This window comes from Ruegeria sp. BHSC276 (assembly GCF_059612945.1).
On record NZ_JBXWRP010000003.1, the window covers coordinates 445834 to 502639 of the forward strand.

A 56806-nucleotide genomic window follows, 5' to 3' on the forward strand; every position below is an offset into this window, starting at 1 on the left:
GAACACGATCGGACAGCCCATCTGACCGCCGGACATGTACAGCGTCTTGGCGGCCGAGTTGATGATCTGGTCGATCGCTTGCATGGCGAAGTTGAAGGTCATGAACTCGACGATCGGCTTCAGCCCGCCAAAGGCCGAGCCGACGGCGATGCCTGTAAAGCCATGCTCGGTGATCGGCGTATCAATCACGCGTTTTGCGCCGAACTCGTCCAGCAGACCCTGAGAGACCTTGTAGGCGCCCTGGTATTCGCCGACTTCCTCGCCCATCAGGTAGACGTCTTCGTCGGCGCGCATCTCTTCTGCCATCGCGTCGCGCAGAGCTTCGCGGACAGTCTGTTGTTTCATCGGCGCGTCGGCTGGCCAATCGGGCGACAGATCCACGACGGGCGCGACAGGAGCCGCCGCAGGGGCGGGTGCGGACGCCTCAACCGCCGCAGGCGCGGCGGCCTCGTTGCCCGCGTCGGCTGCCGGGGCAGCCTCGGGCAGGGCGGAGACGTCTTCGCCCTCTTCGACCAGCACGGCGATGGGTGTATTGACCTTGACCCCTTCGGTGCCCTCGGGGATCAGGATCTTGCCGATTATGCCTTCGTCGACGGCCTCGAACTCCATCGTGGCCTTGTCGGTCTCGATCTCGGCCAGTATGTCGCCGGAACTTACGGTGTCGCCTTCCTTGACCAGCCATTTGGCCAGGGTGCCTTCCTCCATGGTCGGCGAAAGGGCGGGCATGAGAATTTCGGTTGCCATGTCTTGTTCGTCCTCTCAGGCGTAGATGTCGGTCCAGAGCTCTTCGACGGGCGGCTCGTGGCTTTCCTTGGAGAATTCGGCGGCCTTGTTGACGACTTCCTTGATCTCCTTGTCGATCGCCTTCAGGTCATCCTCGGTGGCGTGCTTGCCCGATAGCAGCAGCTCGCGCACATGTTCGATCGGGTCGCTCTGTTCGCGCACTTTCTGCACCTCTTCGCGGGTGCGGTACTTGGCCGGGTCTGACATCGAGTGGCCGCGATAGCGGTAGGTCTTGACCTCGAGGATATAGGGCCCCTTGCCTGCGCGGCAGTGGGCCACTGCTTTCTCTCCGGCCTCTTTCACTGCCAGCACGTCCATGCCGTTGACGATTTCGCCGGGAATGCCGAACGCCTCGCCGCGGTGATAGATGTCCTTGGTCGAGGTCGAGCGCGACTGCGCCGTTCCCATCGCGTACTGGTTGTTCTCGATCACGAAGACCACCGGTAGCTGCCACAGGGCGGCCATGTTGAAGGTTTCGTAGACCTGGCCCTGGTTCGCCGCGCCATCGCCGAAATAGGTGAAGGTCACGCGGCCGTTGTCCTTGTATTTATCGGCAAAGGCCAGACCCGCCCCCAGAGGTACTTGCGCGCCCACGATGCCGTGGCCGCCATAGAAATGCTTTTCCTTCGAGAACATGTGCATCGAGCCGCCCTTGCCCTTGGACAGACCGCCGATGCGCCCGGTAAGCTCGGCCATCACGCCGCCCGGATCCATGCCGCAGGCCAGCATGTGACCGTGGTCGCGATAGGAGGTGATGCGCTTGTCGCCATCCTCGGCAGCGGCTTCGAGCCCCACGACGACGGCTTCCTGACCGATGTAGAGGTGGCAGAAACCGCCGATCAGACCCATCCCATACAGTTGCCCCGCCTTTTCTTCGAATCGGCGGATCAACAACATCTCGCGGTAGTAGGTCTTGAGTTCTTCCGCAGAAACGTTTGGTTTCTTTGTGGTTTTTCGCGCAGCCATCGTGGCGATCTCCCCCTTCCGGCAAGATAGTTTAGCGTTAAACTATCTTTTAATGCATTTCGCCCAGTCTGGCGAGTGGAAATGTGACGCAGCGTCTCGGCGCGCGCCGTGCCACAGCCGGAGTGGGCGTTCAGCGGATGACGATTTCGTCGGCGCGGATCATGCCCAGAACCGAGCGTGCCTGTTCGTCCAGAAGATCAAGGTCAAGATAGGTGTCCGAAAGCCTGCGTGTCAGGTTCTCCATCCGCGCGATTTCGGCGTTCAATCCGCCGAGGTCGCGCGACAGAGCATCCCGTTCCGCCGCAATCTCGACCCGTCTGAGCAGGCCATAGTCGCCCTGTACGGCGGCGAAGGTGAAATACACACCCAGCAAAAACGCCACTGAAAAGAACAGGACTGTGCCCAAACCGGGCCGACTGGAACGGGACACTCTGTTTACCGCCGTATGAATACTGCCTCAAAATCGTGCCCGTTTCCCGGGCATCTGTCGGCACTATGTCACAGGTGATTCGGCTTGTGAATCCCCGAAAACGCGAAAATCGCGACAGCGATTCAAAAAAACAGGGCGCCTCGCCGGGCAGAGCGCCACCGGCCTTGGATCATTGGTCCAAGGCGGCGACGCCGGGTAGGGTCTTGCCCTCCATCCACTCCAGGAACGCACCACCGGCGGTCGAGATGTAGGTGAAATCATGCGCCGCGCCCGACGCGTTCAGCGCGGCGACCGTATCGCCGCCGCCGGCCACCGAGACCAGCTTGCCCGTGCGGGTCAGCTCGGCCGCTTTCAGCGCGGCGGCGTTGGTGGCCGCGTCGAAGGGCTCGATCTCAAAAGCGCCCAAGGGGCCGTTCCAGATCAGTGTCTTGCTGTCTTCAAAGGTCTTGCAGATCGTGGCGACGGTTTCCGGCCCCGCGTCCAGGATCATCACATCGGCCGGGCACTGATCGGCCGGCACCACCTTGTGCGGGGCGTGGGCCTCGAACTTTTCGGCCACGACCACGTCGCTGGGCAGGATGATGCGGCAGCCGGTTTCCTCGGCCTTGGTCATGATCTGCGCCGCGGTGTCGGTCATGGCGTGTTCGGCCAGCGATTTGCCAACGTCATACCCTTTGGCCAGCAGGAAGGTGTTGGCCATGCCGCCGCCGATAATCAGGTTGTCGACCTTCTCGATCAGATTGCCCAGCAGGTCCAGCTTGGTCGAGACCTTGGCCCCGCCGACCACTGCGGTGACCGGACGCTGAGGGTTCCCCAACGCGGCTTCAAGCGCGCTCAGCTCGGCCTGCATCAGGCGCCCGGCGCAGGCCGGCAGCAGCCGTGCCAGCCCCTCGGTCGAGGCATGGGCGCGGTGCGCGGCGGAAAAGGCATCGTTGCAATAGATATCGCCGAGCTTGGCCATCCCTTCGGCCAGTTTGGCGCTGTTCTTGGTTTCGCCGTCGTGAAACCGCGTGTTCTCCAGCAGGACGACCTCGCCTTCGCCTTGGTTGGCCACGGCCAGCTCGGCCTCATATCCGACGCAATCCTCGCCAAAACGGACCTTGGTGCCAAAGGCCGCTTCCAGCGCGGGAACCAGATGTTTCAGCGACAGGTTCTGCCGCCGCTCGCCGCCGGGGCGCCCGAAATGGGCCAGCAGGATGGGTTTGCCGCCCTTGGCCAGGATGTCGCGCACGGTGGGCACGATGCGTTGGATGCGTGTGTCGTCGGTCACCGCGCCGTCGACGACAGGCACGTTGATATCCACGCGCACCAGCACGCGTTTGCCCTGCAGGTCCATGTCGTCCAGCGTTTTCCAGCCCATCGTGTCATCCTCGCCGTTGTCACCACGCGTCAGCGGTTCTTTTCCTGCATTTTGCCGACAGGTCAATGCTTCACTTGGCTTTCCCGCGTCCGGCGCATAGGTATTTGCGCAAATCATTTCCACAGGAGAGAGCCCCATGGCCGAGATCAAGGATCCCGAAAACACCATCATCATCGAGCTGAAGGATGGCAAGGTCGTCATCGAGCTGCTGCCCGACGTGGCACCCCAGCATTGCGAGCGCATGAAAGAGCTGGCGCGCGCGGGCGAGTACGACAACGTGGCCTTTCACCGGGTGATCGACGGCTTCATGGCGCAGACCGGTGATGTGCAGCACGGTGACATGGAAGACGGCTTCAACCTCCGCATGGCGGGCACCGGCGGGTCGTCACTGCCGAACCTTCCGGCGGAATTCTCGAAACTGCCGCATGACCGGGGTACGCTGGGCGCGGCCCGGTCGGCAAACCCGAACTCGGCCAACTCGCAGTTCTTCATAAACTTCAAGGACAACCACTTTCTGAACGGCCAATACACCGTCTATGGCCGCGTGATCGAGGGGATGGAGCATGTCGACGCCATCACCCGCGGCGAGCCGCCCGCGAACCCCGACCGCATGATCAGCGTCAAGGTGGCCGCCGATGAATAAGCTAGCCGCCGTTTTTGCCTTGCTGGCCAGCCCGGCGCTGGCCACGGGCCTGCAGATCGAAGTCGAGGGCGAGGCCAACGGCACGATCACCATCGACCTGTTCGAAGATGTCGCGCCCAAGCATGTCGAGCAGATCACCGCTCTGGCCGCCGAGGGCAAGTATGACGGGGTGGTGTTCCACCGCGTGATCGACGGTTTCATGGCGCAGACCGGCGATGTTGAATACGGCAAGCTGGGCAGCGATATGCGCCGTGCGGGCACCGGTGGGTCCGATCGTCCTGACCTGCGGGCCGAATTCTCAGATGTTCCCTACGAGCGCGGCATCGTCGGCATGGCGAGGGCGCGCGACCCGAACAGCGCCAACTCGCAGTTCTTCATCATGTTCGCACCGGCGCCGTCGCTGAACGGCCAGTACACGGTTGTCGGCGAGGTGACCGGTGGGATGGACGTGGTGGACGCCATCAAACGCGGCACCGGCCCGAACGGCGCCGTGATCGGCCAGCCCGACGTGATGACCAAGGTCACCGTTACCGAATGACCTCGACACCCGGCGCGGATTCCGCGCCGGGTTTGACGCACGGGTGTTCACGTCCCCGTGCGGGGGGCTTGGCCCGCCGTCCGCGCATCGCGCACCATGGCAGACAGCCAGAGGTGCCTCATGCGATCCCTTCTATCCGCTCTTTTGCTGGTCTGCGCGGCGGCTGCGTCCGCAAACCCCGATCTGTGGCGCGGTGAATGGCCTCGGACCGATTTCGCGATGACCTCGGTGCAGGACTGGAGCCAGATCCGCTCGGGCGGGCCGCCCAAGGATGGCATCCCGGCGCTCAGCGATCCCGGTTTCGTCGAGGTGTCCGTGAATACCGGACTGGCCGCTGCCGAGCCGGTCATCTCCGTCGAGCTACCCGGCGCGCGGCCAAGGGCCTATCCGATCCGCTATCTGATCTGGCACGAGATCGTGAATGACCGGATCGGCAACCGGCCCGTCGCGATCACCTATTGCCCCCTGTGCAACTCGGCGCTGGTGTTCGACCGGCGGACGGAGCAAGGCGTGCTCAGTTTTGGCGTCACGGGCAAGCTGCGCCATTCGGACATGGTCATGTACGATCGTGAAACCGAAAGCTGGTGGCAGCAGGCCACGGGCGAGGCCATTGTCGGGCGGCTGACCGGAGCCCGGCTGCGGGCGCTTCCGGCGTGGATGGAAAGCTGGGCGCAGTTTCGCGAACGCAACCCCGATGGGCTGGTGATGGCCGAACCGGACTACAATCGCGACTATGGCCGCAACCCCTATCGCGGCTATGACACGTCGCGCCAACCGTTCCTGTATGACGGAGCGCTGCCACCACATGGCCTTCACCCTCTGGAACGTGTGGTGCGGGTGGGCGACCGGGCCTGGCCTCTGACCCGCCTGCGCCGCCAAGGCCAGGTGACCGAGGCTGGCGTGACGATCTCGTGGCGCAGCGGCCAGGCCTCGGCGCTGGACGCCGGGCGCATCGCCAAGGGGCGTGACGTCGGCTCGATCCGCGTCACTGATGCCGCCGGGCAGGACGTGGTGCATGACGTGATGTTCGCCTTTGCTTTCCACGCCTTCTGGCCCGACGGAATCTGGATGACGGGTCGCTAGGCCGGGCGTCAGTCCTCGGACACCATCGCGTTCCAGATCAGCGCGCCCACCGCGCCGCCGATCAGCGGGGCGACCCAGAACAGCCACAGCTGGGCCAGCGCAGGCCCGTCGGCGAAGAGCGCAACGCCGGTCGATCGCGCCGGGTTCACCGACGTATTGGTGACCGGGATCGAGATCAGGTGGATCAGGGTCAACCCCAACCCGATGGCGATGGGGGCGAAGCCGGCCGGCGCCTTTTCGGACGTGGCGCCCAGGATTATGATCAGGAAAAAGGCGGTCAGGACGATCTCGATCACCAGGGCGGACATCATCGAATAGCCCTCAGGCGAGGCTTCGCCATAACCGTTCGAGGCAAAACTGCCGACACCGGAAAACTCGGGGGCGCCGCTGACGATCAGGTACAGAACCGCAGCCGCCAGTATGGCGCCGATCACCTGGGCGGCCCAATAGGGCAATAGATCCTTGGCTGGAAAGCGTCCGCCGATCATCAGGCCCAGGCTGACGGCCGGGTTGAAATGCCCGCCCGAGATATGGCCTACCGCAAAGGCCATCGTCAGCACCGTAAGGCCGAAGGCGAAGGAAACGCCCAGCCAGCCGATGCCGACATCGGCCACGCCCGCGGCCAGAACCGCACTGCCGCACCCGCCAAGAACCAGCCAGAACGTGCCGAAGAACTCGGCCATCAATTTAGCTCGCATCGTGAAATCTCCCAAATTCAACGGGGGCGAGTGTAGCGGAAACCGAAAAAAACTCTAAATGGTCGTTTCCACCTGCGCGGACGATGTTGTTTCACGGCCACCCACGCCGGGGGCATCGCGCACGAAAAAACGCCGCGGCAGGGCCACGGCGTTTGGGTCGGAACCGTTGGGATCTTCGGATTTACTGGCTGACTTCGGCGGCCGGGTTGGCGCCGGTCTTGCTGCTGCGGCCCGGGTTCAGCGGGTCGTCCTGACGCTGGACCGAGCCCTCGAAATGCGCGCCGCTTTCGATTGCGATGGTCTTGTGGATAATGTCGCCCTCGACACGCGCGGTCGAGGTCAGGCGCACCTTCAGCCCGCGCACACGGCCTACGATCCGGCCGTTGATGACCACGTCATCGGCAGTCACCTCGCCCTTGATCGTCGCGGTCTCGCCGATGGTCAGCAGATGCGCACGGATGTCGCCTTCGACGGTGCCTTCGACCTGGATGTCGCCAGAGGTCTTGATGTTGCCGGTGATGTGCAGATCTGACGACAGAACCGATGCCGGCGGCTTGGGTTTCGGTGGGGTTGCGGCCGCTTTCTGCTCGGTCGGGGCAGGGGTCGCCTGAGCGGCCGGAGCGGCGGGCTTCGCCGTTTCGGATGCCTTGGGTGCGGGCTCGTTGATCTTGCTCTTAGAAAACATTGTTCGCAGCCTTGATGTAGGTCATGGGGTTTACGGGTTTTCCGTTCACATGCACTTCGTAGTGCAGATGCGTTCCGGTCGACCGTCCGGTGTTACCCATATCAGCAATGTGATCCCCGCGCGAGACCCTTTGGCCGACCTTCACGCGGATGTTCGAATTATGGGCGTAATAGGTTTCGATCCCGAAGGCGTGCTTGATCTTGACCAGCTTGCCGAATCCCGATTGCCATCCAGCATGGGTCACGACGCCGTCGGCGGTCGCATAGATGTTTGTGCCCTTGGGGGCGGCGAAATCGGTGCCCTTGTGCATCCGGCGGCCACCGGTCTTTGGGTCGCGGCGATAGCCGTATCCGCTGGTGAACCGGAAGGACGAACGGATCGGCGTGGCAAAGGGCGCCTTTTCAGCGGCGATGCGATACAGGTTCAACTGGTCCATCTGTTCCAGCAGGCGGTTGGCGCGGATTTCATCCGGCGACAGTTCTTCGCCGCGGGTGCTGAACGAGATCGGGGTCAACGGCCCGCCGATGCCGCTGTAGCCACGCCGCACCTCGTCGAGGATGCGGTCGGTCGGCATGCCGGCCTGTCGGAACATCTTGTCCAGCGGCTCGACCGAGATCAGCATCGCCTCTTCCAACTGGCGGAAGATCTCGTCATTGCGTTCCTGCATCAACTGGATTTCAAGTTCCAGCTCGTCGCGCTGGTCCAGCGCACTCTGGGCATCGGACGCGATCTGGTCGCGCTGCTGGGCCGTGCGGGCCAGGGCCTCGGACAGGAATCCCAGTTGAACGGGGGCGGCCGATGCAAACATGGCCACGGCCGGGTCGTCGGCCTTCTGTTTCAGCGCGGCCAGTTCGGCGCGCGCCTCCTCGCGCTGTTTCATGGTGGCGCGCAGAGTGGCCTGAATCACCTCGATCCCTGTTTCCAACTCGTGCCGGCGGTTCTCGGATTCCAGCAGTTCAGACTGCATCGCCGAGATCCGCTCGAGCGCGGAATTGAAGCGTTCATGTGCGGCCAGCGCCTCTTGGGCACGGGCGTCCCGTTCGGCGGACAGAATGTTCAGACGTTCCTGATAGACCGCCTGATCGCGTTTGGCCTGTTCCCGGAAATTGCCCGACCCGATGCTGTCCATCAGCAACAGCGCAGTTGCCACCGACGTCCAGCCGACCATGACCGCCACGCCCAGAACCGCCAGTACCTGGGTTTCCGAGCTAAGCCGGACAAAGCGCGTGTCCTTGTCGGATTTCAGAAAGACCCTGCGTTCGGGAAAGTGCCGTTCGAGCAGTGAGTGCAGTTTGATCGCCAGACGTGTTCGCACGCGTCTTACTCCTCATCCCCATTGTCCGGGTCGGTCATGAGTGGTTGCCGTGACGGCTTGCCGACCCTTGGGGCGACTGATTAATGGCCGGGCAGCGATTGGGCAAGTTTGTTAACCGATTGGTGCAAAAATCGCGCAATTTCGGGCTAGGGATCGGCGAGAATTTGCCGAAGCGCGCGCTGCCCGGTCTATTTCCGGGCCGTTCCGGGCGGGGGCAGATCTTCGGCCAGGGGCCAGTAGAAATCGGGCGGCAATCCGGCCTCGGCCCGCTTCTCCTCGTTGAAGGGCGGTTTCAGGGCGCCGTGGAAATACCGGCGGACCAGATCGTGAAACACGTCCTTGGGGTCGGCATTTTCCCGACCGCACAGAAAGTGGAACCATTTCGACCCATAGGCGACGTGGCCGACCTCTTCGGCATAGATCACTTCCAGCGCAGCTACGGCCTGATCGGCCTTTGCCTTGCGGAAAATCTCGATCATGCCCGGTGTCACGTCCAAGCCGCGCGCCTCGAGCACCATCGGCACTACCGCCAGCCGGCCCATCAGGTCCCCGGCGGTGTCCTCGGCCGCGCGCCACATGCCGGCATGGGCGGGAAGCGCGCCGTAATGGCTGCCCATCGCCTCCAGGCAGTCGCAGACCATTTCGAAATGGCGCGATTCCTCCTCGGCGCATTTGACCCAGTCGTCGTAGAAGCCGATCGGCATCGGCACATGTCCGAACCGGGCGATGATGTCCCAATGCAGGTCCACCGCGTTCAGCTCGATATGGGCTACGGCGTGTAGCAGCGCGATGCGCCCGGCCTCGGACCCGGGGCGGCGGCGCGGCACGTCGCGCGGTGATAGCAGCTCGGGGCGGGCGGGGCGCGCGGGATGCAGCGGCGGTTCGGCGGTGCCGATCTCGATCGCCGGGGCCTCGCCCTTGCGGGACGCGACCCAGTCGGCCGCATATCGCCGCGACAGGGCGGTCTTGGCCCGCCCGTCCGCGGTGGTCAGCACGTCGGTTGCCATCTGGGTCAGGGTCTTGGCCACGGTGATCCTCGGGTCGAATGAAACTGCCGCCTCTTAGACCGGATGGCGCGCGGCGTCAAAGCGCGCGCACGGCCTCCAGCACCTCATCGACGTGACCGGGGACCTTCACCTTGCGCCAGACGCGGGCGATCTTGCCGTCGGTGTCGATCAGAAAGGTCGAACGCTCGATCCCCATCGATTTCTTCCCGTACATGTTCTTTTCGACCCAGACGCCGAAGGCCTCGCAGACGGTTCCGTCTTCGTCGGACAGAAGCGGCGTGGTCAGACCGTGCTTGGCGACGAACTTGTCATGTTTGGCGACGCTGTCGCGCGAGATGCCGAAGACCTGCGCGCCCGCCTCGGCGAAGGCGGGCAGAGCTTCGGAAAATCCGATGGATTCCTTCGTGCAGCCCGGCGTATCATCGCGGGGATAGAAGAACAGAACGACGGGGCGGCCGCGCAGGGCCGACAGGGTGACCGAACCCCCGCCGTCACGGGGCAGGGTGAAATCGGGGGCGATGTCTGAGAGGTCGGGCATGGAGGTCTCCGGTTGTGGTTGTCATGAACTGCCGCGGATAATAGAGCGGCGTCAGCGGGTTGGAAGGCTTGGTAGGCGAATTGGCTGAGCGGCAGGACGAAAAATCGGACAAACCAGGCCGGGCGCCGCGCCGCCGATCCCGCCGCCGTACGGCCGTTCTGTGGGCCTTGCGCGGGGTTTTCCTGCTAGTGTTTCTGGCCGTGTTCTCGGGGTTGATGGTCCTGGGGCAACGGGTGCATGCGCCGAACTGGCTGCGCGACCGGGTCGAGGCGCGGCTAGACCAGGCGCTGGACGGGGTGAAGATCCGGTTCGGCGATGCCAGTTTCATCATCCACGAAGGCTGGCGTCCGAGTCTGCGGCTGAGCGACGTGTCGATCAGCGATGCCGAAGGGCGGCAGATCGCACATGTGTCGGACTTGCGGGCCAGCCTGTCGATGCGCCCGTTGCTGCGCGGACATGTCCGGCCCAAGCGGATCGTACTGAACGGTGCCCAGATCACGCTGGTCCGCGGGCCAGACGGGATGCTGACCCTGATCGTGGGGTCCGGCAGCGCCCCCGTGAGGCAGGCGCCAAATCTGGCCGAACTGATCGAGCAGGCTGATGCCGTTTTCCAATCTCCGGCCCTGTCCGCACTGGCGTCGGTCGAGATGGAGGCGATCACGCTGGACTACAGCGATCAGCGGCTTGGCCGGTCCTGGGTTCTGGATGGCGGGCACATCCTAGTCACCCGCGACGATCGGGCCTTGCGGCTGGCCACAGGGTTTTCGGTTCTGGCGGGGCGAGACTATGTGAGTATGGTCGAGGCCAACTATACCAGCTCATTCGGCTCGCCTCAGGCACAGTTCGGCATCTCGATCACGGACCTGCCCGCCGTGGACGTGGCCGCGCAGGCGCCGGCCCTCGCGTGGCTGCAGGTGCTGGACGCGCCGATCTCGGGCGCCCTGCGCGGCAGCATCGACGAGCAGGGGGCGTTGGGGCCGGTTTTTGCCACGCTCAACCTCGGCCCGGGCGCCGTGCAGCCCAATCCCGAAACCCGTCCGGTGCCGTTTGACACGGCCCGCACCTATTTCACCTATGACCCCTACCGGCAGGTTCTGGATTTCAACGAAGTATCCATCGCCTCTGCCTGGGGAACGGTCCAAGGTGAAGGTGAGGCCTATCTCGAGGGTGTGGAGACGGGTGCGCTGCAGAGCATGGCAGTTCAAGTCCGCCTGACGGGAATCGGGCTGAACCCGGCTGATCTGTTCGTGGACGACCTGCACCTGAACCGGGCCCAGCTGGATTTCCAGGTCAGTCTGAATCCGTTCCGCCTGCAACTGGGGCAGGCGGTTGTCGAGGACGATAACGTGCGGCTGCAAGCGTCGGGCGCGGTGCAGGGCCTGCCCGACGGCTGGAGCGTGGATCTCGACGCTCGGATCAATCAGATCTCGCAGGGGCGCGTTTTGCAGTACTGGCCGCCGCGACTGGCGCCTAAGCCGCGCAAATGGGTCACGGAAAACGTGCTCGGCGGGCAGATGTCGAACGTGGATTTCGCTCTTCGCCTGCGCCCCGGGACCAAACCGCTGATCTACGCGGATTTCGAATTCGACGAGGCGACCGTGCGATTTGCCAAGACCCTGCCGCCGTTGCAGAACGCACGCGGTGAGGCCAGCCTGATCGAGCGGCGCTTTACCGTCACCGCCCATCAGGGATTCGTGAAGGCCGATCAGGGCGGAGTCGTCGATGCCGCGGGCACCTCATTCATCATCCCGGACACCGGGATCAAGAAATCGACGCCGGGCATTGTTCGCATTCAGGCCAGAGGCAGCGTGACCGCGGCGCTGTCGCTGCTGGACCGGCCGCCATTGTCCGTGCTGACCAAGGCCAAACTGCCGGTCGATCTGGCCGACGGGCAGGTGCGGTTGAGCGGCACATTGGCCCTGCCGCTGATCAAGGGGCTCAAGCTGGAAGAAACCCGGTTCCATTTTGCCGGGGACATCCTGAACCTGCAGACCGATCGTCTTGTGCCCGGTTTCCGCGTAAGCGCGGCGAAACTGGCCCTGAGCGGCACCCAGGACGAGGTCTCCATCGCCGGCGACGGGTCTTTCGGCGCGGTTCCGATGCAGGTCCGCTGGCGACAGCCCATCGGCGGCACCGAACCGCAACGCAGCACGCTGACCGGGCAGATCGAGCTGTCGCCGCGTTTGATGGACGAGTTGAAGGCGGGATTGCCGCCGCAGATGCTGGCGGGGCAGGGCGTGGCGCAGATCGAACTGGGGATCGGGGGCGGTCAGCCGACGCGTCTGCGCGCCAGTTCGGATCTTGCGGGGGTGACGCTGGCGATCCCTGAATTGGGCTGGCGCAAGCCTCCGTCCGGCACGGGCGCGCTGACGGTCGAAGCCACCGTCTCCGAGCCGCTGAGCATCGACACGTTGTTAATCGAAGCCGCCGGGCTGCGGGCCGTGGGAGCGATCTCGATCAGCGATGGCGCGCTGGACCGGATCCGATTCAGCACGTTCGAACTGGGCGACTGGCTGGCGGTTCCGGCCGAGCTGATTGGGCGGGGTGCGGCGGTCCCGGATATCCGGGTTCTGGGTGGGGTTCTGAACCTTGCCAAGGCGACCTTCGCCAGCGGTGGCGGGGGCGGTGGCGCAGGTCCGAAACTGGACGTGACGCTGGACCGGCTGCAGGTCACCGATACGGTGGCCCTGACCGGCCTGACCGGGAATTTCCAGACGACGGGCGGCCTGCAGGGCGGGTTCAGCGCCCGGGTGAACGGTGGTGCCGCCGTTCAGGGGCAGGTCTTCCCCAGCGGCGATGGCCGCAGCGCAGTCCGGCTGCAATCGGTGGATGCCGGGGCCGTTTTGCGGTCGGCCGGGTTGCTGACGCAGGCGCAGGGTGGCACGCTACAGGTCCAGCTGGACCCGGTGGCCGAGCCCGGAAATTACGACCTGAACCTGAATATCCGAAACACCCGCATCACCGACGCCCCGGCCATGGCGGCACTGTTGAACGCGATCAGTGTGGTCGGGTTGCTGGACGAGATGTCCGGGCAGGGGATCCAGTTCTCGTCGATCGAGAGCGTAATGCGAATCACGCCGACGCAGGTCAAGATCCTCAGCGGCAGCGCGGTCGGTCCGTCGCTGGGGCTGTCGTTCGACGGCACGGTCGATCTGAACCGCAAATTCCTGAACCTTCAGGGCGCGATTTCTCCGATCTACCTGGTCAACGCCATCGGCAGCGTACTGACCCAGAAGGGCGAAGGTGTTTTCGCCTTCAACTACAAGCTGGTCGGGCCGGTCTCGGCGCCGCAGGTCTCGGTCAATCCGCTGTCGGGATTGGCGCCATTGTTTCTACGCAACCTTATGCGCGACCCGGCGCCGACGGTTTCGGACGGCCCCAACGCAACGCCCCAACGCGATGGCCCCAGCCCGTCTTTGGGGGCACGGGGAGAAGATCGTTGACCGGGATCTGTGGTCAAATCCATTCGGGCGTTGTATGCCGCGCGCATGAAGCTGAGTGATTTCGATTTCGACCTGCCCGAAGACCTGATCGCCACCCGGCCCGCCAGCCCGCGCTCGTCGGCGCGTCTGTTGGTGGCGCAGGGCGATGACCTGACCGATGCGCGCGTGTCCGACCTGCCCGACTGGCTGCGACCGGGCGACCGGCTGGTGCTGAACGACACTCGGGTCATTCCCGCGCGCCTGTCGGGGCGGCGCCACCGCGACAGCGCGCAGGGGTCGGTGTCGGCCGCGGTCGAGGCGACCTTGCTGGACCCGCAGGCCGACGGCAGTTGGGCGGCACTGCTCAAGCCTCTGAAAAAGGTGCGCGTCGGCGAAGAGATCGTGTTCTCGGGCGAACTGTCTGCGATTCTGGAACGCGTCGTGGACGGGCAGGCCCATCTGCGGTTCAACCTGACGGGCGAGGATTTCGACCGCGCGCTTGAGCAAGCCGGTGCGATGCCGCTGCCGCCCTACATCGCCGCAAAGCGACCGGCGGACGAGCGGGACAAGACGGACTATCAGACGGTCTGGGCGCGCCATTCCGGTGCCGTCGCGGCCCCCACCGCCTCGCTGCATTTCGACGAGTCTCTGCTGCAGGCGCTGGCCGCGCGTGGGGTGGATTTCACCTATGTCACCCTGCATGTGGGCGCGGGCACCTTCCTGCCAGTCAAGGTCGAGGACGTGACCACCCACAAGATGCATGCCGAATGGGGGCGGGTCAGCGCGCAGGCCGCGGCCGAGATCGCCGCCACCAAGGCCACCAGCGGCCGCGTCATTCCCGTGGGCACCACGGCGCTGCGTCTGATCGAAAGCGCCGCGCGCGGCGGACGGATCGAACCGTGGGAAGGCGAGACCGACATCTTCATCTATCCCGGTTTCAAATTCCATGTGACCGATGCGCTGATGACCAATTTCCACCTGCCCAAATCCACCCTGCTGATGCTGGTCTCGGCATTGATGGGTAAGGACCGGATGCTGCGGATCTACGATCACGCTATTGCCAGCCGGTACCGCTTCTTTTCTTATGGTGACGCGTCGCTTTTGATCCCTTAAAGGGCGCGATCACCGGACCGAATCCGGGAAATGTCGTAGACAAGCGCGACCGGGGCGTATTCAGGTCGTTTAACGCAACGAGTTTGACGCAAAGAATTGTTCAGCAGAAATGGAGGCAGTCATGCTTCAGGTACTTGCCAGCGCATGGGCGCTTCTTCTTGGAATGGGTCTGCTGATGATCGGCAACGGCCTGCAGGGTACACTGCTGGGCGTGCGGGGCGAGATCGAGGGCTTCTCGACGCTGGAGATGTCCTTTGTCATGTCGGCCTATTTCGTAGGATTCCTGGGCGGCTCGCGCCTGGCCCCCGAGATGATCCGGCGAGTCGGGCATGTGCGGGTCTTCGCGGCGCTGGCGTCGTTCATCTCGGCAGTGATGATCATGTATCCGATGCTGACCGACCCGATCGCCTGGTCGCTGGGCCGCGTGGTGATCGGCTTTTGTTTTTCCGGCGTGTATGTGACGGCCGAAAGCTGGTTGAACAATGCCGCCAGCAATGAAAACCGGGGGCAGGCGCTGTCGCTGTACATGATCGTCCAGATGATCGGCATCGTCAGTGCGCAGGCGCTGATGCTGGTGGGCGATCCGGCGGGGTACGAGACCTTCGTAATCGCCTCGATCCTGGTCTCGGTCTCGTTCGCGCCGATCCTGCTGTCGATCTCGCCGACACCGGCCTTTGACACGACCAAGCCGATGACGCTGAGACAGTTGATGGAAACCTCGCCGCTGGGCTGCGTTGGCATGTTCCTGCTGGGCGGCGTCTTTTCGGCCCAGTTCGGCATGGCCGCGGTCTATGGCGCCCGCGCCGGGTTGACCCTGGTCGAGATTTCGACCTTCGTGGCAACCTTCTACATCGGTGCGTTGCTGTTGCAGTATCCGCTGGGATGGTTCTCGGACCGGATGGACCGGCGGGTGCTGATCCTGCTGGTTTCGGTCGCAGGGGGGGCCGCGGCGCTGGTGGGCATGCTGTTTGGTATGACCTTCGCGGTTCTGCTGGCCGCCGCCTTCGTGATCGGAGGCATGTCGAACCCGCTTTATTCGCTGCTGATCGCCTATACCAATGACTATCTGGAATACGAGGACATGGCCGCTGCCTCGGGCGGGTTGATCTTCATCAACGGTTTGGGGGCGATCGCTGGCCCGCTCATCACCGGTTGGCTGATGGGCGATGCGGTGTTCGGGCCGTCCGGGTATTTCCTGTTAATCGCAGCGTTGCTGTTCGCCATGGCTGCCTATGCGTTGTACCGGATGACCCAGCGTGCCCATGTGCCGGTGGACGAGACCGCCGCGCTTGCGCCGCTTTACCCCACCGCCTCGCCGGTCGCGCTGGAAGTTGCGCAGGAAATCGCCATTGAGGCCGCGCAGGACGACGAAGAGGCTGAAACTCCGGCCTGAGCGCCGGATATGTGTCGCAAGTGTTGCAATATGTTACTGTAACATTTTTGTAAAAGACCCTTAAATGACCCTACGTCTCTTGGGGGAGAACACACGGAGTCATTGGGATGGTCGGTCCTGAAGAAGTATTGAGTTTTTGGTTGGATGAAGTCGGCCCCAAGGGCTGGTACCGCGAGGATGAGGCACTGGATACCCGGATCCGGGAGAGGTTCCTGACGACGTGGGAAGCGGCGTGCCAAGGGAAATTCTCGCTGTGGCTGACCTATCCCAGCGGGGCCTTGGCCTACATCATTCTGATGGATCAATTTCCGCGCAACATGTTCCGGGGCAGCGCTCGGGCCTTCGCTTCCGACAGGGCTGCGCTGGCGGCGGCCAAATGCGCCATCGACAAGGGCTGGGACCTGAAGATCGACGAACCGGCGCGGCAGTTCTTCTACATGCCGCTGATGCATTCCGAGAACCTGTGCGACCAGGAACGCTGTGTACGACTGATGTGCGAGCGCATGCCCAAGCATGGCAGAGACAACCTGCTGCATGCCCGCGCGCATCGCGAGGTGATCAGAAAATTCGGGCGGTTCCCCTATCGCAACGCGGCGCTGTCGCGGGAAACGACTGCGCCCGAGGCCGCCTATGTCAGCAACGGCGGTTACGGTGCCACCGTGCGCGAGTTGCAGGCGATCGCCTAGCTTTCCTGCGCCCCGCAGCCGCGCAGCGTCATCAGGCGTTGGCTGGTGGTGTCGATGGCCGTGATGATGGCTCGGTCGATCAACAGTTCCGGGGTTTCGGCGAGCTGTGTCAGGGTATCTTGTGCCCGGTTCAGGGCTGCCAGGCTCTGGTCGAGCCGGTCCAGCGTTTGCGCTAGCTTCTGTCCAGTTCCCACATCGGTACTGCCGCCGGCGCGAACGGCCTTCAACTCGTCCCGCAACGCGCTCAAATCCGCTCTGATGTTGCGGGCCTGCTCCTGAAATGGGCGCACGATCTGCAGATTCTGCTGGAACCGGTCCTGAATGTTCTCGACGCTCTGCGCCAGTTTCCAGCCGAGAAACAGGCACAGGGCCAGCAGGATCAGAGTCGCGTTCAGCAGGGCAAGCAGCAGATCCTTGAGTGTTCGGGCCATGGCCTGGGCCTCCTATGTCTCGGTCAAACACGTGTTGCCAATGGATTTGGTATCTTTTCTAGCCTTCCGCCCAGCGCTGCAATAGTCTTGACGGGCTGGGTTTCTGCTTTTGTGACCTTACGTCACCAATATCGCAGGCAGCGATGTTGAAGCGCCCGCAGAAATAGTTTAGCACTAAACTAGTTTTCATCAGACCCGCGCCGAGAGGTACACATGGCTGCAAAATCCTTTGATCTGATCGTAATCGGGGCCGGCCCCGGCGGCTATGTCGCTGCTATTCGCGCGGCCCAGCTGGGCCTGAAGGCCGCAATCGTCGAGCGCGAGCACCTGGGCGGCATCTGTTTGAACTGGGGCTGCATCCCGACCAAGGCGCTGCTGCGGTCTGCCGAGGTATTCCACCTGATGGAACGCGCCAAGGATTTCGGGCTGAGCGCCGAGAAGATCGGATATGATATCGATGCTGTGGTCAAGCGGTCGCGCGGCGTGGCCAAGCAGTTGGCCGGTGGCGTCGGGCACCTTCTGAAAAAGAACAAGGTTACCGTGGTGATGGGAGAGGCGACGATCCCCGCACGCGGCAAGGTTTCGGTGAAGACCGACAAGGGAACCGAGGAGTTGGCCGCCAGCAACATCATCCTCGCCACCGGGGCCCGGGCGCGTGAGTTGCCTGGGCTCGAGGCCGACGGCGACCTGGTCTGGACCTACAAGCACGCGCTGCAGCCCCCTCGGATGCCCAAGAAGCTGCTGGTCATCGGCTCGGGCGCGATCGGGATCGAATTCGCCAGTTTCTTCAATACGCTGGGTGCGGACACGACGGTGGTCGAGGTCATGGACCGCGTTCTGCCGGTCGAGGATGCCGAGATCAGCGCCTTTGCCAAAAAGGCATTCATCAAGCAGGGCATGAAGATCATGGAGAAATCCATGGTCAAGCAGCTTGACCGCGGCAAGGGCAAGGTGACCGCCCATATCGAAACCAGCGGAAAGACGGAAAAACACGAATTCGACACGGTCATCTCTGCCGTTGGGATCGTCGGCAACGTCGAGAACCTGGGGCTCGAGGCGTTGGGGGTGAAGATCGACAGAACCCATGTCGTGACCGATGAATTCTGCCGTACCGGCGTCGATGGCCTCTATGCGATCGGCGACATCGCAGGGGCGCCTTGGCTGGCGCACAAGGCAAGCCACGAGGGTGTCATGGTCGCGGAACTGATCGCCGGAAAACATGCCCATCCCGTCAAACCCGAGAGCATCGCTGGGTGCACCTACTGCCACCCCCAGGTGGCATCGGTCGGCTACACCGAAGCCAAGGCCAAAGAGTTGGGCTTTGAGGTCAAGGTCGGCCGTTTCCCCTTTATCGGTAATGGCAAGGCCATCGCGCTGGGAGAACCCGAGGGCATGATCAAGACCGTTTTCGATGCCAAGACGGGTGAGCTGTTAGGGGCGCACATGGTCGGTGCCGAGGTGACCGAGCTCATCCAAGGATATGTCGTAGGGCGCCAGTTGGAAACCACCGAGGAAGACCTGATGAACACCGTCTTCCCGCACCCGACGCTGTCGGAAATGATGCACGAGGCCGTTCTGGACGCTTACGGACGCGCCATCCACTTCTAGCTGCAAATCGGATCATGGCGGAACGCGGAATGGGGCTCTGCCCCTACCGCGCTGCGCGCGGCTCCCCCGGGATATTTTGGGCCAGATGAAGTGCGGTCGTATTCTTCATCTGGCGTCAAATATCCCGGAGTGCGAGGCAGAGCCTCGCAAACTGCTTCTGCTCAGCGGGTCAGGGCGTCCAGGATACGGGCCCACGAGCGGATGCCCTTGTGAAAGCTGTTCACGTCATACTTTTCGTTGGGTGAATGGATGGCGTCGTCGTCGTTCGCAAATCCGACCAGCATCGAATCCAGCCCCAGAACGGAATTGAAATATCCCACGACCGGGATCGAGCCGCCCATGCCGGTGAAAACGGCCTCGCGGTTCCATTCATCTGAAAGGGCGCTGCGGGCGGCCTCGAACTCCGGCCGGTCCAGATTCATCACCGAGGCGGGGGAGCCTTCGAGGTCATTGTCCCAAACGACCTTGGCGTCGGGCGACAGGCGGTCTTCGACGTGTTTGCGGATCTTGTCCCGCAGTTTGTCGGGGTCCATGTCGCCGACCAATCGGCAGGTGATCTTGCAATGGGCTTCGCTGGGGATCACGGTTTTCGACCCCGCCCCGTTGTAGCCGCCCCATAGCCCGTTGATTTCCAGCGTCGGCCGTGCCCATTGCTGTTCAAGCGTCGAGTAGCCCTTTTCGCCGTGCGGCTGCGTGTAGCCGACCGAATTGAGGTACTCGGCCTCGTCAAAGCCGCAATTCTCCCATTGGCGCAGCTGGTCGGCGGGAACCTCGTGCACGCCTTCGTAGAAGCCTTCGACCGCAACGCGGCCGGTTTCCTCGTCGTAGAACGAGGCGACGATCCGGGAAATCTCGCGCAGCGGATTCAGGCCCGGGCCGCCGTAGTGGCCCGAATGCAGGTCGATGCGCGGGCCGATGATCGTGAATTCATCCTTGAGCATGCCGCGCAGTTGCGAGGCGATCGAGGGCACGCCGCGCGACACCATCGACGTGTCGCAGACCAGCGCCAGATCGGCCTTCAACTCGTCCTTGTTGGTCTCGAGGAACGGGACCAGCGAAGGCGACCCAGACTCTTCTTCACCTTCGAAGAAGAAGGTGATCCGGCAGGGCAGTTTGCCATGCACGGCCTTCCACGCACGGCAGGCCTCGACGAAAGTCATCAGCTGGCCCTTGTCGTCCGAAGCGCCGCGCCCGCGGATCACCTGGCCGTGCTCGGTCTCTTCCAGAGCCGGGTCGAACGGGTCGCGCTTCCACAGGTTCAGCGGGTCAACCGGCTGAACGTCATAGTGCCCGTAGAACAGAAGGTGCGGCGCGTCAGCATCATCGCCCACATGGCCGACGACCATCGGGTGCCCCGGCGTTGCGCGCTTTTCTGACTGAATGCCCATGCTCTGCAAATCGGCGACCAGCCAGTCGGCAGCCTTGTCAACGCTTTCCTTGTAGGCTGGATCGGTCGAGATGGACGGGATCCGAAGAAATTCCATCAACCGGTCGATCGAGGTGGAGAGATCAGCGTCGATCTTGCTCAGTACGGCGTCAAGCGACATCGGGGGCTCCTGAATGGTTTTGAATTTGGGCCGAACCTATCAGTGTCAGCGGCGCCGTCCAGTCCAAGCCGCAGGGAAACCGCGGACAATATCGGAAACATGCGGGCATGTGAGGCGCCCGGCCTGCGTCGTTTCCTCGCGCTTGGTGGTGTCGAGTTTACTTGTCGCGGCTGGCCCGAGAGGATAATTGATGCAAATCAATGTTGCGACGGGTCCCGACGGGCTAGGCAAGTGCAGGAAACAAATAGCGGACGTTGCCTGAAAATCGGGTACTATGGCACGGAGAAACGCCTGGCCGCGCGAAAGGGTCATGAAGGAGGGTCCTTTGGACTATACAGCTCAGCTCGATACGGCGATTGCCAAGCTGCATGAAGAAGGACGTTACCGGACCTTTATCGACATCGAACGTCGCAACGGACAGTTCCCGCATGCGGTACGCACGCGCCCCGACGGTTCGCAGCAGGACATCACGGTCTGGTGCGGCAACGATTATCTGGGCATGGGGCAGCACCCTGTCGTGTTGCAGGCGATGCACGAGGCAATCGACGCAACCGGTGCCGGATCGGGCGGGACACGCAACATCTCGGGCACGACCGTCTATCACAAACGGCTCGAGGCGGAACTGGCCGATTTGCACGGCAAAGAGGCGGCGCTGCTGTTCACCAGCGCCTACATCGCCAACGACGCCACTCTTAGCACGCTGCCCAAGTTGTTTCCGGGCCTGATCATCTATTCCGACGAACTGAACCATGCTTCGATGATCGAGGGCGTGCGCCGCAACGGGGGCGCCAAGCGGATCTTCCGCCACAATGACGTGGCCCATCTGCGCGAACTGCTCCTAGCCGACGACCCGGCCGCGCCCAAGCTGATCGCTTTTGAATCGGTCTATTCCATGGACGGCGATTTCGGTCCGATCGAGGAAATTTGCGACTTGGCCGACGAGTTCGGCGCGCTAACCTATATCGACGAAGTGCATGCCGTGGGCATGTACGGCCCGCGCGGCGGCGGCGTGACCGAGCGTGACCGGCTGGCGCATCGGATCGACATTATCAACGGCACCCTGGCCAAGGCCTATGGCGTGATGGGCGGCTACATCGCGGCCAGCGCGAAAATGTGCGATGCCGTTCGCTCTTATGCGCCGGGTTTTATCTTTACCACCTCGCTGCCTCCGGCGGTCGCTGCGGGCGCCGCAGCCTCGGTCGCCTTCCTCAAGCGTGCGCCGGAACTGCGCGAGCAGCATCAGACCCAGGCCAAGATCCTGAAGCTGCGGCTGAAGGGGCTGGGCTTGCCGCTGATCGACCACGGCAGCCACATCGTGCCGGTGATCGTAGGCGACCCGGTACATACCAAAAAGCTCAGCGACATGCTGCTGGAAAGCTATGGCATCTATGTCCAGCCGATCAATTTCCCGACCGTGCCCCGCGGGACCGAGCGCCTGCGCTTTACCCCGTCGCCCGTCCATGGACCGGACGAGATGAACTGCTTGGTCCAGGCAATGGACGAACTTTGGTCACATTGTGCGCTAAATCGCGCCGAACTTGCCGGGTAGCCTCTGACTGACATGTGCAACATGTTTGGCGCGTGTTAAGCTCTCGCTAACAAAAGAAAACGGATGATTCGTTGTGGGGATGATTCGCCGTTTGCGTGTAACACGCGGTAGGCAGTTTGGGGCAGCAGGGATGATTGGGCGCAGGACTCAGCGCAATTCCGAGCAAGACGTGGAGGTCAGGCCAAAAGGGTTTGACGACTATGAGGTTCGCCTGGGCGATGTCATGCGCGGCGAGCGTGCCACCAAGGGCAAGTCTCTGCTGGATGTCCAACGTGAACTGCGGATCAAGGCCAACTACATCGCCGCCATCGAAAACGCCGACCCTGATGCGTTCGACACACCCGGCTTTATCGCCGGGTATGTGCGTTCCTACGCCCGGTATCTGGGCATGGACCCGGATGAAACCTTTGAAACCTTCTGCAAGGAAAGCGGGTTTTCGGTGGCGCATGGCATGTCGGCCCAAGCCTCGGTGGTCAAGAAAGGCGGCGGCGACTTGCCGGCGCGTGGACCAATGGGGCGCGACCCGTTCATTTCGCCGAACACGCCTTATCTTCCGGGCCGTGAATCCGTCTTCAGCCAGATTGAACCCCGGGCAATCGGCTCTTCGCTGGTCCTGCTGGCACTGATCGGCGGCATCGGCTATGGCGGCTGGTCGGTTCTCAACAAGATCCAGCAGGTGCAGGTCGCCCCGGTCGAACAAGCGCCGGTGGTGTTGGCCGATCTCGATCCGCTGGCGGCGATCCGGTCCGACACCGACGATGATATCGACGGCTTGCAGGCCCCCAGTGCAGAGGCGTTGGATCGTCTGTATCGGCCGCAGGCGCTGGACGTGCCGGTGCTGGTGGCGCGCGATGCGCCGATCTCGACGCTCGATCCGCGCACCGTAGGCACCTTCCGCCCGCCGGAACTGCCCGAGGTGGCTATGGCCGAAGTGCACACGGTCGAGCGCACACCGCTGCCGCAAGTGGTCGAACAGGTGGACACTGCGCTCAAGATCGTTGCGGTAGAACCTGCCTGGATGCGGGTCACCGCAGCCGATGGCAGCGTGATCTTCGAGGGAACGCTTGGCACGGTCGAAAACGGCAACGTCTTCGAGGTGCCGCTGACAGAAGAGCCCCCGCAACTGCGCGCAGGGGCATCGGGCAGCGTGTATTTCTCGATGAACGGCCAGCATTACGGCCCGGTCGGTAAGCCCGGAACCGTGTCCAAGGGCGTGATCCTGTCCAAGGACGCGGTTGCCGAAAACTACGCCGTTGCCGATCTCACGTCCGAGGCCAACAGTGCGCTGCGGCGTCTGGTGGCCGAGCTTCAGACCCAAGCGACCGAAGCCCCGGCAGAGTGATCTTGCCATTGCGGCGGGCTTGCCCCCGGACTATCTAAAGGCCAGACCTCAGACTGACGCGGATCCGTTTTCATGTCTCTGAACCACGTGCGCCCCTGGCGCGACATCTATCGCCGCAAATCCCGCCAGATCATGGTCGGCAACGTTCCGGTGGGCGGCGACGCGCCGATCGCCGTGCAAACCATGACCAACACGCTGACGACCGATGTCGCCGCGACCGTGGCGCAGGTACAGGCGGCGGCCGAGGCTGGAGCGGATATCGTGCGCGTATCGGTCCCGGACGAGGCGTCGTCGAAGGCGTTAAAGGAGATCGTGCGCGAAAGCCCGGTGCCGATCGTGGCGGATATCCATTTCCACTATCGGCGCGGCATCGAGGCCGCCGAGGCCGGCGCCGCGTGCCTGCGCATCAACCCGGGCAATATCGGTGATGAAAAGCGGGTGAAAGAGGTCATCAAGGCCGCGCGCGACCACAATTGCTCGATCCGTATCGGCGTGAACGCGGGCAGTCTGGAAAAGCACCTGCTGGAGAAATATGGCGAGCCGTGCCCCGAGGCGATGGTGGAAAGCGGGCTCGAACATATCCGCATCCTGCACGACAATGATTTCCACGAATTCAAGATCAGCGTGAAGGCCAGCGACGTTTTCCTGTCGGCTGCTGCCTATCAGGGCATCGCCGAGGCCACCGACGCCCCGATCCATCTGGGCATCACCGAGGCCGGGGGGCTGGTCAGCGGCACGATCAAATCGGCCATCGGGCTGGGCAACCTGCTGTGGATGGGGATCGGCGACACGATCCGCGTCAGCCTGTCCGCCGATCCGGTCGAAGAGGTGAAGGTCGGTTTCGAGATCCTAAAATCTCTTGGCCTGCGCCATCGGGGCGTGAACATCATCTCATGCCCGTCCTGCGCGCGGCAGGGGTTCGACGTGATCAAGACGGTCGAGACGCTGGAAAAGAGGCTGGAACACATCAAGACGCCCATGAGCCTGTCGATCATCGGCTGCGTCGTGAACGGCCCCGGCGAGGCGCTGATGACCGATGTCGGCTTTACCGGCGGGGGCGCGGGTTCGGGCATGGTCTATCTGGCGGGCAAGGCCAGCCACAAGATGTCGAACGAACAGATGATCGACCACATCGTCGAGCAGGTGGAAAAGAAGGCGGCCGAGCTGGACGCCGCGGCCGAGGCGGCTGAATAGAAACAGAAAAAAGCCGCAGCACCTGGCTGCGGCTTTTCTCTGTCGTGTCGTATCTGGTCTCGACCTCTTGGCCGACTATCCCTGTTCGGCGCGCACGGCGTCGGCGATCTGCTGCATCTGATCGGCCTTCAGATAACCGCGCAACATTTCCGTACCCAGCACGAAGCTGGGCGTGCCAGAAATCTTGAGCCGTTGCGCCAGTTCGCGGGTCTGGGCGATTTCATCTGTCACCGCGTCGCTATCCATTGCAGCCAAGATCGCATCGCTGTCCAGGCCCAGCCCGTCGGAGATGCGGCGCAGGGCTACTTCGGTCACGTCTCCGCCGAATTCCATCAGCGCGTCATGCACCTGCTTGTAGGCGTCGTCGCCTGCGACTTGCTTGGTCGCGATAGCAAAACGTGACGACAACACCGAAGCCTCGCCAAGGATCGGGAACTCTTTGATGATAAAGCGGATGTTTCCATCCTGTGCCAGCAGGGCGTCGACCTCGGGCACCGCTTGGCGGCAATAGCCGCAGCGATAGTCCATGAACTCGACCAGAGTGATGTCGCCGTCTGGATTGCCACCCACCCAGCTGTAGCCGTCATTGAACAGCGCCTCGGCATTGGCTGCGACCAGGTCCTTGTCGGCTGCGGCTTCGGCTGCGGCGTTGCGCTGCTCCAGAATGTTGACCGCTTCGATGATGACCTCGGGGTTTTCCAGCAGATATTCGCGCACGGCCGCGCCGAACTCGGCCTTTTCGTCGGGACTCATCGCGCTCAGGTCCAGCGCCTGCGCGGGGCCGGATATCAGGGTAAGCCCCAGAAGGGCAGGTGCTGCGTGTCTGAGGATCATTTCCGTTTCCTTTTCGATTTCTCAGCTCGTTCTGCGGCAATCAGCACATCCTGTGCCCGTTGCCAACCCGGTGAGCCTTCGGGCAATTGCCCGACGGCGCGTCTTGCGTGGATGCCCGCATCGGCCAGGCGGCCTTGCAGGGCATAGCGTTCGGCGGTGACGGTCGCGGCCATGCCGGGCTGTCCCAGCTTGGCATAGGCCACCCCCAGATCCTGCATCAGCCGCAGGTTTCGATAGTCGCGGGCGCGTGCCTTTTCAAGCACTTGCAGGGCTTCCTTCGTACGCCCTTCGGCCAGCAACCCGCGCCCGTACCCGGCCATGATCAGAGCATCGCGCGGCGCCAGTTCCATGGCCTTGGCATAGGCGTTGACCGCTTGCGCAAACCGGCGGTTTTCCAGCAGGATCTGACCTTTCAACTCGTAATAGTACGGATCCTCGGGCCGGATCGCCAAGGCCCCGTCGATGGACGACAGGGCCGCACCCAGATTGCGGTTCTGGTGATGGGCGGCGGCTTCGCGCATCAGGCGGATGTCCCGTGCGCTTTCTTCTTTGGCGCGGCGCAGGGTCCAGCTGGGCGAGCGCAGGAAGGCCGACAGTTTGCCCTTCACCCGCGCGAACCAGTAGTCGGCGTTCGGGTCGGGTTTGGCGCGGTCGCCGAATTCATCCAGAAAGGCCTCGGCGGCGCGCAGACGCTCGCGGCTGGTGGGGTGCGACCGCATGTAGGGGTCCTGATTGGCCTCGCTCAGCAATTCCTGGCCGGCGAATTTCCGGTGCAGGGCGACCATGCCGCTGGGCGAGATCTCGGCCCAACGCAGGTATCCGGCCGCGCTGCGGTCGGCCGAGGCCTCTTCGGCGCGGGTGTGGCCCAGAAAGCTGCGCAGCGCCGAGGCGGATGTTCCGGCGGCGATCCCGGCTGCGGCCTCGCCGCCCCCTGCAGCCGCGGCGATCATGGCCAGCGCGGTTCCGAACCCGGCGGCCCGCTTGGCGGCGCGCAGGTTTTCGGCCCGCCGGGCCAGATGCCCGTTGGCGATATGGGCGGCCTCGTGCGCGATGACGGACTGCAGCATCTCGGGGCTGTCGACGCTGAGGATCAGCCCGTGGTTCACGTAGATCGTGTTGTAGTCGATCACGAAGGCGTTGAACGTATCGTCCTTGACCACCAGAACGCGCACGCGGTTGGTGTTCAGCCCCGCCGCGCGCAGGATCGGAAAGGCCAGTTCGCGCAGCCCGTGTTCGATATCTGGGTCGCGGATCAGGCTTTGCGCGTGGCTTTGCGCGGCGGCCGCGATCCACAGCGCCACCGCCAGCAGAAATGCCGGGATTGACGCCAGCCGGGATCCGCGTTCAAAAGCCATGGTCGCAACATGGGAGATGGGCATGCGAAACTCAACCCGGTCGGGCGTTGATCCCTTCATCGTGATGGACGTGATGGAGGCCGCGCGCCGCGCTGAAGAGGCCGGGCGCCACATCATCCACATGGAAGTCGGCCAGCCCGGAACCGGCGCGCCTCAAGGCGCGTTGGAGGCGCTGGCCCGCGCGATGCGGCACGGCCCGCTGGGCTATACCGTCGCGCTGGGTCTGCCGGCGCTGCGGCAACGCATCGCACGGATGTATGGCGAATGGTACGACGTAGACCTGAACCCCGAGCGGGTGGTGATCACCCCGGGATCCTCAGGCGGATTCCTGCTGGCCTTCACCGCGCTGTTCGACAGCGGCGACCGGGTGGGGATCGGCGCGCCGGGTTATCCGTCCTATCGTCAGATCTTGCGGGCGCTGGGGCTGGTGCCGGTCGATCTGCCGACTGCGCAGGAAAACCGCCTGCAACCCGTGCCACAGGATTTTGCCGGGCTCGACCTGCAGGGGCTGATGGTGGCCTCGCCCGCAAACCCGACCGGAACCATGCTGGACCACGCCGCCATGGGCGCGCTGATCGAGGCCGCGCTGGGGCAGGGTGCTTCGTTCATCAGTGACGAAATTTATCACGGGCTGGAATACGAGGCCAAGGCGGTCACTGCTCTGGAATTGACCGACGAGTGTTATGTCATCAACTCGTTTTCCAAGTATTTCTCGATGACCGGCTGGCGCGTCGGCTGGATGGTGGTGCCCGAGGATCAGGTGCGCGTGGTCGAACGCATCGCCCAGAACATGTTCATCTGTGCGCCCCATGCCAGCCAGGTCGCCGCGCTGGCCGCGATGGATTGCGAGGACGAACTGCAGGGCAACCTAGCCGTCTATCGCCGCAACCGCGACCTGATGCTGAAGGGCCTGCCCGAGGCCGGGTTCACCAACATCGCGCCTCCGGACGGGGCGTTCTATGTCTATGCCGATGTCTCGGACCTGACCCAGGACAGCCGCGCTTTTGCCGCCGAGATCCTGGAGAAGGCCGGCGTCGCCGTGACGCCGGGGTTGGATTTCGACCCGGTGCGCGGCCATACGACCCTGCGCTTTTCCTACGCCCGGTCGACCGAGGACATCGAGCAGGGCCTGGAACGGCTCCGCAGCTTCATGGTGGATCGCCGGGCCGCGCAGAAGTCGGCCTGAGGCGTTCACAAACCGGCCGTGCTGCGATAGGCTGCTGCCAAACGATCTCGGGAAAACTTGAGGCCATGAGCAGGATCCTTTTCGCACTCGCCCTGATCTGGGCGCTGACCGGCGCGGCATGGGCGCAGGACTTCAATGCTTTGGCGCGTGTCCTGCCTGAGGATAGCCGGATCATCGACGATGACGGCGCGGGCGTGCAGGTCCAGCTGGGGCTGAGCCAGGGCGTGCCATATCGCATCTTCACCCTTCAAGACCCGTACCGGATGGTGATCGACTTCAAGGAAGTCGACTGGAGCGGGTTGAACCGCGAGGCCTTCCTGCAGACCCGGCGCATCAGCGCGGTTCGGTTCGGGGCCTATGTGCCCGGCTGGTCGCGTCTGGTGCTGGAACTGGGGGCGCCGCTGGCGGTGGACCGGGCCGCGATGCGTGTCGATCCGGCCTCGGGCGCGGCGGTGTTGACCCTGAACCTGAAAGGCACCGATTTCGAAAGCTTCGCCGCAAGCGCGGGCGCGCCGCACACGCCCGGATGGGATCTGCCGCCCCCGGCCGATCTGCCGGCGCTGCGCGGCGCGGATGACCGACGGGCGCTGCGGGTGATGCTTGACCCGGGCCATGGCGGCATCGACCCCGGCGCCGAGGCGGGCGGAACCAACGAAAAGACCTTGATGCTGACCTTCGCCCGCGAACTGCGCGAGGAACTGCTGCGCGCGGGCGTGTTCGAAGTGGTCCTGACGCGGGCTGACGATTATTTCGTCTCGCTGGAACGGCGGATCGCGCTGGCGCATCGCGCCGCAGCCGATGTCTTCATCTCGCTGCATGCCGACGCGCTGTCCGAGGGGCAGGCCCACGGCGCCACGATCTATGTCCTGTCCAACGAGGCCTCGGACGTGGCCAGCCGCAAACTGGCCGAGCGGCACGACCGCGACGACCTGATCGCCGGCGTTGATCTGAGCGGCTCGGACGACCAGATCGCCGACGTTCTGCTGGACATGGCCCGGCAAGAGACCCAGCCCCGGACCGAGGCGCTGGCGCAGACGCTGGCCAACGGCATGGCGCAACAGGGCGGGCCGATGAACCGCCGCCCCGTCCGCCGGGCCTCGTTTTCGGTACTCAAGGCCGCCGACATCCCGTCGGTTCTGGTCGAACTTGGGTTCTTGTCCAGCCCCAGAGATCTGAAAAACCTGAAAAATCCCGAATGGCGATCCACCATGGCGCGCGGCATCCGTCAGGGGCTTCAGGTTTGGCGGCAGCAAGATCTGGCCCGCCGCGACCTGATTGGGCAGTGACCCTGCGGCGCAAAACGGCTAGTATCGGCGCGGGTGCTTTGACCCTTGTGTGCAGCGGCACTATATAGGCGGCACCGCGAACAAAAGGCAGCAACGTGATCCGGTTCATTCTTTCGATTTTCGGGGCGATCTTCAGCCTCGTGACGCTTGGTATCTTCATGGCGGCGCTGGTGATCGGCGCGGTGTTCTGGATGTACGGCCGTGACCTGCCCAGCCACGAGTCGTTGGCCCAGTACAAGCCGCCCACCATCAGCCGCATCTATTCGGGCGAAGGCCACCTGATTGACGAATTCGCCCAGGAGCGCCGCCTGTTTACCCCGTCCGAGGAAATCCCCGACCTGGTCAAGCAGGCCTTCATCTCGGCCGAGGACAAGAATTTCTACACCCACCAAGGCTATGACCCGCGCGGCATCATCGCCGCCGCGGTCGAGGCGGTGAAGTCCAAGGGCGAAAACGTTCGCGGGGCCTCGACCATCACCCAGCAGGTGATGAAGAACTTCCTTCTGTCGGGCGACCGCCGGGCCGAGCGCAAGATCAAGGAAATCATCCTTGCCACCCGCCTGGAAGAGACGCTGGACAAGGAACAGATCCTCGAGCTTTATCTCAACGAGATCTTCCTGGGCCAGAACTCCTACGGCGTGACCGCTGCCGCGCAGACCTATTTCAACAAGACCTTGCAGGAACTGGCCCCGCACGAGGCGGCGACGCTGGCGGCGATGCCCAAGGCGCCGTCGGACTATCACCCGGTCCGGCAGAAGGATCGCCTGCTGGCGCGGCGCAACTATGTGCTGCGCGAAATGTACCAGAACGGGTACATCGACAAGGCGACCTATGAGACCGAAGTGGCGCAACCGCTGCGCTCGGTCCAGAACGGCGATTTCGAAAGCTTCCGCACCGCGCTGCCGCCGCGCGACTATTTCACCGACGAGATCCGCCGTCAGCTGAGCGAGGATTTCGGCGAGGGCGAATTTTTTACCGGCGGTTTCACCGTCCGCGCCTCGGTGGACGAAGAGATGCAGGTCGAAGCCGCACGAGCCCTGCGCGAGGCCTTGCAGAAATACGACCGGTCGCGCGGGAAATGGCGCGGAACCGGCCTGACCATCCCCGAGGAAATATTGGCCGACGAGGCACAATGGCGCGCAGAGCTGGCCAAACTGGAGGTTCCGCGCGACGTGGTGCTGCCCACGCCGTGGTATCCGGCGGTGGTGCTGGACGTTGCCGACCAGCAACTGACCGTGGGGGTCGAAAACGGTCCGGCCGACGGCATCATCCCGCGCAGCGACATCAAGTGGATGCAGGGCGATTTCCGCGCCAATTTCAAGCGCGGCGACGTGATCCTTGTGATAGCCGCCGAAGACGGCCAGTGGTCGGCCCGCCAGATCCCGGAGGTTCAGGGCGGATTTGTCGCGATGGACGTGAACTCGGGCCGCGTTCTGGCGATACAGGGCGGGTTCTCGTACCAGGACTCGGTGTTCAACCGCGCCACCCAGGCGCTGCGCCAGCCCGGTTCGGCCTTCAAGCCCTTCGTCTATGCCGCCGCGCTCGACAGCGGCTACAGCCCGGCGACCATCGTGGTGGATGCGCCCATCGAGGTGAATACGCCGCAGGGTCTGTGGACCCCCAAGAACTCGACCAACAAGTTCTATGGCCCCACGCCGCTGCGCACCGGGATCGAGCAGTCGCGGAACCTGATGACCATCCGCTTGGCACAGGAGGTTTCGATGCCCGTGGTCGCAGGTTATGCGGAACGGTTTGGCGTATACGACAACATGGGCCCCTACCTTGCCAACGCGCTGGGGGCCGAGGAGACGACGCTCTACAAGATGGTTGCGGCCTATGCGATGTTCGCCAACGGTGGCGAGCGGGTCAAACCCACCCTGGTCGACCGGATCCAGGACCGGTTTGGCAAGACGATCTATCGGCATGATGATCGTCAATGCCTCGATTGCAATTCCAGCTGGCTGGAACCCGATGCGGCCCCCACCATCGTCGACGACCGCGAGCAGGTGATGGACCCGATCACCGCCTATCAGCTGACCTCGATGATGAAGGGCGTGGTGGATCGCGGTACCGCGTCGCGTGTGGTCAACCTGCCGGTTCCGACGGCTGGCAAGACCGGTACGACCAACGAATCCAAGGACGCCTGGTTCATCGGCTTCACCTCGAATATCGTGGCCGGCTGCTATATCGGCTATGACCGTCCGCGCCCGATGGGGCGGGGGGCCTATGGCGGCACGCTGTGCGGGCCGGTCTTCCAGAGCTTCATGGAGAAGGCAGTCGCGAAATACGGCGGCGGCCCGTTCGAAGTGCCCCCGGGCGGCCATTTCATCAAGATCGACCGGTTCAGCGGCGCGCGGCTGCCGGAAGATGCGACCGGCGATTACGTCGTAGCCGAATATTTCCGCGATGGTGTCGATGGTTTCATCGACCGCGTGTACGACGGCGGTTTCGCGATGGGGTCCGACCTGCCTCTGTTCGAGGAGGTCACGAGCGGAGGCCGTCAGGTTCGGACATCGACCGGCGAAACGGTCATCGTGGGACCCAAAGCCAGCCAAGGCGATCTGCAGGGCGGTGGACTTTACTGATCCGCCACCGAGCCGGGGAAAGCTATGCAAACCCGCGCGGGTCATCTTGTGGTGGCCTGAACCTCTTGCTATCACGCAGGCCTGATTGAGCAAGTTGGGACCTGACCATGCGCGCCGAAATCCAGAACATCGTGGCCGAGATCCAAAAATCGCTGGAGCTGCTGGCCCAGCGTATGGACTATGAAACCGCGCCGCACCGGCTGGAGGAGTTCAACGCCCGCGTCGAAGACCCCAACCTGTGGGACAACCCCGAAAACGCGCAGAAGCTGATGCGCGAACGGCAGGTTCTAGTCGATGCGATCGAGACCTACGAGTCGATCAAGACCGATTTGAACGACAATGTCGAACTGATCGAACTGGGTGAGATGGAAGAGGACGAAGAAGTCGTCAAGGATGCCGAAGAGGCCCTGAAAAAGCTGCGCGACAAAGCGGCCGAAAAAGAGCTCGAGGCGCTGCTGGACGGCGAGGCCGACGCCAACGACACCTTCCTGGAAATCAACGCGGGCGCCGGGGGCACCGAAAGCTGCGATTGGGCCTCGATGCTGGCGCGGATGTATGTCCGCTGGGCCGAGAAGAAGGGCTATAAGGTCGAGCTGCAGTCAGAAACCCCGGGCGAAGAGGCGGGGATCAAGTCGGCGGCCTACAAGATCTCGGGCCACAACGCCTATGGCTGGCTGAAATCCGAAAGCGGCGTGCACCGGCTGGTGCGGATTTCGCCCTATGACTCGGCGGCCAAGCGGCACACATCGTTCAGCTCGGTCTGGGTCTATCCGGTGGTGGACGACAATATCGAGATCGAAGTGAACCCGGCGGATATCCGCGTCGATACCTACCGGTCCTCGGGGGCGGGCGGTCAGCACGTCAACACGACCGACTCGGCGGTTCGGATCACCCACATCCCGACCGGCATCGTGGTGACAAGTTCGGAAAAATCGCAGCACCAGAACCGCGACATCGCCATGAAGGCGCTTAAATCGCGCCTCTACCAGATGGAACTGGACCGTCGAAACGCCGAGATCAACGCCGCGCACGAGGCCAAGGGCGACGCGGGCTGGGGCAACCAGATCCGGTCCTACGTTCTGCAGCCCTATCAGATGGTCAAGGACCTGCGCACGGGTTACGAGACCTCGGACACCAAGGGTGTTCTGGACGGTGATCTGGATGGGTTCATGGCGGCCACGCTGGCGATGAACGTATCGGGCAAAAGCCGGGCCGAGGCGCAGTCGGACGCCTGATTGCGCACGGGGCGGGTGGCACACCGACAAAAGATACATACAAAACACCGGGTTTAAATGCGATCCGTCCATCGCTAGGCTGAGTTCGATCATAGCCTGGACGTAACCCCATGACCCCAATCGAAACTTCGGCCGTCGAACTGCTGAGCAAGCTGCGCGCGGGGCAGGTTTCGGCCGTCGAAGTGATGCGCGCGACGCTGGACCGGATCGCGCAGGTCAACGACCGGGTCAACGCCATCGTGGCACTGCAGGATGAAGATGCACTGATGGCGCAGGCGCAGGCGGCCGACGGCCATGCCCGGCATGGCCCGCTGCACGGTCTGCCAATGGCGGTCAAGGATCTGGTGAACGTGGCGGGCATTCCTTCGACCCAGGGTTCGCCCCTGTTTCGCGGCCATGTGCCCGATGCCGACGACCTCATCGCGGCCCGACTGCGCGCGGAAGGCGCGATCCTGATCGGCAAGACCAACACGCCGGAATTCGGTCTGGGGTCGCATACGTTCAACCCGGTCTATGGCGCAACCCGCAACCCCTATGACCTGACGCGCAGTTGCGGCGGGTCTTCGGGCGGGGCGGCGGTCGCCTTGGCCACGGGAATGCTGGCGCTGGCCGATGGGTCCGACATGATGGGCAGCCTGCGTAACCCGGCCGCTTGGAACAATGTCTATGGCTTCCGCCCGACCTGGGGCCGCGTCCCGTCCGAGCCGGTGGGCGATCTGTATCTTCATCAACTTTCGACGCTGGGTCCGATGGCGCGCAGCCCAGAGGATATCGGGCTGCTGCTGGACGTGATGTCGGGCGCGGACCCGCGCCAGCCCCTGTCGCTCGACAGCGATCCGGTCTCGCCCGTGCCGGTCAGAAGCCTTGAGGACATGCGCATCGGCTGGCTGGGTGACTGGGGCGGGGCCTTCCCAACGGAAGACGGCATTCTGCCGCTGTGCGCGCGCGAGTTGACGCTGTTTGCCCAGTTGGGCGCCACGGTCGAGGAGGTACCGCCCCCCTTCGATGCCGAACGGATCTGGGAGTCCTGGATCACGCTGCGCTCGTTCAGCGTGGCGGCCGGGCTGCAACCCCTGGCCGACCGCAAACACGCCCTGAAGGACAGTGCCCTATGGGAGCTCGAGCGCGGGCTGGCCCTGACCGCGATGCAACTGCAGGACGCCAGCGTGACCCGGTCAGACTGGCACCGGCGGGCGGTTGCGCTGTTTTCCGAATATGACGCGCTGGTGCTGCCAGCAGCGCAGGTCTGGCCGTTTCCGGTGGACTGGCCGTATCCGCGCCGCATCGCCGGGGTCGAGATGGACAGCTATCACCGTTGGATGCAGGTGGTGACACCGGTCAGCCTGTTGGGGCTGCCCTGCCTGTCGATTCCGGCCGGATTCGGGCCGAGGGGGCTGCCGATGGGGATGCAGCTGTTCGGTCCGCGGGGCAGCGATGCCCGACTGCTGTCGATCGGGGCCGCCTATCATGCGGTTACGCATTGGCCGCAGAAACGGCCGCCCGAGATTTGAAGGAACTGGGAGGACAGACGGAACATGGACAGGCCATTCGGAGTTCCAAAGTTGAAACCCGCCAGCCGCGAAATGCTGCGCACGGCGCTGCGCCGGGGCTGGCAGGACTATTGCCGCGCGCCGATCTTCGGCCTGCTGTTCGCGGGGTTCTACGTTCTAGTGGGTTGGCTGATGGCATGGATCACGGTGCAGACGGGCACCTCGTACTGGCTGGTGCTGGCCGCGATCGGGTTTCCGCTGTTGGGGCCGTTTGCAGCGGTGGGGCTGTACGAGGTCTCGCACCGGCTGGAACAGGGCGCGCCGCTGGATTTCGGCGCGATCTTCGGCGTGGTGATCCAGCAGAGCCGCCGACAGCTGCCGTCGATTTGCGCCATCATCGTTGTGATCTTCTTGTTCTGGTTCTTTCTGGGCCACATGATCTTCGCCCTGTTCATGGGCCTGTCGACCATGACCAACGTGTCCTCGTCGCTCGAGGTGTTCCTGACTGCGAACGGGTTGACCATGCTTGCCGTCGGAACCGTGGTCGGAGCGCTTTTCGCGATCCTGCTCTACATGATCTCGGTGCTGTCGATTCCGATGCTGCTGGATCGTGAACTGGATTTCGTGACGGCGATGATTTCCAGCTATGCCTATGTCGCAGTGAACAAGCGTGTGATGCTCGGGTGGGGCGCGTTCATCGCCGTCACCACCTTCATCGCCATGATCCCGTGGTTTTTGGGCCTGCTGATCGTGCTGCCGCTGTTCGGCCATGCCAGCTGGCACCTGTACCGGCAGATCACGGGGGATAGTGACGGCGAAGAAACCGCCCAGACCTGATCGGTGCGGTCACTGCTGCGGAACCTCGCGCCCCATGTCGATCAGCCGCTGGCGCAGCCGGGCGGCGGCTGGCAGACCGGCCTCGAGCGCATGCACATAGGCGTGGGTCAGGAAGAACGCTGCTGCATCCGCATCGCTCTGCGCGTCTGCGGCCTGTTCATACAGGGCCGCCAAGGCCCGGATGTCGCCGGCCGCATGTGCGTTCAGCAGACGGTCGTCCAGTGCGCTCATTCGGCGGCGGGCCTATCGTGGCGCGCGATCAGCCGCTGTGCGACCCAGTCATGGAACAGATGCGTCGGCCCATCCATCGCCGGTGAGAAATGCCCTCCGTCGAAACCGGGGGCCGCGCGACCGCGCTGCATGCCTTCGACCACGAACACGTCTTCTTCGAACACCAGTTTCCACTGCTCGGTGTTGCGCGCGCGCAGGTCGGCATCTGTGTCCGGCGACGCATAGAACAGATGGATATGTTCCGATGTACGGTCCTGCGCCTCGGGGCGCAGGATGATGGCAAAGGCGTGGTCGCGATGCACGCCCAACAACACGTTGGGAAAGGCGGCGATGTATTCGGCGGCCGTGTCCCACTTGGCGCTCAGCCCCGGAAAATCGGGGAAGGTGCGGCCGTCCTCGCCGGTCAGCTGGCGATAGACAAGGGTACCCTGGCCGGAAAACAGGCCGGGCTCCTGGATGTGATAGTGGTCTTCCAGCCGGGAATAGCTGTTCAACCCGGGATGCACCCAGGGCAGGTGATAGCTTTCGCAGTAATTCTCGACCGCCAGCTTCCAGTTGCAGTTCACGTCCAGCCGGAAGGCGCTGTCGGGGCCGCCATGGTACAGCGGCTGGTCGAACTCGGCCCATCGTTCGATCAGCTTGGCGTTGGCATCCTCGAAGGCCGGAGCGGTTCCCGAGACGTTGATCCAGACCACCTCGCGCCAGATTTGGCTGCGCACCTCGATCAGGCCCAGTTCGGACCGGTTCACCGCGTCATGCGCGTTCTGGCCCGGCCCGCCCACATGCGGGGTCGCCACCAGGCGACCCTCGGTCGAATAGCACCAGCTGTGATAGGGGCAGCGGATCGCGCCTTCGATCTTGCGCGGTTCGGCCACCAGGATCATGCCACGGTGGCGGCAGATGTTCTGGAACACCCGTACCTGGCCCGACCGGTCGCGCAGCAGCAGCAGGGGGATGCCGAGAAACTCGATCGGGACCGCGTCGCCCGGTTCGGGCACGTCGGCGGTTACGGCCAGTCCGGACCAGCCGTCCAGCAGCAGGGCCTGGCTCTCCTCGGCGTGCAGCCGGGGGTCGGTATAGTGCGCGTTGGGCAGGCCCAGCGCGGTTTCGATGCTTTGGCGAACGGCAGACAGATCGGTCAGTGTGCTGGCCATGTGGTCCTCCTCGGTTGCCACCCAGCCTAAGCAGTCCCACCGCCGGCCCGCTGTCATGTCCGCGACCCGGGTTTTTCTCACAACGACATGTTGGCGGCCTGCCGGGGTGGTCAGGACCGGGCCAGCCGCGCGACCCCGAGGGCCGCCTTCAGATCTTGCCCCAGGAACCGCAGTTCCAACTTTCGGCAGTCGGAGGCGCTTGCGCCTAGCCTGACGCTGTATCCGGTGCGTACCGACGCGGCCGGAGTGGTTGCGTCCGCAAGAACGTAGAAGCGGGTGCCGATGGCATCGCGATGCGCCATCATGATTTGTGTCGTCGTGCCTGAGCGGACGGCCAAGCCGCGCAGTTCGCGCGAAGCCGGTGTCGCACCCGGCGTGACGGGGTCGAAGGCGCGTACGGTCGCGTGGCTGCCCTGGTTCCGGGCAAACAGCAACAGATGGCAGGTGTGCCGCGGCTCTGCGGGATGGGTTTCGATGACATGATGAAACCCGCTGCACAGCAGGGTTTCCTCCCGTTTTAATTGGCCCGTCGCGAAAAACTTCAGCAGGGACGGAGGCAGCGGCGCCGACTCGGTTTTCGGTATTTCGGAAAGGGGGGTCAGAAGGATGCGGGCATCAATCCCGAAAAAGCGGCAGATCCGGTCCAGCACATCAGGCCGTGGAAAGCTTTCGCCAGACAGATATCGATTGAACTGGGTGCGATTGATGCCCAGACGGCGGCAGACCTCGGACACCGAGGGATAGCCGCTGACCAGCTGCCGGAGGTTCTCGCCAAGCATTGTGCGCAATTCTTCAGGTGTGCGTGCTTTATGGCCCATGCCTTGTCCAGTCATGGCCTATGGCAACGCAACACGACTGTGCCGACACAGCGTCCGCCGTCGGCCTGAACCGGAATATCGCATAATTTTCCCCAAGAGCTTTCCTGTCGGAAAGAACCGACGCTAGGCTAATGCCTTATAGGCCAAAGGCAATAGGCATTTGGCGATTTTGCACAAACTATTTGGGAAAACCGGCCAGATGACACTGACCGGCGACAGTCTCGAGTGGATATGGAGACAAGCGGCCCCCCTTGCGCGGGGGCGACGACCCGTCAGCTGCCGCGCAGCAGGGCGGCCACGCCGGTCCGGGCGATTTCCATCAGTCCAAGCGGGCGCATCAGGTCGGCAAAGGCGTCGATTTTTTCGGGTGTGCCAGTAATCTCGAAGATGAAGGAATTCAAGGTGCTGTCTACCACGTTGGCGCGAAAGATGTCGGCCAGGCGCAGCGCCTCGACGCGCTTTTCGCCTTCGCCCACGACTTTGATGATCGCCAGTTCTCGCTCGACCGAGGGGCCTTCGACGGTCAGGTCATGCACGTCGTGCACAGAAACGATCCGGCCCAGCTGCGCCTTGATCTGCTCGATCACCTGCGGTGTGCCGGTGGTCACGATGGTGATACGGCTGAGGTGGCCGGTGTGGTCGACCTCGGCCACGGTCAGGCTTTCGATGTTGTAGCCACGTCCGGAAAACAGCCCGATCACGCGCGCCAGGACGCCGGGTTCGTTTTCGACCAGAACGGCGATCGTGTGGCGCTCCTGCACGTCCGAAAACGTCGGGCGCAGGTTATAGGCCGAATGGCGGGTAGAGCCTTTTTTAATGTGTAGGGCAGACATTTATGTCCCTTTCTTCAACTTTCGTGCGCCGGAAGGTCCGGCCGGGTGCGATGGGAGCGATCAGACCAGTACCGAGCCCTTGGAGTCGATCACACCCTGTGTTTCGGCCTCACCCAGCAGCATCTCGTTATGCGCCTTGCCCGACGGGATCATGGGGAAGCAGTTCTCGTGCTTTTCGACCAGACAGTCAAAGATCACCGGACCGTCGTAATTGATCATCTCCATGATCGCGTCATCCAGATCGGCCGGGTCCGAGCACATGATTCCCTTGGCCCCGAAGGCTTCGGCCAGCTTGACGAAATCGGGCAGGGCCTCGGACCAGGAATGCGAGTAGCGTTCGCCGTGCAGCAGCTCCTGCCACTGGCGCACCATGCCCAGGCGTTCGTTGTTCAGGATGAACTGTTTCACCGGCAGGCGGTATTGGACGGCGGTGCCCATCTCCTGCATGTTCATCAGCCAGCTGGCCTCGCCCGCGACGTTGATCACCAGCGCGTCGGGGTGCGCCATTTGCACCCCGATCGAGGCCGGGAAGCCATAGCCCATGGTGCCCAGCCCGCCCGAGGTCATCCAGCGGTTTGGATCTTCGAAACCCAAGAACTGCGCGGCCCACATCTGGTGCTGGCCCACTTCTGTACAGACGTAGCGGTCACGGTCCTTGGTCAGTGCCTCAAGTCGCTGCAGCGCGTATTGCGGTTTGATCGACTTTTCGCTGTTCGTGTAGGCAAGGCAGTTCACCTTGCGCCAGTCCGAGATCTGGGCCTGCCACTTGGTGACGGCCGCGGCGTTGGTCTTGCGCCCGCGCGCCTTCCACACTTTCAGCACGTCTTCCAGAACATGCGCCACGTCGCCCACGATTGGGATGTCCACTCGGATCACCTTGTTGATCGAGGACGGGTCGATATCGATATGCGCCTTTTTCGACTTGGGCGAGAACGCGTCGATGCGCCCGGTGATCCGGTCGTCGAACCGGGCGCCGACATTGATCATCAGGTCACAGTCATGCATGGCCATGTTCGCCTCGTACAGGCCGTGCATGCCCAGCATTCCGATCCAGTTCTTGCCCGATGCGGGGTAGGCGCCCAGACCCATCAGGGTCGAGGTGATGGGGAAGCCGGTCGCGTCCACCAGCTCGCGCAGCAGTTGGCTGGCGGCAGGGCCCGAATTGATCACGCCGCCGCCGGTATAGAACACGGGCTTCTTGGCGGTTTCGATGGCAGCGACCAGTTCGGTGATCGCGTCCAGATCGCCCTTGACCGCCGGCTGATAATGCGAGGTCGAGGGTTTCGGCGCGGTATAGGTGCCGGTCGCGAACTGCACGTCCTTGGGAATGTCGATCAGCACCGGGCCGGGGCGGCCGGCAGTGGCGACGTGAAACGCCTCGTGCAGGGTTGCGGCCAGCGAATTGGTGTCCTTGACCAGCCAGTTGTGCTTGGTGCAGGGGCGGGTGATGCCCACCGTGTCGGCCTCCTGGAACGCGTCCGAGCCGATCATGAAGGTCGGCACCTGGCCGGTCAGAACCACGATCGGGATCGAATCCATCAGCGCATCGGTCAGGCCGGTCACCGCGTTGGTCGCGCCGGGGCCCGAGGTCACCAGCGCGACGCCGGGCTTCCCGGTCGACCGGGCATAGCCTTCGGCGGCATGGACCGCGCCCTGTTCATGCCGCACCAGGATGTGACGGATGTCGTTCTGCAGAAAGATCTCGTCATAGATCGGCAGGACGGCGCCGCCGGGATACCCGAATACCGTGTCCACGCCCTGATCCTTGAGGGCCTGGACCACCATCTTTGCGCCGGTCATCTCACGTGTCATCTGCTTTGCTCCGTTCGCGACATGTGTCTTGCGTTTGACATAAAAAAGCCCCCGAAGTTTCGGAGGCGCATGGGTTCGATTATGGTGTACCGTTACCGGCCCATGCGCGTGGTTCCTACGATTACGACTAGCGTTTTCATCGCCAGAGGCTCCTTTTTGCGTGCAGGGACATTATGGGTGGGGGGACGGGGCGTCAACAGGCAATCTGGCCAATTTCCTGTCTCTGAGGTCGAATTTTGCGACATTTTATTGCGCAGATTGACGCATGGCCGGAATTTCCGCGAATGGTGCCGCGGGCACGGGTTCCGAAGTCAGAAAGCGGCAGGTCGATGTCTGAAATGGGCATGAGCCGCACGCGCCGCCGGGTCAGGCTGAACCGGAAAGTGCAAGGACGGAGGCGCGCATGCTTGTGGATCTGGTGGACCTGGGCCGTTATCCGATCGACCGGCCGGACTCGGCGGCCTACCAGCGGCTGATCGCGGATATCCGGCGCGAGCTTGACGCGGACGGGTGCGCGGTGCTGCCCGGTTTCGTGCATGACGGTGGTCTGGCGCAGTTGCTAACCGAGGCCGAGGCCGTCGCCCCGCGCGCGCATCGAAGTTTCAACCGCACCAACCCTTATTTCACCCGAGACGATCCCCGGTTCGGCATCCGCCACCCGATCCGACGGTTCTATGACCGGTCGAACGCATTTGTACCGGCCGACAATTTCCCCGAGACCGGCCCGTTGCGGCGTATCTATGAATATGATGGCTTTCTGCCCTTTATCCGCGCGGCCCTGAACGAACCCCAGGATCGGTTCTTTCGCTATGACGATCCTCTGGCCGACGTGATCATCAACGTGGTCGAGGAAGGGCAGGGGTTCCCCTGGCATTTCGATACCAACAACTTCACCGTGACTCTGGCGATCCAGAATGCCGAACGGGGCGGGGCGTTCGAATACGCGCCCAACCTGCGCACGCCTGAACACGAGAATTTCGACAAGGTGGCCGCGATCCTCGACGGTGACATGAGCGCTGTCCGGCAACTGGAACTTCAGCCTGGTGACCTGCAGATATTTCGCGGCCGCTACTCGCTGCACCGGGTTGCACCGGTCAGCGGCCCTTGGCCGCGCTATGTGGGTATCTTTTCCTTCGTTGAGGCAGAGGGGATGTGTGGCGGCATAGAGCGGACAAAACAGCTGTACGGCCGCGTGCTGCCGCATCACCTTGCGCGTGCCGGGCGGCGGGCTGACCGTCTGTTGGACTGACCCGCGTCAGTACCCGACGCCGGTGCCCTGCAATACGCCATGTTCCAGCGCATAGCGCGTCAGGCCGGCGGTCGAGGAAATGCCCAGCTTGCGCTTGATGTTCTTGCGGTGGGTCTCGACCGTGCGGACCGAGATGTCCAGCGTCTGGGCCACTTCCTTGTTCGACTTGCCCTGCGCCAGTTCCAGTAGGATCGTCTGCTCGCGCCCGGTCAGCGCTTCGCGGGTGCTGTCGCCCTTGGGCTCCAGAGAGCCGCTGGCCCCGGTGCACAGATAGCGCTCGCCGCGCATCACCGCATCGATGGCCTGTTTGATCTCGTCGGTCGGCACATCCTTGAGGATGTATCCCTTGGCGCCATGGCTCAGCGCAGTCGAGATGTATTCGGGGCTGTCATGCATCGACAGGATCAGGATTCGGGTCTGGGGCAGGCGTTCCAGAATGATCTCGGTGGCGCTCAGCCCGCCCGTGCCGGGCATGTTCAGATCCATCAGAATCACGTCGGGCCGCAGATCCGGGGCCAAGTCGATTGCTTCCTGCCCGTTGCCCAGGGTGCCGACCACGTTAATGTCGTCATAGCTTTCAAGGATCGACTGGATGCCCTCGGCAACCATCGGATGATCGTCGACGATCAGGACTCGGGTCGTGTCTGTCATCAGGAACCGGCCTTTCTTTTGGGTGTCGCGTCTTCCTGCGGCGGCAGCAGGTGGCTCAGCGGCAGGCTGACCTCGATCACCGTTCCGCTCTGCGCGCCGCGTGATGACAGAATGCGCAGGGTCCCGTCAAGCTGTTCGATCCGCTCCTGCATGTTGCGCAGGCCGATCCCGGTGCTGATCTGGCCCGGCCGGCTGCGCAACCCGCGCCCGTTGTCGGTGATGCGCATCGTGGCGCCTCGCTTGTGGCCGCGCAGGTCGATCGTCACCCGCGTCGCGCCGGAATGGCGTTCGACATTGGTCAGCGCCTCTTGCGCGATTCGGTAGAGCGCGATCTTGCTGTCATGGTCCAGACGGTTGCGGAACACGACGGTGGAAAACTCGGTCTCGATCCCCGTGCGTTCGCGGAAATCGTCGGTCAGCGCCTTGAGCGCGGGGCCGAGGCCCAGATCGTCCAGAACACCGGGGCGCAGGTCGCGGCTGATGCGGCGCACCTCGGTGATGGCGGTGCCCAGATTGTCGATCCCCTTGTCCAGCGGCGCCCGCGCACCGTCATGATCGCCTTTTGCGAGGCGCCGGCGCGCATTGTCCAGCGCATAGCGCACTCCGACCAGAATCTGGCTGATCCCGTCATGCAATTCGCGCGCTACGCGGCCGCGCTCTTCCTCCTGGGCGTCGATGACCCGCTTGGTCAACTCTTTCAGCTTGGCATCCGCGAGGCGACGTTCGCGGATGTTCAGCAGCATCCCCGAGGCAAAGACGATCAGCACCGCCGCCAGAACGATGCCGCCGATATAAAGGAAGGTGCGCTGCACGCGCGCCTCGACCTCGGCGCGGGCATTGGCGACGGTGGCAACGATGTCGTCGATGAACACGCCGGTGCCCACCGCCCAGCGCCAGTCCTGCAGGCCGACCACATAGGCGATCATCATCGCCTCTTCCCCGGTCGAGGGCTTCTGCCACATGAAGCTGTGCCACCCGGCGCCTTGCCGGGCCAGCCGGATGAACTCGTCCACCACGGGCACGCCGTTGCTGTCGGTCAGACCTTCCCAGTTGCGGTTGATGAACTCGGTCTGGCGGGGGCTGACCAGGTTGTTGCCGTCATAGTCATAGACGAAAAAGAACCCGTCCTTGCCGTAGATCATCGCCGACAGGATCTGGGCGACGGTCTTCTTGGCCTCTTCGTCATCGGGGGCGGCGCGGCCGTAGATATAGGCAAAGCCGTTGCGCGCCTGGGTGACATAATTGCGCAGTTCCTGCTTCTTGGCCTCGATCAGGCGACGCTCCAGCGCCTGTATCTCACGCTCGGCCGTGGCGCGGGATTCGATGGCCACCATCAGCGCGATTGCCGCCACCGCCAGCACCAGCGGGATGGCTGCGACCAGTGACAGTTTCTGCGCATAAGTCAGCGAAAACAGAGATCGAAGTTTCCCCATGGACGAATCGATACGCAAGCCGCGGCGCAAATGCAAAGAGATTGGGCATCTTTCGCCGTTCCGGGCCCGAAAGTCACGCGGACGATAGCGGTAACAGCCGGTTTTGCCATCATGCCGGACCAAAAAATCGCGCGCTCTACGCAGTAGTAGGTATTCACTTTCAAGCGGCCTTGATTAACGTGTCGACACTCGAAGCGACTGGTCCGGGTGCTTCCGGGCCGTGAATGAATGAAGGGGAGGATCACCTGATATGGATCGTCGCAAGTTTCTGAAGACATCGGCACTGGGCGGCTCGGCCGCGGCGGCAACCGCACTGGCGGCACCGGCCTACGCGCAGGGCAAGCGCACGCTGACCATGGTTACCTCGTGGGGCCGCGGTCTGGCGGGCGTGTTCGACAGCGCCCAGCGCTGCGCCGACAGCATCACCGCAATGTCCGACGGCAACCTGACCGTCGACATCAAGGCCGCGGGAGAACTGGTCGGCGCGTTCGAAGTGTTCGACGCCGTGTCGTCGGGCCAGGCCGACATGTACCACGCCGCCGACTATTACTTCGTCGGTCAGCACCCGGCCTATGCCTTCTTCACCGCGGTTCCGTTCGGCATGACCGCGCAGGAACTGGTGAACTGGTACTACTTCGATGGCGGCATGGAACTGCATGACGAGCTGGGTCAGATCTTCGGCCTGAAGTCGTTCCTGGCCGGCAACACCGGCGCGCAGGCCGGCGGCTGGTTCTCGAAAGAGATCAACAGCCCCGAGGACTTCAACGGTCTGAAGTTCCGTATGCCGGGCCTGGGCGGCAAGGCGCTGGGCAAGCTGGGCGCATCGGTCCAGAACATTCCGGGTTCGGAAGTGTACCAGGCGCTGTCGTCCGGCGCGATCGACGGCACCGAGTGGATCGGTCCCTGGGCCGACGAAAAGGCCGGCTTCCAGGAGATCACCAAGATCTACTACACCGCTGGCTTCCACGAGCCGGGCGCGGGCCTGTCGCTGGCAACCAACCGCGAAGTGTTCGAAAGCCTGTCGCCGGCGCACCAGAAGATCATCGAGATCGCGGCCGCCGAAGCGCACCAATGGAACCTGGCGCAGTTCCTGGCCAACAACGGTGCGGCGCTGCAGCGTCTGCAGGCCGGTGGCGTGAAGGTCATGGAATTCCCCGACAGCGTCTGGGATGCCTTCGGCAAGGCCAGCCAGGACGTTCTGGCCGAGAACATGGGCGACGAGCTGTTCAAGAAGGTCCATGACAGCGCAATGGCGTCGATGAAGGCCTCTTCGTCGTGGCTGAACATGTCGTCGGGCGTCTACACCGCGCAGCGCGACCGCGTTCTGGGCTAACTGGCCAACTGGCAATCATTCGGTTTCCCCGCCTCGCGCGGGGAAGCCATTTCTGTTGCAGGTGCGCGGATCGGTCAAATTCCGGTATAATCAGCATCGCAACTGACGGGACCTGGGGACATCATGCAGGACGAAAACGGTATCTCGTTCTTCGGCGCCCTGTGGAACGGACTGCTCTGGTTCGTTCAAAACATCGCCGAAGCCTTCTATAATTTCGGATACGCGATCACGCATCCGCAGCTGTGGCTGGACTGGTCGAACAAAGAAGCGATCATGCGCTTCGTCTATTATGGCGGATCGGTCGAGTTCTTCTTCGTGGTCTTCACAGGCTTTCTGGTGATGACGGCCATCGGCATCTATCACCGGAATTTCATGTGGGGCGTCGTGCGCGTTCTGGAAGGCTTTGCCAACACGACGGGTCGGTTCTTTGCCTGGGCGGGCCTGCTGATGGTGATCCAGCAGATCGTCATCGTGTTCATGCAGCGTGTTTTCGCGCGGCCCGACATGGCGTTCGGCCTGGGTATTCCGTTTCAGATGGATATCAGCTGGTACGCCGAAGAGCTGAAGCTGTACAATGCGCTGGTCGTCTGCCTGTGTTGCACCTACACCTTCGTGCAAGGCGGCCATGTCCGGGTTGACCTGATCTATGCCGGCATCTCGCACCGGGCCAAGCGCGTGGTCGACATGCTGGGCTCGATCCTGTTCATGATGCCCATCGCGGTTCTGGTCTGGCTGTATGGCTGGTTCTTCCTGTGGCGGCACCTGATCGTGCCGAATCCTTCGGCCAGCGACACGCTGGACCGGCTGGTGATGAAATCCCGCGCGCTGCGCTGGAACGTCGAAACCATCGGTTTCAGCCCCAACGGCTTCAATGCCTACTTCCTGTTCAAGATCCTGCTTGTGGCCTTTGCCGCGATGGTGTTCCTGCACGCGATCGCGTTCTTCTACCGGTCCTATCTCGAATTCGTCGAAGGCCCGGAAAGCGCTGGAAAATACCTCGACAAGGACAGCCTTGGCGAAGGTGAAGAAGCCTACGAAGGCACACATTAAGGACGGAGACCCAGACACATGCTATTCGGACTTGATGGCGTCGAGATAGGCCTCATTATCGTATTCCTCTGCCTGTTTGGCGGGATTCTCAGCGGCTTTCCGGTGGCGTTTGCCATCGGCGGGGCCGGCATCATCTCTTTCGGGATCATCGCCGCGCTGGACAGCGCCGGATTGCTGATCCACCAGGCGATCGACACAAGCTCGCAAGCCTATCGGGACCTCGTGAATTCGGGCGTGAAACCCGATGTGATTTCCGTGTTCCGGTACCCGGATCTGCCAAGGATTGCCGAGCCGGTCTTCGCCTCGGGCTGGGAAACCGCGCTGGACCGCAACGTGTCCTTTATCGTGAACCGCATCAACGAACGGGTTCTGGCCGGTCAGTCGATCGAGACTCTGCTGGCGGTGCTGATGTTCGTGCTGATGGGCATCACGCTGGAACGCTCGAAAATCGCCAACGACCTGCTGACCACCATGGCGCGCGTCTTTGGGCCGCTGCCGGGCGGTCTGGCGGTGTCGATCGTGGTCGTGGGTGCGTTCCTTGCGGCCTCGACCGGGATCGTGGGCGCGACCGTGGTGACGATGGGCTTGCTGGCCCTGCCGACCATGCTGCGCAACAACTACTCGCCGGAACTGGCGACTGGCGTGATCGCGGCCTCGGGCACGCTGGGCCAGATCATTCCGCCCTCGATCGTGATCGTTCTGTTGGGCACTCTGGCGGGAGACCTGTATTCGACTGCGCAAGAGACCCGCGCAGTCGAGGCGGGCTGTACCGACGCGCTGACATATCTGGGTGAGCCGGCCGTGGTTTCGGTGGGGACGCTGTTCCAGGCGGCGCTGCTGCCGGGGATCATGCTGGCGCTGCTTTATGCGCTCTACGCATTTGGCTACGCGTTGTTGAACCCGCACAAGGCGCCTGCGGTCGAACTGTCGGGTGGCAGCGGCGAGCCGATCACGCGTTCGGAGGGGCTGACCTGGCTGCTGGGTGCTCCGGTCGCTCTGATCGTGGGCGCGGTGCTGCTCGGCAACCTAGGCGTCATCGGCAGCCAGAATATCACGGTTTCGGGATTCTCGGATATCGGTGAGGCAGCCACGCTGCGTACCAACGTGTCCGAAGAGTGCAAGGCCTCGATGATCGAACTGCATGGTCAGGAGGCCTGGGACAAGGCTGTGGCCGAGCAGGAAGCCATCGACGCTGCCGGCGGCGTGACCGAGTCGCAGCGGCTGAGCGAGGAAGAGTTGGCTGCCGCGCGTGAAGCCAAGATCGCCGCCGCCGCACCGATCGGTACCGGTGTTGCAGTGATTGTCGTGCTGCTGGGGCTGACGCTGGTGATGGGCCGGGGCATCGCGCCGTCGCAATCGCCGCAGCCGCTGATCGTGGGGGCAATCGGGCTTGTCCTGATGCTGCTGGTCGATGTGCTGCTGATCGCGCCGACCACCTCGTCGGGGGCCACGTTCCTGCTGTTGGCGCTGCCGTTCGCACTGGCAATGTATGGCTGCAAAGCCGCGGCTGCGCGCTGTGCCACCAATGATCTGATCCGCGTGGTGTTCCCGCCGCTGGTTCTGATCATCGCGGTTCTGGGCTCGATCCTGGGCGGCGTGACCAACCCGACGCCGGCGGCGGCGCTGGGGGCGGGCGGGGCCATCATGCTGGCGGCCTATCGCAAGCTGCAGGACCAGGGTCGGTCGGGCAAGGTGATCATCTGGTCGACCTTCGCAGTCATCATCTGCCTGCTGCTGGGCGTGAACTTTGACCTGCGCATCAATCAGGGTGGCGTCTCGGTCGAGAGCTGGATCGCCTTCATCCTGGCCTATGCTGCCTATCTGTACGCGCTGTTCGGCCTGCTGTTCGCGTGCTGGGTGTTGTTCACAAGCGGCGTGCTGACACCGGTGGTGCGGGAAACCGCCAAGGTGACCTCGATGGTCTTCACCATCCTTATCGGCTCGCAGCTGCTGAACCTCGTGGTGATCTCGTTCGGCGGGGAGCACTATATCCAGCAGTTCCTGAGGAGCTTCGACAACGAATTCACGGTCTTCCTGATCGTGATGTTGGTGCTGTTCATCCTGGGCTTCGTGCTGGACTTCCTCGAGATCATCTACATCGTGATCCCGATCGTGGGGCCGGTGATCTATGGCGGGTCGTTCGATCCGAAATGGGTGACGATCATGGTGGCGGTGAACCTGCAGACCTCGTTCCTGACGCCGCCATTCGGGTTCGCGCTGTTCTATCTGCGCGGCGTGGCGCCGAAAGAGGTGACGACGGGCCATATCTACCGCGGGATCATCCCCTTCGTGCTGATCCAGGTGGTGGGCATAGCGATCCTGTGGTTCTTCCCGTCGATCGTGACCATCGTTCCGGACCTGATCCCGAACTGACAGGTCTTGGCGTTTTCAAATTGAAAAGGGGGCCGCGTGGCCCCCTTTGCTTTGCCACCGGCTGACGCCGGTTGTCAGGTGAACTGGATCAGGTCACAGCGGTTTCCGAACGGGCCCTGCCAAACGGCAACAATGCATAGGGTTTGTGGCGCGACTCGTCCTCGAACAGAACGCCCTTGGCCCGCATGTCCGCGTGATCGCGGGCGAAATCATCGGTGGCTAGGAAGAAGCCCACCCGGTCGCCGGTCTGGTTGCCGATGGCGGCCTGCCGATCGGCCCCATCGGCCTTGGCCAGCACCAGCCCAGCGCCGCCGCCGGGCGGGGTGACGAGAACCCAGCGTTTGCCGTCGCCCAGTTCGACATCCTGGGTCAGTCGAAAGCGCAGCGTCCGGGTGTGGAACGCGATCGCGTCCTCATAGTCCGGCACCACCAGGGTGACGGCTTGCAAGGTTTGCCGCATGGATGTTCAACCCCTGGTCGGGTGTCGGTCGGGAAGCTGGATGCTTGCGACCTGTTCGGCAATCGGAGCGGCCGCCAGCGGATGGTGTTCGCTGTTCGAGAAGGCCGAGGGGTCGCTGACCGATTGCCACCTGTTGCCCAAATAGACTTCCAGGCCCGCGAACTTGGCCTTGTACCCCATCTTGGGGCTGCCCGGCACCCAATAGCCCAGATAGACATAGGGCAGGCCGGCCTCGCGCGCGATATCGATATGGTCGAGGATCATGTAGGTGCCCAGAGAGTTCTGCGGCTGATCGGGGTCGTAGAAGGAGTAGACCATGCTCAGCCCGTCATCCAGGACGTCGGTCAGGCTGACGGCGATCAGGTTGCCGGTTTCCGGGTCGGCATATTCCACCACGCGGCTGCGGATCGGGGTTTCCTCGATCATCGCAGCAAATTCGAACACGTCCATATCGGCCATTCCGCCATCTGCGTGACGCGCATCGAGATAGCGCCGGAACAGTTCGTACTGGTCATCGGTGGCCCAGGGCGAGGTTGCACGCCGCTGGAGATGCGCGTTGCGTCGCGCCGCGCGTTTCTGGCTTTTGCTCGGGTGGAACGCCGACACGTCAATCCGCGCCGAAAGGCAGGCGGCGCAATCGGCGCAGGATGGCCGGTACAGTACGTTCTGCGAGCGCCTGAATCCCTGTTGCGACAAGGCGTTGTTCAGGTGATCGGCACCTTCACCCTGAAGCGCGGTGAACAGCTTCCGCTCAACCCTGCCCTCGAGATAGGGGCAGGGTTGTGGTGCAGTCACATAGAACTGCGGCGCAATCGGCAGCGTGTGTCGCATGAAGGCCCCGTGTTTCCTCGGGGATGATGATAGCAACGCAAATCCGGGTCGCCAAGTCCCTGAAACGGTTGGGTTCAGGCGCGCTGGTTCAGCATGACGGTGCCTAGGAAGGCATCGGTCAGGCCCTGGTTGCGGGCGCTGGTCAGCATCATGATGACCGAGATGATCTGCAGGATCGGGAAGGCCATGCTGACGAAATACCCCGCAGTGTGGGCCACGGCCTTGCCGGTGTCCATCCGTTCGCCGAAGGCGTCGCGCAGCTCGATTCCCATGAATCGCATGCCCAGCGTGGCAGAGCCGTTGGCGATGGTGACCACCCGGTAGACAAAGCTGACCACTGCGTAGATCAGCGCAAGCACGAAAAGCCCCATGCCAAAGGTCAGCAGAATGGCGACCGTGCATAGCAGCGAGATGAAGGCGATGTCGAACAGCCAGGCGAAGAAACGTTTGATCGCCACCGATTGATAGAATTCTGGCTGGCGGTCGGGATCAGGCAGGTGGGTCATTGCAGGTTCCGAATATCCGTTGGGGCGCCCTGTCCCTAAACCGGGGCAGGGCCAGTGTCCATCAGGCGGTTTCGCCTTTGTCGTCCGCATCGTTGGCGCGGGCGCGCTCGTCCATGAACTGGTCGAACTCGGCCTTGTCCTTGGCCTCGCGCAGGCGGCGCAGGAAGGCTTCAAAGTCCTGCTGCTCGCGCTCCAGCCGGGCCAGGGTATCGGCCTTGTAGGCATCGAACGCGCTGTTGCCCGAGGGCTTCATCGCGCTCATGTGGCTGTGCCACGAATGGCGGCGGCTGCAGGATTTGCTGAACATACGTTTGCTCCAGATCATGTAGGCAAGAAGGGCCAGCCCGACGGGCCAGAAGAAGATGAAACCAAGGACCATGGCGGCGATCCAGGCGCCTTTGCCCTTGTCGTCCAGCCAGGTTTCGGTGCGGTGCAGCCATCCCGGGTTGCGGGGGACGGCGGATTCGGACAATGCGGTCATGTGGGCTCTCCTGGGTTGATGTAAAACGCTTTCACATTGATGTAGATGGGGGCGTGCGGCCGGGTTGCAAGGGATCAATGTGAAAAAGATTTACATTTTTGCGAGTCCGTGCGGATCTTCCCCGCAGGGCCGCTTTGCCCCATTGACCTTGGCGGACGGCAATGTGCACCTTGCGCGCATGAGCGAAGCCCTGTCCATCACCCGTGTTCCGCGCGCCTATGACCCCGATCTGGGGCGCGAAGCCGTTGCTGCCGTGCCCGATCTGACGCCCGAGCAGTCCGAGTTGATCCTTGGCGCCGCTGGCAGCAGCCCCTATCTGAACGGTCTGATCCAGCGCGAAGGCGACTGGCTGGCGCAGGCCTTGCGGGACCCGCAGCGGGCGATGGAACGCGTCATGTCCAAGGCCCGTGCCTTGCCGCCCGACCAGTTGAAGCCCGGTTTGCGGCTGGCCAAGCGCCGCGTCGCGTTGCTGACCGCGCTGGCCGATCTGTCGGGCGCATGGCCGTTGGAACAGGTCACCGGCGCGTTGACCGACTTTGCGGCGCTTGCCGTGGACATCGCGGCCAAGGCCGAGATCGCGGCGCTGATCCGGCGCAAGAAACTGCCCGGCATGACCGAAGACGACGTCGAGACCGCCGCCGGGATGGTGATCCTGGCGATGGGCAAGATGGGCGCGCACGAACTGAACTACAGCTCGGATATCGACCTGATCGTGCTGTTCGACGAAACCCGGTACGATCCGGATGATTTCTATGAGGCGCGACAGGGCATGGTGCGGGCGACGCGCAATTTCTGCGCCACACTCAGCGACAAGACGGCCGATGGTTACGTGTTCCGCACCGATCTGCGCCTGCGCCCCGATCCCGCGGTCACCCCTGTCTGCATGGCGACCGAGGCGGCCGAGCGGTATTACGAAAGCCTGGGCCGTACATGGGAGCGTGCAGCCTATATCAAAGCCCGCCCTTGCGCCGGTGACATCGCCGCCGGGCAGCGGTTTCTGGAAACCCTGCGGCCCTTTGTCTGGCGCCGCCATCTGGATTTCGCCGCCATCCAGGACGCCCACGACATGCGCCTGCGCATCCGCGAGAATAAGGGCACCGGGGGGGCTCTGACGATCCCCGGCCATGACATGAAGCTGGGGCAGGGCGGCATTCGCGAAATCGAGTTCTTTACCCAGACGCGGCAGTTGATTGCCGGGGGCCGCGACCCCGACCTGCGCGTGCGCGGCACGGTTCCGGGACTGGCGGCGCTGGCGGCAAAGGGCTGGGTACCGCAGGACGCGGCCGACAAGCTGACCGACCACTACCGCGCCCATCGCGAGGTCGAACACCGCATCCAGATGGTGCATGATGCGCAGACCCACAAGGTGCCGCAATCGCCCGACGGGATCGAACGCATCGCCTGCCTGATGGGCACCACAAGCGCCGACCTGACGGCCGATCTGACCCGCCGTCTGAGCGAGGTGCACGAGCTGACCGAGGGCTTTTTCGCGCCCGGCGCCGGCCCCGCGCCGACCGCAGCGCCCCGGGTCGCGTTCGACGCCGGCGTTCTGGCCCGGTGGACAACCTATCCCGCGCTGCGCTCGCAAAGGGGTGCGCGCATTTTCGAGCGGCTCAAGCCCGAACTGCTGGCACGGCTGGCCAAGACCGCCCGCCCCGACGAGGCGCTGCTGGCGCTGGATGGGTTTCTGGCCGGCTTGCCCGCCGGTGTTCAGCTGTTTTCCCTGTTCGAAGCCAACCCGCATCTGATCGACCTTCTGGTCGATATCGTCGGCACCTCGCACGCGCTGGCGTCGCACTTGTCGCGCAATGCGCAGGTGTTCGACGCCGTGATCGGCGGCAGCTTCTTTGCCGAGTGGCCCGGTCAGGCCGCGCTCCGGCAAGAACTGGCTGCGGCCCTGTCCGCCGAGACCGACTATGAAACCCAGCTGGACCTGGCCCGACGCTGGTGCAAGGAATGGCATTTCCGCATCGGCGTGCATCACCTGCGCGGGCTGATCGATGGGCTTGAGGCCGGTCGGCAATATGCCGAGCTGGCCCAGACCGTGATCGCCGCGATCCTGCCTTGTGTCGAGCATCAGTTCGCGCGAAAGCACGGGCCGGCGCCGGGCCGGGGCGCGGCGGTGCTGGGCATGGGGTCGCTGGGGGCGGGCCGAATCAACTCGCAATCCGACCTGGACATGATCGTGATCTATGACCCGCAGGGCGAGGAGATGTCGGATGGCCTGCGGCCGCTGGCCACGCGTACCTACTACGCGCGGTTCACCCAGGCGCTGATCACCGCGCTGTCCGCACCCATGTCTCAGGGGCGTCTGTACGAGGTCGACATGCGCCTGCGCCCGTCGGGCAATCAGGGGCCGGTGGCGACAAGCTGGGCCAGCTTCACCCATTACCAGCAGAAGGAAGCCTGGGTGTGGGAACATCTGGCCCTGACCCGCGCCCGCGTGGTCGCGGGCGAGCCCAGGCTGGCCCGCGACATCGAGGCCTTCCGCTCCGACTTCATCGCGCGCCCGCGGGACGCGGGGCATGTCCTGCGCGAAGTTTCGGAAATGCGTGCGCGTTTGGCGGCAGCCAAGTCTCCCGCCGGGATCTGGGACGTCAAGAATGGGCCCGGCCGCCTGCTGGACATCGAACTGATGGCCGAGGCCGGGGCCTTGCTGGCGGGCTCGGCGGAACGCGATGTGGCCTCGGGCCTGCAGGGCGCCGTCGCTGCGGGGCTGCTTGAGGTCGCTCAGGCGCAGGTCTTGTGCGAGGCCTATGACCTATTCTGGCAGGTGCAATGCGCCGCGCGGCTGCTGTCGGGCAAGGTGATCGAGGCCGACAAGATCGGGCAGGGGGGCACGGCCTTTCTGTGCCGGGCCACTGGGTTTGAGCAGGTCGAACAGTTGCAGGCCGCATTGCAGGAAAACTATGCCGCCGCCGCCGCCATCATAAGCGCGGTGATCGAGGAGGGACGCGATGCCGCGCAGTGACGACCCCAACGACCCCAAGGGCCTGATCCGCGAGGCCTATCGCATCGAGGGCATCGCCTTGCCCGAATGCCGCAGCATCTTTCTGGACTGGGCGCTCAGCCTGCCGGACGGGCGCGACCAGAAACAGGCGCTGACCGCGTTGCACGCTTTCTATGCCGCGCGCGATGCCGATCATCCCATGACACAGGTCTTGCGCGAAGGGCTGGACACCGCGCAGGCCCCGCGCCGGCGCGGCGGTTGGCGTGCCCGGCCACGGTGACCCAATCGGGGCTTTCCTGCCCGCGCAATCGCGACTATGAGGGCGCCATGACGCAATCCACCACGCCCGACCGCCCCAGAATCCGTTTGAAACCCAAAGCCAACGCGCGCGGTCTGCGCCACGGCTTTCCCTGGGTCTATGCCAATGACATCGTTACCGACCGGCGCACCCGCAAGATCGCGCCCGGTGCGCTGGCCGTGCTTGAGGATGACAAACGCGCCCCGATCGCGCTGGTGGCAGTCAATCCGAACTCCAAGATCATGTGCCGGGTGCTGGATCGCGACCTGTCGGCACAGCTGGACGCCGAGTGGTTCGAAACCCGCCTGCGCCGGGCGCTCGACCTGCGCGAACGGCTGTTCGATGCGCCCTTCTACCGGCTGGTCCATGCCGAGGCCGACGGTTTTCCCGGTGTCATCATTGACCGGTTCGGCGACGCCTGCGTGATCCAGCCCAACGCCGCGTGGGCCGAGGCGCATCTGGACCTTCTGACCGACGCGCTGGTCGCGGTGACAGGGGTGAAGACCGTGCTCAAGAACGCCGCGGGCCGCACCCGCGGGCTGGAAGGTCTGGATGACGTGAACCAGACCCTGCGCGGCACCGCGCCCGATGCACCACTGCCCGTTCCGATGAATGGCGCGATCTACATGGCCGACCTGACCGGGGGCCAGAAAACCGGCCTGTTTTACGACCAGCGCCCCAACCACGCCTTTGCCGCTCGGCTGGCGGGCCCCGGTGCGCATGTGCTGGACGTGTTCAGCCACGTGGGCGGGTTTGGCCTGGCCATGCTGGCCGCTGGAGCCGACCACGCGCTGTCGGTCGATGGCTCGGCCGCCGCGCTGACTCTGGCCGAGCAGGGCGCCGTCGCCTCGGGCTTTGGCGACCGCTTTGAAACCCGACAGGGCGATGCCTTTGACGTCCTGACCCAACTGGGCGAGGACGGTGCGCAGTTCGACGTGGTCATCTGCGATCCGCCGGCCTTTGCGCCGTCGAAACAGGCGCTGGATGCCGGGCTGCGGGCCTATGAGCGGATCGCCCGCTTGGCCGCACCGCTTGTCAAACCGGGGGGGCATCTGGGCCTGTGTTCCTGCTCGCATGCCGCCGACCTGACCCGTTTCCGTGAGGCCTGCGCCCGCGGTATCGGCCGGGCCGGGCGTCAGGCGCAGATGATCCACACCGGCTTTGCCGGACCCGACCATCCGCAACTGCCGCAGCTGGCCGAGAGCGGTTATCTGAAATCCGTGTTCTACCGACTGTGAAGGCGGTTCTCGACACCTGCGTCATCTATCCGACGGTGATGCGCGAGATGCTGCTGGGCGTGGCCGCGCGGGGCCACTTCACCCCTCTCTGGTCGGCTCGCATCCTCGAGGAATGGGCCCGCGCCGCCCGCAAACTTGGCCCCGAGGGCGAGGCACAGGCCCGGGCCGAAATCGCGTTGGTGCGGGCACATTGGCCGCAGGCCGAACGCCCCGAGGCGCCCGGCCTCGAACAGCGCCTCTGGCTTCCCGATCCGGCCGACACGCATGTGCTGGCCACCGCGGTCGCCGCTTCGGCCGACACGATCATCACCGTCAATGCCAAGGACTTTCCAAGACATATCCTGGCCGAAGAGGGCCTTGCCCGCATCGACCCCGACAGCTTCCTTCACGGCATCTGGCAGAATGATCCGATCAGCGTCGAACAGGTGGCTCAATCGGTTCTGACCGAAGCCAACCGCCTGTCGGGCGACAGCTGGACCCTGCGCGCATTGATGAAAAAGGCCCGGCTGCCGCGCCTCGGCAAGGCTCTGGCGGCCTGACCGCTTCATCTGGCCCGAAATATCCCGGAGAGCGCGAGAGGCTGGCCTCTCGCTTCCTGACCCTCAGCCACGCTCCCAACGTTGCTCAAGGGCCTCCAGCGCGGCAATCCGCTCGTCCGTTTTGGGGTGGCTCATCAGCCAGGCCGGAACCACGCCCGCCCGTTGCTGTGTCAGATCCTCAAGCTTGTGAAACAGGGATTTCTGTGGCCCGATCCCGATTCCGGCCTTGGTCAGCAAGGCGGCTGCGTATTCGTCCGCCTCATACTCGTCCGCCCGCGACAGGCGCGAGGCCAGCAGCGCGGTCAGCGCATTTGCGATCCACGCGCCGATGAAGGGAATGAACCGGTTGAGAAGCATCATCAGCGCCGCCCGCATCGCGTTCTGACCGGAAAAATCGATCATCCGCCGCCGGGCATGGCCCAGCGCCACATGCCCCAGCTCGTGCGCGATGACGCTGGCCATCTCCTCGGCCGAGACCTCGCCGTTACGGAACTTGCGATAGAACCCACGGGTTATGAAGATGCGCCCGTCCGGCGCGGCCAGTCCGTTCACCGGGTCGATTTCGTAGATATAGACCGGCACGCGCGCCACATCCAAGGCGGCGGCCAAGCGGTCGGTCATGCGTTTCAATTCGGGATCGGCCAGCTCGGTCGACTTCGCATCCAGCTCGCGATGGGTGCGCCAGACGGAAATCCGATACATCACAATGGCATAGGCAATCGCCAGTAGAATTGGGGTCAGACGCAACATACCCCAGATATGGGCGGATCGGGATGCGGGGGCAAGTCGTTGCTCATCACTTTCGGGCAATGTGGGCGACTTAGGGCAGTCCGTGAGACGGAAATCGCCCGGCGTCAGATTGCAAATTCCATATTTCAAAGGTTGAAGCGAGGGCGAAACCCTTCTAGGGCAAGGCGCGCGCCGTGCCAGCGCGCGCTATGCAAGAGGGACAAATGGCCAATACAGACTCAGAAGCCCGGCACCTTGAAACATTGGATCGTGACCTGCGGCGGTTTTCCCGCCTCGAGGTCGCAACGGCGCAGGTCGGGCGGCCGTTTGTCGGATCGGGCATCGCATTCGTGTTTATCGTAATCGCCGGGATCACGGCTGCTTTGTTGTTCGGACAGGCCAGCAACACGATGATCGTCGTGATCGCGGCCATGTTCGGAGCTTACATGGCACTGAACATCGGGGCGAACGATGTGGCCAACAACATGGCTCCGGCGGTGGGCGCGAACACCCTGACCATGGGCGGCGCCATCGCGATTGCTGCAATTTTCGAAAGCGCCGGCGCCCTGATCGCGGGTGGAGACGTGGTCTCGACCATCGCCAAGGGCATCATCAATACCGAAAGCATGGGAACGGCAACTGTCTTCATCTGGGCCATGATGGCCGCGCTGCTGTCTGCCGCGCTTTGGATCAACCTG

The 56806-nt window shown here is 63.6% G+C and carries 50 protein-coding genes and 1 pseudogene (2 of these 51 running past the window's edge); 26 read left to right on the forward strand and 25 right to left on the reverse strand.

Annotation, left to right across the window (positions count from 1 at the left end; genetic code table 11):
• The 4 genes from AC2FMD_RS05895 to AC2FMD_RS05910 all read right to left on the reverse strand — a co-directional run.
• Positions 1-744, reverse strand: the 5' portion of a protein-coding gene (locus AC2FMD_RS05895) for a pyruvate dehydrogenase complex E1 component subunit beta (protein WP_496794788.1). The gene continues 636 nt to the left of window position 1, outside the view; the window shows 744 of its 1380 coding nt (coding positions 1-744); it begins with the start codon at positions 742-744; the stop codon falls past the left edge of the window.
• Between the two features lie 15 nt (positions 745-759).
• A complete protein-coding gene (gene pdhA, locus AC2FMD_RS05900; protein WP_496740778.1) occupies positions 760-1749 on the reverse strand; it encodes a pyruvate dehydrogenase (acetyl-transferring) E1 component subunit alpha in 990 nt (329 codons plus the stop codon).
• Between the two features lie 130 nt (positions 1750-1879).
• Entirely contained in the window at positions 1880-2179 is a 300-nt protein-coding gene (locus AC2FMD_RS05905) for an FtsB family cell division protein (protein WP_496681140.1), read from the reverse strand.
• Between the two features lie 169 nt (positions 2180-2348).
• Positions 2349-3539, reverse strand: coding sequence for a phosphoglycerate kinase (locus AC2FMD_RS05910; RefSeq protein ID WP_496740776.1), 1191 nt, complete (start codon positions 3537-3539; stop codon positions 2349-2351).
• A gap of 136 nt (positions 3540-3675) precedes the next feature.
• On the opposite strand from AC2FMD_RS05910, the gene AC2FMD_RS05915 reads away from it, so the two are divergent.
• From AC2FMD_RS05915 to AC2FMD_RS05925, 3 genes are all read left to right on the forward strand, one after another.
• Positions 3676-4182: a peptidylprolyl isomerase gene (locus AC2FMD_RS05915; RefSeq protein WP_496740774.1), complete on the forward strand. Its 507-nt coding sequence runs from the start codon at positions 3676-3678 to the stop codon at positions 4180-4182.
• Positions 4175-4720 (forward strand): peptidylprolyl isomerase, encoded by a 546-nt coding sequence (locus tag AC2FMD_RS05920; protein ID WP_496740773.1) that lies wholly within the window; start codon positions 4175-4177, stop codon positions 4718-4720. The genes AC2FMD_RS05915 and AC2FMD_RS05920 overlap by 8 nt, the downstream gene beginning before the upstream one ends.
• A gap of 120 nt (positions 4721-4840) precedes the next feature.
• Positions 4841-5803: a DUF3179 domain-containing protein gene (locus AC2FMD_RS05925; RefSeq protein ID WP_496740771.1), complete on the forward strand. Its 963-nt coding sequence runs from the start codon at positions 4841-4843 to the stop codon at positions 5801-5803.
• Positions 5804-5811: 8 nt separating this feature from the next.
• On the opposite strand, the gene aqpZ is transcribed toward AC2FMD_RS05925, so the two are convergent.
• The 5 genes from aqpZ to AC2FMD_RS05950 form a co-directional block, all read right to left on the reverse strand.
• A complete protein-coding gene (gene aqpZ / locus AC2FMD_RS05930) occupies positions 5812-6501 on the reverse strand; it encodes an aquaporin Z (protein WP_496681150.1) in 690 nt (229 codons plus the stop codon).
• Positions 6502-6682: 181 nt separating this feature from the next.
• Complete coding sequence (locus AC2FMD_RS05935; RefSeq protein ID WP_496681152.1) at positions 6683-7186, reverse strand: bactofilin family protein; 504 nt, start codon at positions 7184-7186, stop codon at positions 6683-6685.
• The gene (locus AC2FMD_RS05940; RefSeq protein WP_496681160.1) at positions 7176-8501 is read right to left on the reverse strand and encodes a DUF5930 domain-containing protein; all 1326 of its coding nucleotides are present in this window, start codon (positions 8499-8501) and stop codon (positions 7176-7178) included. Before AC2FMD_RS05940 ends, AC2FMD_RS05935 begins: the two co-directional genes overlap by 11 nt.
• A 188-nt stretch (positions 8502-8689) precedes the next feature.
• A complete protein-coding gene (locus AC2FMD_RS05945) occupies positions 8690-9508 on the reverse strand; it encodes a ferritin-like domain-containing protein (protein ID WP_496740876.1) in 819 nt (272 codons plus the stop codon).
• Positions 9509-9584: 76 nt separating this feature from the next.
• Positions 9585-10046, reverse strand: coding sequence for a peroxiredoxin (locus AC2FMD_RS05950; RefSeq protein WP_496681163.1), 462 nt, complete (start codon positions 10044-10046; stop codon positions 9585-9587).
• Between the two features lie 59 nt (positions 10047-10105).
• On the opposite strand from AC2FMD_RS05950, the gene AC2FMD_RS05955 reads away from it, so the two are divergent.
• From AC2FMD_RS05955 to AC2FMD_RS05970, 4 genes are all read left to right on the forward strand, one after another.
• Positions 10106-13489, forward strand: coding sequence for a YhdP family protein (locus AC2FMD_RS05955; protein WP_496794789.1), 3384 nt, complete (start codon positions 10106-10108; stop codon positions 13487-13489).
• A 45-nt stretch (positions 13490-13534) separates the two neighbouring features.
• Positions 13535-14581, forward strand: coding sequence for a tRNA preQ1(34) S-adenosylmethionine ribosyltransferase-isomerase QueA (gene queA, locus AC2FMD_RS05960; protein WP_496794790.1), 1047 nt, complete (start codon positions 13535-13537; stop codon positions 14579-14581).
• A gap of 121 nt (positions 14582-14702) precedes the next feature.
• Complete coding sequence (locus AC2FMD_RS05965; protein ID WP_496681165.1) at positions 14703-15974, forward strand: MFS transporter; 1272 nt, start codon at positions 14703-14705, stop codon at positions 15972-15974.
• Positions 15975-16081: 107 nt separating this feature from the next.
• Positions 16082-16660 carry a DUF924 family protein gene (locus AC2FMD_RS05970; RefSeq protein WP_496681166.1) on the forward strand — a complete coding sequence of 193 codons (579 nt, stop codon included), beginning with the start codon at positions 16082-16084 and terminating at the stop codon, positions 16658-16660.
• On the opposite strand, the gene AC2FMD_RS05975 is transcribed toward AC2FMD_RS05970, so the two are convergent.
• Positions 16657-17091 carry a hypothetical protein gene (locus AC2FMD_RS05975; RefSeq protein ID WP_496740767.1) on the reverse strand — a complete coding sequence of 145 codons (435 nt, stop codon included), beginning with the start codon at positions 17089-17091 and terminating at the stop codon, positions 16657-16659. The genes AC2FMD_RS05970 and AC2FMD_RS05975 overlap by 4 nt on opposite strands.
• Before the next feature lie 213 nt (positions 17092-17304).
• Here AC2FMD_RS05975 and lpdA point away from each other — a divergent pair, with 213 nt between their 5' ends.
• Complete coding sequence (lpdA, locus tag AC2FMD_RS05980) at positions 17305-18699, forward strand: dihydrolipoyl dehydrogenase (RefSeq protein ID WP_496740765.1); 1395 nt, start codon at positions 17305-17307, stop codon at positions 18697-18699.
• A gap of 161 nt (positions 18700-18860) precedes the next feature.
• Here the strand turns inward: lpdA and AC2FMD_RS05985 are convergent, their stop codons facing one another.
• Positions 18861-20246, reverse strand: a complete 1386-nt coding sequence (locus AC2FMD_RS05985; RefSeq protein WP_496711468.1) for a dipeptidase — start codon at positions 20244-20246, stop codon at positions 18861-18863.
• A gap of 325 nt (positions 20247-20571) precedes the next feature.
• Here AC2FMD_RS05985 and hemA point away from each other — a divergent pair, with 325 nt between their 5' ends.
• The 3 genes from hemA to ispG all read left to right on the forward strand — a co-directional run bounded on the left by hemA (position 20572) and on the right by ispG (position 24331).
• On the forward strand, positions 20572-21795 hold the full coding sequence (gene hemA, locus AC2FMD_RS05990) for a 5-aminolevulinate synthase (protein WP_496711477.1): 1224 nt from the start codon (positions 20572-20574) through the stop codon (positions 21793-21795).
• Positions 21796-21925: 130 nt separating this feature from the next.
• Entirely contained in the window at positions 21926-23137 is a 1212-nt protein-coding gene (locus AC2FMD_RS05995) for a helix-turn-helix domain-containing protein (protein ID WP_496681175.1), read from the forward strand.
• A 72-nt stretch (positions 23138-23209) separates the two neighbouring features.
• Positions 23210-24331, forward strand: coding sequence for a flavodoxin-dependent (E)-4-hydroxy-3-methylbut-2-enyl-diphosphate synthase (gene ispG / locus AC2FMD_RS06000; RefSeq protein WP_496794791.1), 1122 nt, complete (start codon positions 23210-23212; stop codon positions 24329-24331).
• 75 nt (positions 24332-24406) lie between these two features.
• On the opposite strand, the gene AC2FMD_RS06005 is transcribed toward ispG, so the two are convergent.
• Together AC2FMD_RS06005 and AC2FMD_RS06010 are read right to left on the reverse strand one after the other, a co-directional pair.
• The gene (locus AC2FMD_RS06005) at positions 24407-25165 is read right to left on the reverse strand and encodes a DsbA family protein (protein WP_496794792.1); all 759 of its coding nucleotides are present in this window, start codon (positions 25163-25165) and stop codon (positions 24407-24409) included.
• Entirely contained in the window at positions 25162-26544 is a 1383-nt protein-coding gene (locus AC2FMD_RS06010) for a M48 family metalloprotease (RefSeq protein WP_496794793.1), read from the reverse strand. The genes AC2FMD_RS06005 and AC2FMD_RS06010 overlap by 4 nt, the downstream gene beginning before the upstream one ends.
• Here AC2FMD_RS06010 and AC2FMD_RS06015 point away from each other — a divergent pair.
• The 6 genes from AC2FMD_RS06015 to AC2FMD_RS06040 all read left to right on the forward strand — a co-directional run bounded on the left by AC2FMD_RS06015 (position 26543) and on the right by AC2FMD_RS06040 (position 35139).
• Positions 26543-27706, forward strand: a complete 1164-nt coding sequence (locus AC2FMD_RS06015) for a pyridoxal phosphate-dependent aminotransferase (protein ID WP_496794794.1) — start codon at positions 26543-26545, stop codon at positions 27704-27706. The genes AC2FMD_RS06010 and AC2FMD_RS06015 overlap by 2 nt on opposite strands.
• A 65-nt stretch (positions 27707-27771) precedes the next feature.
• On the forward strand, positions 27772-28992 hold the full coding sequence (locus AC2FMD_RS06020; protein ID WP_496794795.1) for an N-acetylmuramoyl-L-alanine amidase: 1221 nt from the start codon (positions 27772-27774) through the stop codon (positions 28990-28992).
• Positions 28993-29087: 95 nt separating this feature from the next.
• The gene (locus AC2FMD_RS06025; RefSeq protein ID WP_496794796.1) at positions 29088-31577 is read left to right on the forward strand and encodes a penicillin-binding protein 1A; all 2490 of its coding nucleotides are present in this window, start codon (positions 29088-29090) and stop codon (positions 31575-31577) included.
• Positions 31578-31684: 107 nt separating this feature from the next.
• Positions 31685-32812 carry a peptide chain release factor 2 gene (prfB, locus tag AC2FMD_RS06030; protein WP_496794797.1) on the forward strand — a complete coding sequence of 376 codons (1128 nt, stop codon included), beginning with the start codon at positions 31685-31687 and terminating at the stop codon, positions 32810-32812.
• A gap of 110 nt (positions 32813-32922) precedes the next feature.
• Positions 32923-34323, forward strand: coding sequence for an amidase (locus AC2FMD_RS06035; protein WP_496794798.1), 1401 nt, complete (start codon positions 32923-32925; stop codon positions 34321-34323).
• A gap of 24 nt (positions 34324-34347) precedes the next feature.
• Positions 34348-35139, forward strand: a complete 792-nt coding sequence (locus AC2FMD_RS06040; RefSeq protein ID WP_496794799.1) for a DUF2189 domain-containing protein — start codon at positions 34348-34350, stop codon at positions 35137-35139.
• A 9-nt stretch (positions 35140-35148) separates the two neighbouring features.
• Here the strand turns inward: AC2FMD_RS06040 and AC2FMD_RS06045 are convergent, their stop codons facing one another.
• The 5 genes from AC2FMD_RS06045 to AC2FMD_RS06065 all read right to left on the reverse strand — a co-directional run bounded on the left by AC2FMD_RS06045 (position 35149) and on the right by AC2FMD_RS06065 (position 39987).
• A complete protein-coding gene (locus tag AC2FMD_RS06045; RefSeq protein ID WP_496794800.1) occupies positions 35149-35370 on the reverse strand; it encodes a hypothetical protein in 222 nt (73 codons plus the stop codon).
• Positions 35367-36524: an aromatic ring-hydroxylating oxygenase subunit alpha gene (locus AC2FMD_RS06050; protein WP_496740749.1), complete on the reverse strand. Its 1158-nt coding sequence runs from the start codon at positions 36522-36524 to the stop codon at positions 35367-35369. The genes AC2FMD_RS06045 and AC2FMD_RS06050 overlap by 4 nt, the downstream gene beginning before the upstream one ends.
• A 110-nt stretch (positions 36525-36634) precedes the next feature.
• Positions 36635-37342, reverse strand: coding sequence for a helix-turn-helix domain-containing protein (locus tag AC2FMD_RS06055; RefSeq protein WP_496794801.1), 708 nt, complete (start codon positions 37340-37342; stop codon positions 36635-36637).
• A gap of 272 nt (positions 37343-37614) precedes the next feature.
• Positions 37615-38175 (reverse strand): acetolactate synthase small subunit, encoded by a 561-nt coding sequence (ilvN, locus tag AC2FMD_RS06060; RefSeq protein WP_496684483.1) that lies wholly within the window; start codon positions 38173-38175, stop codon positions 37615-37617.
• Positions 38176-38235: 60 nt separating this feature from the next.
• Positions 38236-39987: an acetolactate synthase 3 large subunit gene (locus tag AC2FMD_RS06065; protein WP_496740745.1), complete on the reverse strand. Its 1752-nt coding sequence runs from the start codon at positions 39985-39987 to the stop codon at positions 38236-38238.
• 403 nt (positions 39988-40390) lie between these two features.
• Between AC2FMD_RS06065 and AC2FMD_RS06070 the strand changes: the two genes are divergently transcribed.
• Complete coding sequence (locus AC2FMD_RS06070) at positions 40391-41236, forward strand: HalD/BesD family halogenase (protein WP_496711781.1); 846 nt, start codon at positions 40391-40393, stop codon at positions 41234-41236.
• Positions 41237-41242: 6 nt separating this feature from the next.
• Here AC2FMD_RS06070 and AC2FMD_RS06075 read toward each other — a convergent pair whose 3' ends face one another.
• Together AC2FMD_RS06075 and AC2FMD_RS06080 are read right to left on the reverse strand one after the other, a co-directional pair.
• A complete protein-coding gene (locus AC2FMD_RS06075; protein WP_496684491.1) occupies positions 41243-41887 on the reverse strand; it encodes a response regulator transcription factor in 645 nt (214 codons plus the stop codon).
• On the reverse strand, positions 41887-43320 hold the full coding sequence (locus tag AC2FMD_RS06080) for a cache domain-containing protein (RefSeq protein WP_496684494.1): 1434 nt from the start codon (positions 43318-43320) through the stop codon (positions 41887-41889). Before AC2FMD_RS06080 ends, AC2FMD_RS06075 begins: the two co-directional genes overlap by 1 nt.
• A gap of 250 nt (positions 43321-43570) precedes the next feature.
• Between AC2FMD_RS06080 and AC2FMD_RS06085 the strand changes: the two genes are divergently transcribed.
• The 3 genes from AC2FMD_RS06085 to AC2FMD_RS06095 all read left to right on the forward strand — a co-directional run bounded on the left by AC2FMD_RS06085 (position 43571) and on the right by AC2FMD_RS06095 (position 48076).
• On the forward strand, positions 43571-44653 hold the full coding sequence (locus AC2FMD_RS06085; RefSeq protein WP_496711782.1) for a TRAP transporter substrate-binding protein: 1083 nt from the start codon (positions 43571-43573) through the stop codon (positions 44651-44653).
• Between the two features lie 123 nt (positions 44654-44776).
• A complete protein-coding gene (locus AC2FMD_RS06090; protein WP_496794802.1) occupies positions 44777-45703 on the forward strand; it encodes a TRAP transporter small permease subunit in 927 nt (308 codons plus the stop codon).
• Positions 45704-45721: 18 nt separating this feature from the next.
• Complete coding sequence (locus tag AC2FMD_RS06095) at positions 45722-48076, forward strand: TRAP transporter large permease subunit (protein ID WP_496711783.1); 2355 nt, start codon at positions 45722-45724, stop codon at positions 48074-48076.
• 74 nt (positions 48077-48150) lie between these two features.
• Here the strand turns inward: AC2FMD_RS06095 and AC2FMD_RS06100 are convergent.
• The 4 genes and pseudogenes from AC2FMD_RS06100 to AC2FMD_RS06115 form a co-directional block, all read right to left on the reverse strand.
• Positions 48151-48536 (reverse strand): annotated as a pseudogene (locus tag AC2FMD_RS06100) (VOC family protein).
• 6 nt (positions 48537-48542) lie between these two features.
• Positions 48543-49367 carry an arginyltransferase gene (locus AC2FMD_RS06105; RefSeq protein WP_496686399.1) on the reverse strand — a complete coding sequence of 275 codons (825 nt, stop codon included), beginning with the start codon at positions 49365-49367 and terminating at the stop codon, positions 48543-48545.
• A gap of 74 nt (positions 49368-49441) precedes the next feature.
• Positions 49442-49873, reverse strand: a complete 432-nt coding sequence (locus tag AC2FMD_RS06110) for an RDD family protein (protein ID WP_496683890.1) — start codon at positions 49871-49873, stop codon at positions 49442-49444.
• Between the two features lie 61 nt (positions 49874-49934).
• Complete coding sequence (locus AC2FMD_RS06115; RefSeq protein WP_496683893.1) at positions 49935-50354, reverse strand: DUF2852 domain-containing protein; 420 nt, start codon at positions 50352-50354, stop codon at positions 49935-49937.
• A gap of 178 nt (positions 50355-50532) precedes the next feature.
• Here AC2FMD_RS06115 and glnE point away from each other — a divergent pair, with 178 nt between their 5' ends.
• The 4 genes from glnE to AC2FMD_RS06135 are packed head-to-tail and all read left to right on the forward strand — an operon-like array spanning position 50533 to position 55379.
• Positions 50533-53325, forward strand: coding sequence for a bifunctional [glutamate--ammonia ligase]-adenylyl-L-tyrosine phosphorylase/[glutamate--ammonia-ligase] adenylyltransferase (glnE, locus tag AC2FMD_RS06120; protein ID WP_496740743.1), 2793 nt, complete (start codon positions 50533-50535; stop codon positions 53323-53325).
• Complete coding sequence (locus AC2FMD_RS06125) at positions 53312-53584, forward strand: hypothetical protein (RefSeq protein WP_496740741.1); 273 nt, start codon at positions 53312-53314, stop codon at positions 53582-53584. The genes glnE and AC2FMD_RS06125 overlap by 14 nt, the downstream gene beginning before the upstream one ends.
• A gap of 47 nt (positions 53585-53631) precedes the next feature.
• Positions 53632-54840: an RSP_2647 family RNA methyltransferase gene (locus AC2FMD_RS06130; RefSeq protein WP_496794803.1), complete on the forward strand. Its 1209-nt coding sequence runs from the start codon at positions 53632-53634 to the stop codon at positions 54838-54840.
• Complete coding sequence (locus tag AC2FMD_RS06135) at positions 54837-55379, forward strand: RSP_2648 family PIN domain-containing protein (protein ID WP_496794804.1); 543 nt, start codon at positions 54837-54839, stop codon at positions 55377-55379. Before AC2FMD_RS06130 ends, AC2FMD_RS06135 begins: the two co-directional genes overlap by 4 nt.
• A gap of 63 nt (positions 55380-55442) precedes the next feature.
• Here the strand turns inward: AC2FMD_RS06135 and AC2FMD_RS06140 are convergent, their stop codons facing one another.
• Positions 55443-56129 carry a M48 family metallopeptidase gene (locus AC2FMD_RS06140; RefSeq protein WP_093962334.1) on the reverse strand — a complete coding sequence of 229 codons (687 nt, stop codon included), beginning with the start codon at positions 56127-56129 and terminating at the stop codon, positions 55443-55445.
• Between the two features lie 203 nt (positions 56130-56332).
• Here AC2FMD_RS06140 and AC2FMD_RS06145 point away from each other — a divergent pair, with 203 nt between their 5' ends.
• Positions 56333-56806, forward strand: partial view of an inorganic phosphate transporter gene (locus tag AC2FMD_RS06145; protein ID WP_496794805.1) — the 5' end (the start) only. The gene runs 1011 nt beyond the window's last position; 474 of the gene's 1485 nt are visible here — the first part of the coding sequence; the start codon lies at positions 56333-56335; its stop codon lies off the right edge, out of view.

What these genes read in the sequence shown, in the direction of transcription:
- AC2FMD_RS05950 (WP_496681163.1), bottom strand. Translation starts at nt 10,046, where the DNA reads ATGCCCGACCTCTCAGACATCGCCCCCGATTTCACCCTGCCCCGTGAC.
- AC2FMD_RS05965 (WP_496681165.1), top strand. Translation starts at nt 14,703, where the DNA reads ATGCTTCAGGTACTTGCCAGCGCATGGGCGCTTCTTCTTGGAATGGGT.
- AC2FMD_RS06075 (WP_496684491.1), bottom strand. Translation starts at nt 41,887, where the DNA reads ATGACAGACACGACCCGAGTCCTGATCGTCGACGATCATCCGATGGTT.
- AC2FMD_RS05910 (WP_496740776.1), bottom strand. Translation starts at nt 3,539, where the DNA reads ATGGGCTGGAAAACGCTGGACGACATGGACCTGCAGGGCAAACGCGTG.
- AC2FMD_RS06010 (WP_496794793.1), bottom strand. Translation starts at nt 26,544, where the DNA reads ATGCCCATCTCCCATGTTGCGACCATGGCTTTTGAACGCGGATCCCGG.
- AC2FMD_RS06070 (WP_496711781.1), top strand. Translation starts at nt 40,391, where the DNA reads ATGCTTGTGGATCTGGTGGACCTGGGCCGTTATCCGATCGACCGGCCG.
- AC2FMD_RS05920 (WP_496740773.1), top strand. Translation starts at nt 4,175, where the DNA reads ATGAATAAGCTAGCCGCCGTTTTTGCCTTGCTGGCCAGCCCGGCGCTG.
- AC2FMD_RS06140 (WP_093962334.1), bottom strand. Translation starts at nt 56,129, where the DNA reads ATGTTGCGTCTGACCCCAATTCTACTGGCGATTGCCTATGCCATTGTG.
- AC2FMD_RS06015 (WP_496794794.1), top strand. Translation starts at nt 26,543, where the DNA reads ATGCGAAACTCAACCCGGTCGGGCGTTGATCCCTTCATCGTGATGGAC.
- AC2FMD_RS06125 (WP_496740741.1), top strand. Translation starts at nt 53,312, where the DNA reads ATGCCGCGCAGTGACGACCCCAACGACCCCAAGGGCCTGATCCGCGAG.
- prfB (WP_496794797.1), top strand. Translation starts at nt 31,685, where the DNA reads ATGCGCGCCGAAATCCAGAACATCGTGGCCGAGATCCAAAAATCGCTG.
- AC2FMD_RS05915 (WP_496740774.1), top strand. Translation starts at nt 3,676, where the DNA reads ATGGCCGAGATCAAGGATCCCGAAAACACCATCATCATCGAGCTGAAG.
- AC2FMD_RS06020 (WP_496794795.1), top strand. Translation starts at nt 27,772, where the DNA reads ATGAGCAGGATCCTTTTCGCACTCGCCCTGATCTGGGCGCTGACCGGC.
- lpdA (WP_496740765.1), top strand. Translation starts at nt 17,305, where the DNA reads ATGGCTGCAAAATCCTTTGATCTGATCGTAATCGGGGCCGGCCCCGGC.
- AC2FMD_RS06005 (WP_496794792.1), bottom strand. Translation starts at nt 25,165, where the DNA reads ATGATCCTCAGACACGCAGCACCTGCCCTTCTGGGGCTTACCCTGATA.
- queA (WP_496794790.1), top strand. Translation starts at nt 13,535, where the DNA reads ATGAAGCTGAGTGATTTCGATTTCGACCTGCCCGAAGACCTGATCGCC.
- AC2FMD_RS06130 (WP_496794803.1), top strand. Translation starts at nt 53,632, where the DNA reads ATGACGCAATCCACCACGCCCGACCGCCCCAGAATCCGTTTGAAACCC.
- AC2FMD_RS06110 (WP_496683890.1), bottom strand. Translation starts at nt 49,873, where the DNA reads ATGACCCACCTGCCTGATCCCGACCGCCAGCCAGAATTCTATCAATCG.
- AC2FMD_RS06045 (WP_496794800.1), bottom strand. Translation starts at nt 35,370, where the DNA reads ATGAGCGCACTGGACGACCGTCTGCTGAACGCACATGCGGCCGGCGAC.
- AC2FMD_RS06065 (WP_496740745.1), bottom strand. Translation starts at nt 39,987, where the DNA reads ATGACACGTGAGATGACCGGCGCAAAGATGGTGGTCCAGGCCCTCAAG.
- AC2FMD_RS05985 (WP_496711468.1), bottom strand. Translation starts at nt 20,246, where the DNA reads ATGTCGCTTGACGCCGTACTGAGCAAGATCGACGCTGATCTCTCCACC.
- pdhA (WP_496740778.1), bottom strand. Translation starts at nt 1,749, where the DNA reads ATGGCTGCGCGAAAAACCACAAAGAAACCAAACGTTTCTGCGGAAGAA.
- ilvN (WP_496684483.1), bottom strand. Translation starts at nt 38,175, where the DNA reads ATGTCTGCCCTACACATTAAAAAAGGCTCTACCCGCCATTCGGCCTAT.
- AC2FMD_RS05925 (WP_496740771.1), top strand. Translation starts at nt 4,841, where the DNA reads ATGCGATCCCTTCTATCCGCTCTTTTGCTGGTCTGCGCGGCGGCTGCG.
- AC2FMD_RS06115 (WP_496683893.1), bottom strand. Translation starts at nt 50,354, where the DNA reads ATGACCGCATTGTCCGAATCCGCCGTCCCCCGCAACCCGGGATGGCTG.
- AC2FMD_RS05970 (WP_496681166.1), top strand. Translation starts at nt 16,082, where the DNA reads ATGGTCGGTCCTGAAGAAGTATTGAGTTTTTGGTTGGATGAAGTCGGC.
- AC2FMD_RS06040 (WP_496794799.1), top strand. Translation starts at nt 34,348, where the DNA reads ATGGACAGGCCATTCGGAGTTCCAAAGTTGAAACCCGCCAGCCGCGAA.
- ispG (WP_496794791.1), top strand. Translation starts at nt 23,210, where the DNA reads ATGTCTCTGAACCACGTGCGCCCCTGGCGCGACATCTATCGCCGCAAA.
- AC2FMD_RS06055 (WP_496794801.1), bottom strand. Translation starts at nt 37,342, where the DNA reads ATGGGCCATAAAGCACGCACACCTGAAGAATTGCGCACAATGCTTGGC.
- AC2FMD_RS06080 (WP_496684494.1), bottom strand. Translation starts at nt 43,320, where the DNA reads ATGGGGAAACTTCGATCTCTGTTTTCGCTGACTTATGCGCAGAAACTG.
- AC2FMD_RS05945 (WP_496740876.1), bottom strand. Translation starts at nt 9,508, where the DNA reads ATGGCAACCGACGTGCTGACCACCGCGGACGGGCGGGCCAAGACCGCC.
- glnE (WP_496740743.1), top strand. Translation starts at nt 50,533, where the DNA reads ATGAGCGAAGCCCTGTCCATCACCCGTGTTCCGCGCGCCTATGACCCC.
- AC2FMD_RS05995 (WP_496681175.1), top strand. Translation starts at nt 21,926, where the DNA reads ATGATTGGGCGCAGGACTCAGCGCAATTCCGAGCAAGACGTGGAGGTC.
- AC2FMD_RS05935 (WP_496681152.1), bottom strand. Translation starts at nt 7,186, where the DNA reads ATGTTTTCTAAGAGCAAGATCAACGAGCCCGCACCCAAGGCATCCGAA.
- AC2FMD_RS06095 (WP_496711783.1), top strand. Translation starts at nt 45,722, where the DNA reads ATGCTATTCGGACTTGATGGCGTCGAGATAGGCCTCATTATCGTATTC.
- AC2FMD_RS06105 (WP_496686399.1), bottom strand. Translation starts at nt 49,367, where the DNA reads ATGCGACACACGCTGCCGATTGCGCCGCAGTTCTATGTGACTGCACCA.
- aqpZ (WP_496681150.1), bottom strand. Translation starts at nt 6,501, where the DNA reads ATGCGAGCTAAATTGATGGCCGAGTTCTTCGGCACGTTCTGGCTGGTT.
- AC2FMD_RS06085 (WP_496711782.1), top strand. Translation starts at nt 43,571, where the DNA reads ATGGATCGTCGCAAGTTTCTGAAGACATCGGCACTGGGCGGCTCGGCC.
- AC2FMD_RS05975 (WP_496740767.1), bottom strand. Translation starts at nt 17,091, where the DNA reads ATGGCCCGAACACTCAAGGATCTGCTGCTTGCCCTGCTGAACGCGACT.
- AC2FMD_RS06050 (WP_496740749.1), bottom strand. Translation starts at nt 36,524, where the DNA reads ATGGCCAGCACACTGACCGATCTGTCTGCCGTTCGCCAAAGCATCGAA.
- AC2FMD_RS06035 (WP_496794798.1), top strand. Translation starts at nt 32,923, where the DNA reads ATGACCCCAATCGAAACTTCGGCCGTCGAACTGCTGAGCAAGCTGCGC.
- AC2FMD_RS06090 (WP_496794802.1), top strand. Translation starts at nt 44,777, where the DNA reads ATGCAGGACGAAAACGGTATCTCGTTCTTCGGCGCCCTGTGGAACGGA.